This window comes from Kitasatospora sp. NPDC033851, assembly GCF_055576085.1.
Genome location: NZ_JBVIRL010000023.1, coordinates 55,172 through 108,696 on the forward strand (window position 1 = coordinate 55,172; position 53,525 = coordinate 108,696).

58 protein-coding genes and 2 pseudogenes (2 of these 60 running past the window's edge) are annotated in these 53,525 nt (G+C 72.7%); 30 read left to right on the top strand and 30 right to left on the bottom strand.

Features of this window, described 5'->3' with window-relative positions; translation table 11 throughout:
- Both ACZ51D_RS33295 and ACZ51D_RS33300 read left to right on the top strand, forming a co-directional pair.
- A protein-coding gene (locus ACZ51D_RS33295) for an MFS transporter (protein ID WP_465624597.1) crosses the window boundary here: on the top strand, positions 1 to 472 show its 3' end. Its footprint begins 773 nt before the window's first position; only the last 472 of its 1,245 coding nucleotides appear in the window; its start codon lies beyond the left edge, outside the window; it ends in the stop codon at positions 470 to 472.
- A 146-nt stretch (positions 473 to 618) separates the two neighbouring features.
- Entirely contained in the window at positions 619 to 1,227 is a 609-nt protein-coding gene (locus ACZ51D_RS33300; protein ID WP_465664352.1) for a cysteine hydrolase family protein, read from the top strand.
- Between the two features lie 244 nt (positions 1,228 to 1,471).
- Here ACZ51D_RS33300 and ACZ51D_RS33305 read toward each other — a convergent pair whose 3' ends face one another.
- From ACZ51D_RS33305 to ACZ51D_RS33320, 4 genes are all read right to left on the bottom strand, one after another.
- On the bottom strand, positions 1,472 to 1,906 hold the full coding sequence (locus ACZ51D_RS33305; protein ID WP_465624601.1) for a hypothetical protein: 435 nt from the start codon (positions 1,904 to 1,906) through the stop codon (positions 1,472 to 1,474).
- Between the two features lie 228 nt (positions 1,907 to 2,134).
- The gene (locus tag ACZ51D_RS33310) at positions 2,135 to 2,833 is read right to left on the bottom strand and encodes a VC0807 family protein (protein WP_465664353.1); all 699 of its coding nucleotides are present in this window, start codon (positions 2,831 to 2,833) and stop codon (positions 2,135 to 2,137) included.
- Positions 2,830 to 3,105, bottom strand: a complete 276-nt coding sequence (locus ACZ51D_RS33315) for a hypothetical protein (RefSeq protein ID WP_465624605.1) — start codon at positions 3,103 to 3,105, stop codon at positions 2,830 to 2,832. The genes ACZ51D_RS33310 and ACZ51D_RS33315 overlap by 4 nt, the downstream gene beginning before the upstream one ends.
- 198 nt (positions 3,106 to 3,303) lie before the next feature.
- Positions 3,304 to 4,524 carry an alpha/beta hydrolase family protein gene (locus ACZ51D_RS33320; RefSeq protein ID WP_465664354.1) on the bottom strand — a complete coding sequence of 407 codons (1,221 nt, stop codon included), beginning with the start codon at positions 4,522 to 4,524 and terminating at the stop codon, positions 3,304 to 3,306.
- A 101-nt stretch (positions 4,525 to 4,625) separates the two neighbouring features.
- On the opposite strand from ACZ51D_RS33320, the gene ACZ51D_RS33325 reads away from it, so the two are divergent.
- The gene (locus ACZ51D_RS33325; RefSeq protein ID WP_465664355.1) at positions 4,626 to 5,273 is read left to right on the top strand and encodes a TetR/AcrR family transcriptional regulator; all 648 of its coding nucleotides are present in this window, start codon (positions 4,626 to 4,628) and stop codon (positions 5,271 to 5,273) included.
- 159 nt (positions 5,274 to 5,432) lie between these two features.
- On the opposite strand, the gene ACZ51D_RS33330 is transcribed toward ACZ51D_RS33325, so the two are convergent.
- Together ACZ51D_RS33330 and ACZ51D_RS33335 are read right to left on the bottom strand one after the other, a co-directional pair.
- Positions 5,433 to 5,804 carry a nuclear transport factor 2 family protein gene (locus ACZ51D_RS33330; protein WP_465624611.1) on the bottom strand — a complete coding sequence of 124 codons (372 nt, stop codon included), beginning with the start codon at positions 5,802 to 5,804 and terminating at the stop codon, positions 5,433 to 5,435.
- A gap of 129 nt (positions 5,805 to 5,933) precedes the next feature.
- Positions 5,934 to 6,230 (bottom strand): muconolactone Delta-isomerase family protein, encoded by a 297-nt coding sequence (locus ACZ51D_RS33335; RefSeq protein ID WP_465664356.1) that lies wholly within the window; start codon positions 6,228 to 6,230, stop codon positions 5,934 to 5,936.
- 192 nt (positions 6,231 to 6,422) lie between these two features.
- Between ACZ51D_RS33335 and ACZ51D_RS33340 the strand changes: the two genes are divergently transcribed.
- The 3 genes from ACZ51D_RS33340 to ACZ51D_RS33350 all read left to right on the top strand — a co-directional run bounded on the left by ACZ51D_RS33340 (position 6,423) and on the right by ACZ51D_RS33350 (position 9,826).
- On the top strand, positions 6,423 to 6,827 hold the full coding sequence (locus ACZ51D_RS33340; protein ID WP_465624615.1) for a hypothetical protein: 405 nt from the start codon (positions 6,423 to 6,425) through the stop codon (positions 6,825 to 6,827).
- Positions 6,828 to 6,962: 135 nt separating this feature from the next.
- The gene (locus ACZ51D_RS33345) at positions 6,963 to 8,615 is read left to right on the top strand and encodes a hypothetical protein (RefSeq protein ID WP_465664357.1); all 1,653 of its coding nucleotides are present in this window, start codon (positions 6,963 to 6,965) and stop codon (positions 8,613 to 8,615) included.
- A gap of 392 nt (positions 8,616 to 9,007) precedes the next feature.
- Positions 9,008 to 9,826, top strand: a complete 819-nt coding sequence (locus ACZ51D_RS33350; protein ID WP_465624619.1) for a hypothetical protein — start codon at positions 9,008 to 9,010, stop codon at positions 9,824 to 9,826.
- 230 nt (positions 9,827 to 10,056) lie between these two features.
- Here ACZ51D_RS33350 and ACZ51D_RS33355 read toward each other — a convergent pair whose 3' ends face one another.
- Entirely contained in the window at positions 10,057 to 10,584 is a 528-nt protein-coding gene (locus tag ACZ51D_RS33355) for a PH domain-containing protein (protein WP_465624621.1), read from the bottom strand.
- Between the two features lie 327 nt (positions 10,585 to 10,911).
- Positions 10,912 to 12,156 carry a L,D-transpeptidase gene (locus ACZ51D_RS33360; RefSeq protein WP_465624623.1) on the bottom strand — a complete coding sequence of 415 codons (1,245 nt, stop codon included), beginning with the start codon at positions 12,154 to 12,156 and terminating at the stop codon, positions 10,912 to 10,914.
- 316 nt (positions 12,157 to 12,472) lie between these two features.
- Between ACZ51D_RS33360 and ACZ51D_RS33365 the strand changes: the two are divergent.
- Positions 12,473 to 12,688, top strand: a pseudogene (locus ACZ51D_RS33365) (helix-turn-helix domain-containing protein); the annotation flags it as partial.
- Between the two features lie 339 nt (positions 12,689 to 13,027).
- Positions 13,028 to 13,876 carry a hypothetical protein gene (locus ACZ51D_RS33370; protein WP_465664384.1) on the top strand — a complete coding sequence of 283 codons (849 nt, stop codon included), beginning with the start codon at positions 13,028 to 13,030 and terminating at the stop codon, positions 13,874 to 13,876.
- A 173-nt stretch (positions 13,877 to 14,049) separates the two neighbouring features.
- On the opposite strand, the gene ACZ51D_RS33375 is transcribed toward ACZ51D_RS33370, so the two are convergent.
- On the bottom strand, positions 14,050 to 15,039 hold the full coding sequence (locus tag ACZ51D_RS33375; RefSeq protein ID WP_465624625.1) for an aldo/keto reductase: 990 nt from the start codon (positions 15,037 to 15,039) through the stop codon (positions 14,050 to 14,052).
- Positions 15,040 to 15,309: 270 nt separating this feature from the next.
- Here ACZ51D_RS33375 and ACZ51D_RS33380 point away from each other — a divergent pair, with 270 nt between their 5' ends.
- Positions 15,310 to 15,780 carry a DUF6924 domain-containing protein gene (locus ACZ51D_RS33380; RefSeq protein ID WP_465624627.1) on the top strand — a complete coding sequence of 157 codons (471 nt, stop codon included), beginning with the start codon at positions 15,310 to 15,312 and terminating at the stop codon, positions 15,778 to 15,780.
- A gap of 283 nt (positions 15,781 to 16,063) precedes the next feature.
- Complete coding sequence (locus ACZ51D_RS33385) at positions 16,064 to 16,738, top strand: hypothetical protein (protein WP_465624629.1); 675 nt, start codon at positions 16,064 to 16,066, stop codon at positions 16,736 to 16,738.
- Positions 16,739 to 16,786: 48 nt separating this feature from the next.
- On the opposite strand, the gene ACZ51D_RS33390 is transcribed toward ACZ51D_RS33385, so the two are convergent.
- Together ACZ51D_RS33390 and ACZ51D_RS33395 are read right to left on the bottom strand one after the other, a co-directional pair.
- Positions 16,787 to 18,061, bottom strand: a complete 1,275-nt coding sequence (locus ACZ51D_RS33390; protein WP_465624631.1) for a M23 family metallopeptidase — start codon at positions 18,059 to 18,061, stop codon at positions 16,787 to 16,789.
- Between the two features lie 336 nt (positions 18,062 to 18,397).
- Positions 18,398 to 18,835: a hypothetical protein gene (locus tag ACZ51D_RS33395; protein ID WP_465624632.1), complete on the bottom strand. Its 438-nt coding sequence runs from the start codon at positions 18,833 to 18,835 to the stop codon at positions 18,398 to 18,400.
- A 249-nt stretch (positions 18,836 to 19,084) separates the two neighbouring features.
- Here ACZ51D_RS33395 and ACZ51D_RS33400 point away from each other — a divergent pair, with 249 nt between their 5' ends.
- Positions 19,085 to 19,678, top strand: a complete 594-nt coding sequence (locus ACZ51D_RS33400; protein WP_465624634.1) for a DinB family protein — start codon at positions 19,085 to 19,087, stop codon at positions 19,676 to 19,678.
- A 414-nt stretch (positions 19,679 to 20,092) separates the two neighbouring features.
- On the opposite strand, the gene ACZ51D_RS33405 is transcribed toward ACZ51D_RS33400, so the two are convergent.
- The 5 genes from ACZ51D_RS33405 to ACZ51D_RS33425 are packed head-to-tail and all read right to left on the bottom strand — an operon-like array spanning position 20,093 to position 27,759.
- The gene (locus tag ACZ51D_RS33405) at positions 20,093 to 21,460 is read right to left on the bottom strand and encodes a nitrate/nitrite transporter (RefSeq protein ID WP_465624636.1); all 1,368 of its coding nucleotides are present in this window, start codon (positions 21,458 to 21,460) and stop codon (positions 20,093 to 20,095) included.
- Positions 21,457 to 21,810, bottom strand: a complete 354-nt coding sequence (gene nirD / locus ACZ51D_RS33410) for a nitrite reductase small subunit NirD (RefSeq protein WP_465624638.1) — start codon at positions 21,808 to 21,810, stop codon at positions 21,457 to 21,459. Before nirD ends, ACZ51D_RS33405 begins: the two co-directional genes overlap by 4 nt.
- Complete coding sequence (nirB, locus tag ACZ51D_RS33415; protein WP_465624640.1) at positions 21,807 to 24,431, bottom strand: nitrite reductase large subunit NirB; 2,625 nt, start codon at positions 24,429 to 24,431, stop codon at positions 21,807 to 21,809. Before nirB ends, nirD begins: the two co-directional genes overlap by 4 nt.
- A complete protein-coding gene (locus tag ACZ51D_RS33420; protein WP_465664358.1) occupies positions 24,428 to 25,648 on the bottom strand; it encodes an NAD(P)/FAD-dependent oxidoreductase in 1,221 nt (406 codons plus the stop codon). The genes nirB and ACZ51D_RS33420 overlap by 4 nt, the downstream gene beginning before the upstream one ends.
- A complete protein-coding gene (locus tag ACZ51D_RS33425; RefSeq protein ID WP_465664359.1) occupies positions 25,645 to 27,759 on the bottom strand; it encodes a molybdopterin oxidoreductase family protein in 2,115 nt (704 codons plus the stop codon). Before ACZ51D_RS33425 ends, ACZ51D_RS33420 begins: the two co-directional genes overlap by 4 nt.
- Before the next feature lie 194 nt (positions 27,760 to 27,953).
- Between ACZ51D_RS33425 and ACZ51D_RS33430 the strand changes: the two genes are divergently transcribed.
- Together ACZ51D_RS33430 and ACZ51D_RS33435 are read left to right on the top strand one after the other, a co-directional pair.
- Entirely contained in the window at positions 27,954 to 29,078 is a 1,125-nt protein-coding gene (locus tag ACZ51D_RS33430; RefSeq protein ID WP_465624646.1) for a uroporphyrinogen-III synthase, read from the top strand.
- Entirely contained in the window at positions 29,078 to 29,773 is a 696-nt protein-coding gene (locus tag ACZ51D_RS33435) for a sirohydrochlorin chelatase (protein WP_465624648.1), read from the top strand. The genes ACZ51D_RS33430 and ACZ51D_RS33435 overlap by 1 nt, the downstream gene beginning before the upstream one ends.
- A gap of 1 nt (position 29,774) precedes the next feature.
- On the opposite strand, the pseudogene ACZ51D_RS33440 reads toward ACZ51D_RS33435, so the two are convergent.
- Positions 29,775 to 29,877, bottom strand: a pseudogene (locus tag ACZ51D_RS33440) (phosphorothioated DNA-binding restriction endonuclease); the annotation flags it as partial.
- Between ACZ51D_RS33440 and ACZ51D_RS33445 the strand changes: the two are divergent.
- From ACZ51D_RS33445 to ACZ51D_RS33455, 3 genes are all read left to right on the top strand, one after another.
- On the top strand, positions 29,873 to 30,610 hold the full coding sequence (locus tag ACZ51D_RS33445) for a TIGR03943 family putative permease subunit (RefSeq protein ID WP_465624650.1): 738 nt from the start codon (positions 29,873 to 29,875) through the stop codon (positions 30,608 to 30,610). The pseudogene ACZ51D_RS33440 and the gene ACZ51D_RS33445 sit on opposite strands and share 5 nt — an antisense overlap.
- 417 nt (positions 30,611 to 31,027) lie before the next feature.
- Positions 31,028 to 32,164: an eCIS core domain-containing protein gene (locus tag ACZ51D_RS33450; protein WP_465624652.1), complete on the top strand. Its 1,137-nt coding sequence runs from the start codon at positions 31,028 to 31,030 to the stop codon at positions 32,162 to 32,164.
- A gap of 52 nt (positions 32,165 to 32,216) precedes the next feature.
- Complete coding sequence (locus ACZ51D_RS33455; RefSeq protein ID WP_465624654.1) at positions 32,217 to 32,828, top strand: hypothetical protein; 612 nt, start codon at positions 32,217 to 32,219, stop codon at positions 32,826 to 32,828.
- 84 nt (positions 32,829 to 32,912) lie between these two features.
- On the opposite strand, the gene ACZ51D_RS33460 is transcribed toward ACZ51D_RS33455, so the two are convergent.
- Together ACZ51D_RS33460 and ACZ51D_RS33465 are read right to left on the bottom strand one after the other, a co-directional pair.
- Positions 32,913 to 33,251, bottom strand: coding sequence for a hypothetical protein (locus ACZ51D_RS33460; RefSeq protein ID WP_465624656.1), 339 nt, complete (start codon positions 33,249 to 33,251; stop codon positions 32,913 to 32,915).
- Positions 33,226 to 33,921: a hypothetical protein gene (locus tag ACZ51D_RS33465; RefSeq protein ID WP_465624658.1), complete on the bottom strand. Its 696-nt coding sequence runs from the start codon at positions 33,919 to 33,921 to the stop codon at positions 33,226 to 33,228. The genes ACZ51D_RS33460 and ACZ51D_RS33465 overlap by 26 nt, the downstream gene beginning before the upstream one ends.
- A gap of 110 nt (positions 33,922 to 34,031) precedes the next feature.
- On the opposite strand from ACZ51D_RS33465, the gene ACZ51D_RS33470 reads away from it, so the two are divergent.
- The 4 genes from ACZ51D_RS33470 (at position 34,032) to ACZ51D_RS33485 (ending at position 35,861) form a co-directional block, all read left to right on the top strand.
- Positions 34,032 to 34,466: an Hsp20/alpha crystallin family protein gene (locus ACZ51D_RS33470; RefSeq protein WP_465624660.1), complete on the top strand. Its 435-nt coding sequence runs from the start codon at positions 34,032 to 34,034 to the stop codon at positions 34,464 to 34,466.
- Positions 34,467 to 34,604: 138 nt separating this feature from the next.
- A complete protein-coding gene (locus ACZ51D_RS33475; protein ID WP_360506728.1) occupies positions 34,605 to 34,898 on the top strand; it encodes an STAS domain-containing protein in 294 nt (97 codons plus the stop codon).
- Positions 34,899 to 34,950: 52 nt separating this feature from the next.
- A complete protein-coding gene (locus tag ACZ51D_RS33480) occupies positions 34,951 to 35,355 on the top strand; it encodes a DUF2267 domain-containing protein (protein ID WP_465624662.1) in 405 nt (134 codons plus the stop codon).
- A gap of 107 nt (positions 35,356 to 35,462) precedes the next feature.
- Positions 35,463 to 35,861: a DUF2267 domain-containing protein gene (locus tag ACZ51D_RS33485; protein WP_465624664.1), complete on the top strand. Its 399-nt coding sequence runs from the start codon at positions 35,463 to 35,465 to the stop codon at positions 35,859 to 35,861.
- Here the strand turns inward: ACZ51D_RS33485 and ACZ51D_RS33490 are convergent.
- The 4 genes from ACZ51D_RS33490 to ACZ51D_RS33505 form a co-directional block, all read right to left on the bottom strand.
- Complete coding sequence (locus tag ACZ51D_RS33490) at positions 35,845 to 36,033, bottom strand: hypothetical protein (protein ID WP_465624666.1); 189 nt, start codon at positions 36,031 to 36,033, stop codon at positions 35,845 to 35,847. The two genes, ACZ51D_RS33485 and ACZ51D_RS33490, sit on opposite strands and share 17 nt — an antisense overlap.
- Before the next feature lie 76 nt (positions 36,034 to 36,109).
- Entirely contained in the window at positions 36,110 to 36,343 is a 234-nt protein-coding gene (locus ACZ51D_RS33495) for a DUF6296 family protein (protein WP_465624668.1), read from the bottom strand.
- Positions 36,344 to 36,354: 11 nt separating this feature from the next.
- Positions 36,355 to 36,903, bottom strand: a complete 549-nt coding sequence (locus ACZ51D_RS33500; protein WP_465624670.1) for an STAS domain-containing protein — start codon at positions 36,901 to 36,903, stop codon at positions 36,355 to 36,357.
- Between the two features lie 36 nt (positions 36,904 to 36,939).
- Positions 36,940 to 37,302, bottom strand: coding sequence for a helix-turn-helix transcriptional regulator (locus ACZ51D_RS33505; protein ID WP_465624671.1), 363 nt, complete (start codon positions 37,300 to 37,302; stop codon positions 36,940 to 36,942).
- Between the two features lie 517 nt (positions 37,303 to 37,819).
- Here ACZ51D_RS33505 and ACZ51D_RS33510 point away from each other — a divergent pair.
- Positions 37,820 to 38,560: an NPCBM/NEW2 domain-containing protein gene (locus ACZ51D_RS33510; RefSeq protein ID WP_465624730.1), complete on the top strand. Its 741-nt coding sequence runs from the start codon at positions 37,820 to 37,822 to the stop codon at positions 38,558 to 38,560.
- A 385-nt stretch (positions 38,561 to 38,945) separates the two neighbouring features.
- Here ACZ51D_RS33510 and ACZ51D_RS33515 read toward each other — a convergent pair whose 3' ends face one another.
- Entirely contained in the window at positions 38,946 to 39,074 is a 129-nt protein-coding gene (locus ACZ51D_RS33515) for a hypothetical protein (RefSeq protein ID WP_465664360.1), read from the bottom strand.
- A gap of 5 nt (positions 39,075 to 39,079) precedes the next feature.
- On the opposite strand from ACZ51D_RS33515, the gene ACZ51D_RS33520 reads away from it, so the two are divergent.
- Positions 39,080 to 39,664 (top strand): DinB family protein, encoded by a 585-nt coding sequence (locus tag ACZ51D_RS33520; RefSeq protein ID WP_465664361.1) that lies wholly within the window; start codon positions 39,080 to 39,082, stop codon positions 39,662 to 39,664.
- Positions 39,665 to 40,440: 776 nt separating this feature from the next.
- Here the strand turns inward: ACZ51D_RS33520 and ACZ51D_RS33525 are convergent.
- On the bottom strand, positions 40,441 to 41,178 hold the full coding sequence (locus ACZ51D_RS33525; RefSeq protein ID WP_465664362.1) for a TetR/AcrR family transcriptional regulator: 738 nt from the start codon (positions 41,176 to 41,178) through the stop codon (positions 40,441 to 40,443).
- A gap of 116 nt (positions 41,179 to 41,294) precedes the next feature.
- Between ACZ51D_RS33525 and ACZ51D_RS33530 the strand changes: the two genes are divergently transcribed.
- The 3 genes from ACZ51D_RS33530 (at position 41,295) to ACZ51D_RS33540 (ending at position 42,859) form a co-directional block, all read left to right on the top strand.
- Positions 41,295 to 42,002, top strand: coding sequence for a DUF4386 domain-containing protein (locus ACZ51D_RS33530; RefSeq protein WP_360506752.1), 708 nt, complete (start codon positions 41,295 to 41,297; stop codon positions 42,000 to 42,002).
- 455 nt (positions 42,003 to 42,457) lie between these two features.
- Entirely contained in the window at positions 42,458 to 42,589 is a 132-nt protein-coding gene (locus tag ACZ51D_RS33535; RefSeq protein WP_465664363.1) for a DUF5958 family protein, read from the top strand.
- Positions 42,590 to 42,859: a DUF5958 family protein gene (locus tag ACZ51D_RS33540; RefSeq protein WP_465664382.1), complete on the top strand. Its 270-nt coding sequence runs from the start codon at positions 42,590 to 42,592 to the stop codon at positions 42,857 to 42,859.
- A gap of 99 nt (positions 42,860 to 42,958) precedes the next feature.
- Here the strand turns inward: ACZ51D_RS33540 and ACZ51D_RS33545 are convergent, their stop codons facing one another.
- Positions 42,959 to 43,651 (bottom strand): SDR family oxidoreductase, encoded by a 693-nt coding sequence (locus tag ACZ51D_RS33545; RefSeq protein ID WP_465664364.1) that lies wholly within the window; start codon positions 43,649 to 43,651, stop codon positions 42,959 to 42,961.
- A 450-nt stretch (positions 43,652 to 44,101) separates the two neighbouring features.
- Here ACZ51D_RS33545 and ACZ51D_RS33550 point away from each other — a divergent pair, with 450 nt between their 5' ends.
- From ACZ51D_RS33550 to ACZ51D_RS33560, 3 genes are all read left to right on the top strand, one after another.
- Positions 44,102 to 44,527, top strand: coding sequence for a hypothetical protein (locus ACZ51D_RS33550; protein ID WP_465624682.1), 426 nt, complete (start codon positions 44,102 to 44,104; stop codon positions 44,525 to 44,527).
- A gap of 406 nt (positions 44,528 to 44,933) precedes the next feature.
- The gene (locus ACZ51D_RS33555; protein WP_465624684.1) at positions 44,934 to 45,389 is read left to right on the top strand and encodes a hypothetical protein; all 456 of its coding nucleotides are present in this window, start codon (positions 44,934 to 44,936) and stop codon (positions 45,387 to 45,389) included.
- Positions 45,390 to 45,619: 230 nt separating this feature from the next.
- Positions 45,620 to 46,354: a class I SAM-dependent methyltransferase gene (locus ACZ51D_RS33560; RefSeq protein ID WP_465664365.1), complete on the top strand. Its 735-nt coding sequence runs from the start codon at positions 45,620 to 45,622 to the stop codon at positions 46,352 to 46,354.
- A gap of 257 nt (positions 46,355 to 46,611) precedes the next feature.
- Here ACZ51D_RS33560 and ACZ51D_RS33565 read toward each other — a convergent pair whose 3' ends face one another.
- The gene (locus ACZ51D_RS33565) at positions 46,612 to 46,743 is read right to left on the bottom strand and encodes an ATP-binding protein (RefSeq protein WP_465664383.1); all 132 of its coding nucleotides are present in this window, start codon (positions 46,741 to 46,743) and stop codon (positions 46,612 to 46,614) included.
- Positions 46,744 to 47,064: 321 nt separating this feature from the next.
- Between ACZ51D_RS33565 and ACZ51D_RS33570 the strand changes: the two genes are divergently transcribed.
- Positions 47,065 to 47,886, top strand: a complete 822-nt coding sequence (locus tag ACZ51D_RS33570) for a maleylpyruvate isomerase N-terminal domain-containing protein (protein ID WP_465664366.1) — start codon at positions 47,065 to 47,067, stop codon at positions 47,884 to 47,886.
- Positions 47,887 to 48,081: 195 nt separating this feature from the next.
- On the opposite strand, the gene ACZ51D_RS33575 is transcribed toward ACZ51D_RS33570, so the two are convergent.
- On the bottom strand, positions 48,082 to 49,077 hold the full coding sequence (locus ACZ51D_RS33575) for an ArsR/SmtB family transcription factor (RefSeq protein ID WP_465664367.1): 996 nt from the start codon (positions 49,075 to 49,077) through the stop codon (positions 48,082 to 48,084).
- A gap of 193 nt (positions 49,078 to 49,270) precedes the next feature.
- Between ACZ51D_RS33575 and ACZ51D_RS33580 the strand changes: the two genes are divergently transcribed.
- A complete protein-coding gene (locus tag ACZ51D_RS33580) occupies positions 49,271 to 49,726 on the top strand; it encodes a peptidoglycan-binding domain-containing protein (protein WP_465624694.1) in 456 nt (151 codons plus the stop codon).
- 168 nt (positions 49,727 to 49,894) lie between these two features.
- Here the strand turns inward: ACZ51D_RS33580 and ACZ51D_RS33585 are convergent, their stop codons facing one another.
- A complete protein-coding gene (locus ACZ51D_RS33585) occupies positions 49,895 to 50,875 on the bottom strand; it encodes an LAETG motif-containing sortase-dependent surface protein (protein ID WP_465624696.1) in 981 nt (326 codons plus the stop codon).
- Positions 50,876 to 51,240: 365 nt separating this feature from the next.
- Positions 51,241 to 53,525 carry the 3' portion of a lantibiotic dehydratase gene (locus ACZ51D_RS33590; RefSeq protein ID WP_465664368.1) on the bottom strand. It continues 868 nt past the right edge of the window, so only the last 2,285 of its 3,153 coding nucleotides appear in the window; the start codon falls outside the window, past its right edge; its stop codon occupies positions 51,241 to 51,243.

The following is a 53,525-nucleotide window of genomic DNA, read 5'->3' on the forward strand; positions in this document are numbered from 1 at the left end:
TGCCCTCGCCTTCGCCGCCCCCTGCCTCGGCGGACTCGTCGGCTCCCGGCTGGCGCAGCGGGTCGTGGCCCGCTACGGACGGCACCGGGTCTTCCGGGTCATCGGGACCCTGCGCGCAGTCTGGCTGATCGGCCTGGTCTTCGTCCGTCCCGGCGTCGTCGGCCTCGTCACCGTGATGGCCGTCGAGCTGGCGATCATCATCAACATGAGCCTGTACACCCCGGTGCTCGCCACCTACCGGCTCGAACGCACGCCCGGACACCTCGTCGCCCGCACCCTGACGGCCTGGTCGATCGGCCAGCAGGCGTCCATCGCCGTCTGCACAGCGCTCGGCGGGCTGCTCGCCGACGTCACCGGCCCACGCACCGCCCTCGCGGCCGCGGGACTGCTCATCCTGGCCACCCCGCTCCTGCTACCCCGCCGCGACCAGACGCCGCAGCACGAGCCGGAAGCGTCCCTCAGCCGCACATGACACACCGCGACAACCCGACACCCAGGCCCGCGGCCGCATCAGGCCACATCCGGTACGCCAGGCCGCAGCTGGACCGCCTGTGCGTGTCCGGGCGGACCGGGCCGACCGCGCCGACCGGGCACACCGCCAGCCAGGAGGACACCCGCATGAGCACCGCCCCCGCCGCGCCCGCACTCGACCCCGCGCACACCGCTCTCCTCGTCCTGGACTGCCAGCCCGCGGTCCTGGCCGCCCTCCCCGAAGACCGGGACCGCGAGGCCCTGCTCGGCCGCCTGGCAGGGGCCATCGCCGACGTCCGGGCGATGGGCGGCACCATCGCCTACGTACGCGTCGGCTTCACCGAGGCCGACTGGGACGCGATCCCGGCCGTCAACAAGTCCTTCGGCCCGCTGGCCCGGCACCGTGCCCTGCACCACGAGGACCCCGCCACCGCCGTCCACCAGCGCCTGGCTCCCCAGGACGGCGACATCAGCGTGCGCAAGACCCGCTACGGCGGCATGTCCACCACCGACCTCGACCGGCAGCTGCGCGAACGCGGCATCACCACTCTGGTCGTCTCCGGCATCAGCACCAGCGGCGCCGTCCTGTCCACCGTCATCGACGCGGCCGACCGTGACTACCAGCTCTACGTCCTGTCCGACGGCGTCGCCGACCCGGAGCCCGCGGCGCACCACGCCCTGCTCCGTCACGTCCTCCCCGCACGGGCCCGCCTCATCGACACCGCCGAACTGCCCACCCTGCGCCGGGCCGACTGACCCGAACCACGCACCGGGCCCACCCACGGCCGCCGCACGCGCACCCGGTGCGGCGGCCGCGGCGCCGGCCCGGCAGCAGCCCGGAGCTCTCACCCGCTGCCACGCTCGCCGCCCGGGTCACGGCACGCCCGGGTCACGGCACGCCCGGCCGGTACGTCCGGCACGGCACTGCCGGTAAGGATCGCCGGCGCCGCTTCCGCGTTCGGCCCCGGGCGTCTGCCGGGGTTGCCCGTCGCAGGGCGTGCTACCGGTCAGCCGCTTCCAGCACCTGCGTGACCAGGGAGACGTCGGCCTTGGGTATCACGATCACGTGCTGCTCGTCGCTCGCCGCCAGGTCGAAGCGGGCCATCTTCGGGTGCGGGGTCTTCTGCTCTGACGGCGACAGACGGAACGGACCCCGGAGGACGACGTTCTCGCGGGTGCGCTGGTTGCGCCAGGTCACCGTGCCGGCCGCGAGGTGGAGGTGGCCGGACGACGCGTGCGGGATGGTGCGTCCCTTGCCGACCGACAGCATCTTGACCGTGCCCAGCGTCGGGCTCGAGCAGAACACCTGCAAGGTGGTGCCCGCTCGAAGGTCGGCAAGGTCCTTCTCCGTGCTCAGCCGCCGGATGCCGAACATCGAAAGCAGGGTGTCGGAGAGCGTTCTGGTTCCCGCTGAGCGGCGGATGTCGGTCGTCATGGCGCAGATGATCCCAGGAACAGCCGGAAGGCTCGTGACCAGGGGGTCTCCGAGGAGAGCGGCGCACCTGGATGTACGGCAACCGCGGGTGGAACCGCCGACCTGTCCACCGGCCAGGACGCGCGGCGCCCGGCGACGCGGACCCTGCCCGGCGGCTCGGTGCCCGGCGCCCCGGCGAGGCACCCGGTTGGTTCCGCCGCCTGGTCTTCGTGGCCCCGAGTCGGTCGCTCAGGTGCCCGGCGAGCGCGTGGTCGTGCCGGCGGTCAGCCGCCAGAGCCCGGCCACTTCGTAGTAGATGCCGTTCACCACCTGCAACAGCACCAGGGTGACCGGCCAGAGCAGCGCGCCGAGGCCGGGCACCAGGTCCACCGGCAGGGTGTAGGCCATCACGACCCGTGCGGCGGCGTCGAGCAGCATCGCCACGCCCCAGATCGCGGTCGAGACCCGCCAGATCCGCCGGAAGGCCGGCTCGCGGTCCCACAGCACGTCCCAGGAGGTGCCGTCGGAGCGGAACCGCCCCTCCAGCAGGGGTCGGCCGCCGTGGAAGAGCAGCGGGCGCCTGGCCCTGATCGAGATCAGGAACCAGAGCCCGGCGACGCCGGTCAGCCAACCGTCCTTGGCCAGCAGGAACCGGGGGCTGCCGCTGACCAGTGCGGCTGCGACGCCCAGCAGCATGGTCCCGGCGATGAATCCCGCCATGCCCTCCAGGCTGCGGGTGCGCAGCCACTGCACCGCTGTGGTGAGCGCCGGCAGGAAGGCGCCCGCCAGCAGCGCGACGAAGACGCTGACGCCGGCGGCGCGCAGGCCGTAGTACACCGCGATCGGGACCGCGATGTCCCACACGAGACCGAGCAGCAGGCGTCGCCCGCTCGGCCGCGGCGGCGGCGCCTCGGGGGTCGTCACCGCCGGCACATCGGGCGTGGTCATGGTGTCCTTCGGGTCGCGAGAAGGGCCGGGGTGGTGATCTCACGGACGCGGTCGTCCACGCTCAGGTGGGGCGGCTGCGTCATCCGCACGATGGCGGCGTCGATCGCGGACTTCAGGGGGAGTGCCGTCAGGGTGGTGTCGAACTCCCGGAATTCCTCGAAGGCAGTCCGTCCGTACCCGCTCTCGGCCAGGACCCGGACGGTGGCCGCGATGGTCTGGCCGCGCCGCCCGGTCGAGCTGGGCGATCGCCGCCCGCCTCGTGTTACCTGCACGGGTGACTTCTTCCTTGGCGGGACAACGGCCAAACCCGAGGCCGTTTCCGGCTGTTCACGGGCCCTGCGCCGGCCCCGCACCGCGACGGTCCCGCTGCCCGCGCCCGCCGTCTCCTGCTCACCGACGGCACGCGGTGGCGTCGCGGGCAGGGTCTCGTCGCGGGCAGGGCTCCGTCGCGGTGTCGGGTCGTCAGCTCTTCAGGCGGTCGCCTTGAGGGTGTCGTCGAGCCAGTCGTAGATGCGGGCCTGGGTCAGGCGCATGGCGCCGGGGTGGCAGTGGGCGCCGGCGCCTTCCTCGGCGGTGAAGACCATCAGGGTCTTGGGGCAGGTGAGGTGGTCGTAGAGCTGTTCGGGCTGGCCCTTGAAGAACATGTCGTCTTCGGCGTCGCAGACGAGGGTGGGGCACTGGATCCGTTCGGCGATGCCGCCGGCAAGGGTGTAGTCGAGGTAGGAGGCGTTGAAGGCCCGGGGGGTGTCGACGCCCATGACGTACATGCCGTGGTTGAACGCCCAGCGGGCGATCGGGTCCTTGGTCATGATCTGCTCGAGGGCGGCGTCGATTTCGGGAGCGGACTGTGCACGCAGGAGCCGCTCGGCCTCCTCGCGGGTGCCGGGGATGTTGCGGACGGAGGTCTGGCCGAGGTCGTAGAGGCCGTCGACGGCTATCAGCGCGGCCAGGCGGTGCTCGAACGCCGCGGCCCTGGGGGCGAGGACGCCGCCCATGCTGAGGCCGAGGAGCGCGATACGGCTGTTGTCGACGTCCGGGAGGGTCTCGGCGAAATCCACGACGGGGGTGATGACGTTCTCCCAGTCGGGGCGGAAGACCAGACCCTCGTGATGGCGCGGCCCGGGCATGCCGGGGCCGTCGAAGACCAGCACGGTGTAGCCGCGCTCGACACCGGCCATCGCCCCGAAGAAGTGCATCTCCTCGGCGGTGCCGTCGAAGCCGTTGTGCATGATCAGCGTCGGCCGCGGTGTCCCGGAGTCGTCGACCCGGTACAGGTAGCCCGGCAGGGTGGTGTCCTCGTACGGGATGGCGACCGGCTCGATGACCGGGGTGAACAGCGGCGCCGCCGCCCGGAAGCAGGCCACGCTGCGGTCGTAGGCGTGGTCGTGGCGGGGGTCGCAGGGGTGGCCGTGCAGGAAGAACTCGGCCGACCGGTAGTAGTTCGACGCCCGCAGGAACCCGTCCCGGGCACTCACCCGGTGACCGGCCGCCAGCGCCTTCTCGGCCTCGCCGGCCACCCGGTCGGCGGTGGCCAGCCACTCGGTGTACCAGCTGGTGTAGTCGCCCTCGGTGATCCGCTCACCGGTCGAGACGACCTCGCCGAAGTCCGCGCCGCCGTAGGCGATGTGGCTCATCGACCGCAGGGTCTCGTACCAGAACTGGATGTTGTTCGGGAACAGCAGCTGCTTCATCGCGCACTCTCCTTCATCAGCAAGCACAGATGTGTGCTTGCGAGTGAGACTGTAGACCCTTCGGGTCCTCAGAAGCAAATATTTGTGCTTACGATGGGGGTATGACCCAGAAAGAAGCGTCCGCCCGAGTCCGCAGGAGCCCCGAACAGGTCCGCGAGGCCGTCCACCAGGCGGTCGTCGACCTGCTCTCCGACCCGGAGGGCGAGGAGATCAACATCCCCGCGATCGCGCAACGCGCCGGCGTCAACCACACCAGCGTCTACCGGCGCTGGGGCAGCCTCGACGCACTCCTGGCCGACATGGTCACCACCCGCCTCGAACGCGACTCACCGCTGAACGACACCGGCACCCTGCGCGGCGACCTCCTCGCCTGGGCCGAAGCCACCGTCGCGAGCATGCGCACACCCGAAGGCCGCGCCCTCGTGCGCGCCGTCGTCCTGTCCATGCCGAACAGCGCCCACGCCAAGGCCGAGCGTGCGCAGCACTTCCAGCGCCGGATGCACTCCATCGAGCAGATCCGCCGACGGGCCACGGCCCGAGGCGAGAACCCACCGACCCTGGAACAGATCCTCGACCAGCTCATCGCGCCGTTCTACATCCGGGTGATCTTCGGCATCGACCCGCCGGCCGGCGGCTACCCCGAGCTCCTCGTCGACAGACTGCTCGGCAACGGAAGTGCGCCCTGCTCAGGCAGTGCGTCCACGGCGAACCAGGGCCGTACCGGGTGGCGAGGCCCCGCCGTTCCTTGATCTTGTTGATGCAGCGTTCCACGGTGTTGCGGTCGAGGTCCGCGTCGTGGGAGAGGGGGCGGCCGCCCTTGCTGCCCTTCCTCCTGCGGTTCGCGGCCCGGTCGGTCTTCTCCGGGATCACGGCCGTGATCCGACGTCGGCGCAGGTGGGTCGCGGACCTCAGTCGATGCGGGAGACCTGGTAGTGGCTGATGTACCAGTCGTCGTGCGCGCGCTGTACCAGCACGCTGAGATTGACGCCCAGTGTCGGCCGGTCGGTGAACGAGAAGTCGACACTCAGGTAACCGAGCACGAGGTCGTCGGCGAGCTGCCTGGTTTCGAGAATGCGATATGCGGCCGTCATCCCGAGGGGCTGGGAATCGTAGTAGTCGGCGACGCCCTGCCGGCCGACGCTGTACGGGTGCAGTCCCTGGAAGATCGCGTCCTGGGTGAAGCGGGAGGCGACTAGCTGCGGTTCGTGCGCGTCGACTGCCGCTTTCCACTGGTCGAGGACGCCGCGCAGGATCGCTTCGGCTTCTGTCGTGCCGTTCATCGGGATTCTCCTCGGGTGCGATCGGGGATCAGAGCTGCCAGGGCCCGCAGATGTGCACGCTCGAGGCTCCCGAACGTCTGGGTGCGACACCGCCCGGCTGCCCACCACCGATCCGCGCAACCGGGACGGCTACTCCTGGAGCCCGGGGTCACTCGGGTGCGGGGACAGCGCAGTTACCGTGTCGTGCCGCCACACTCGCAGCGGCATCGACGCAAGCACCTGCTCCAAGTGCTCCGCGTCGTCCGCGCTGAACAGGCCCCAGGTGCGCCATTCGCCGGGGGCGAGCGGCGGACGCCACAGCCGCAGCAGGCTTCCCTGAGCGGCCAGTTCCCGCGCCCGTGCCGCCTCTCTGGCTCGGATCTCCGCCACGGCCTCCTCGGAAGTGCCCTCCGGCACACTGGTCACCATGTCGACCAGGAACTCCATGGGTGGCTCTCCTTATGACGTCGTGCCCGACACTGGACGACACTAACGTCGGCCCGGCGTGGCGGTGATCATGTGCGGGCGCGGCGCGCCGAGAGGCACCGGACGTCCGGCCGGCCGCGAGGCCGCCTCGGCCCGGACGCCGTCTAGAATCTGGCCCCACGGCCGAAGAGGGGCGCGACCACGGGGGGCGGCGTGACGGAGTCCGCAGGTTTCGGGTGTGCGGCGTGCTGTGCCGAGGACGCCTCGGTGGCGCGGGCGCACCACCAGAGTTACACCGGGGTCCGGGTCGAGAAGATGATCCAGGACGACTCGCACTTCATCGTCTCCGTCCAGCGCTGTGGCCTCTGTGCGCAGGCCTTCGTGAGCGTCTTCACCGAGTACGTCGACTGGGTCGCCTCGCGGGACGCGCAGTACCGGACCGTGCTGCCGATCACGGACGCCGAGGCGGGCGATCTGACGGCTGGGCGGTTGAGCCCGTACCGGGTCGGGGCCCTCGGGCGCGGGCGCCGCCACCTGCAGAGCGACTGGCCGAGCGAGGCCGACGAGCCGTCCGTGTACTGGGACAGCGGCGTGTTCGAGGTGCGGGAGGGGTACTGACCCGGCCGGCTCCGCGCGCCGCCCCCGCCCCCACCGAGGACGGAGCGGCGGTCCGGCCGTCGGACTATCGTGTCGGTCCAGGCGGCGGTCGTCTCGCGCGGTGCGAGGAGCAGTCGCCGGCGAGGGGGATCGCGCATGCCGAAGGGGCTGGCCCAGTTGGGCCCAGCGCTCTACGTGACGAGGGCTGGGGACCAGCGCCTGGGCCCGGCTCCGCCGAGCAGCGGCGACCGGGGCCTGCTGCGCAGCGGGTCCGTTCCCTGCCTGCTGACGGTCCTGCGGGTGGCGGCGCACCAGGAAGCGGACAGGGGCGCCGGCATGGGCCTGGCGGTGGCGCTGGTGCGTGCCGGTCATCTCGCCCGGGCGGTCGAGCTGGTTCGGACGGGCGCGGGCCGGTCCGGTCCGGAGAAGGACCTCGTCCGTCTGGTGCGGACGGCGGGCGAGGCCGGAGACCTGGACGGTGCGCGGGCGCTCGCCGAGTCGTTGACCGACCGCTCGCTGCGGGACTGCGCCCTGGTCGCCCACATCCCGGCGGTGGCGCGCGCCGGTGAACGCGGGCGCGCCGTCGGCCTGGTGGAGACGGTCCGCTATCCGCACAACTGGCCGCGGGCGTGGGCCGGGTTGGCGAAGGCGGTGGCCGACAGCGGCGACTTCCCCGCGGCGCTCGGGTACGCCGCCAGAGCCGCCGAGTGCGCGGGCGGCGCGGAGATGGGGCGGGTGCTCGTCACGGGCATGGAGATCGCACTCGCCGCCGGGGACCGCGTCCTGGCCGGCACGTTCGCCGACCGCGTGGAGGACCTCGTGCGGTGCGAGAGCCGCAATGGTGTCGGACAGCGCTCGTTCCTCGTCGCGGTGCTGGCTTTGGAGGCCTGTAGCGGTGACCTGGACCGGCTCGACGCCGTGCTGCGCAGCCTGGTCCGTGCCGCCGCCGCGAAGGCTGCCGAGGCGGCGGCGGCCGAGGCAGCGGCGGCAGGGTCGCCGGAGAGCGACGCCGACTCGGATGCCCTGTGCCTCACGATCCTCGCCCGGCCCCGCCCGCCCTTCGACGCCCGGATCGTGCCCGAGCTGCTGGAGGCGGTCGCCGAGACCGCCGACCGGGAGGTGGCCCTCGCCCTGGCGGGCCGGGCCGAGGCACTGCTCCGCTCCGACGCGGGCCTCGACAGCCTCGGGCTGCGGGAGGCCGTGACCTTGCTGCTGGCCCGGCACGGGCAGGTCGAGCGGGCCATGGCGATCGCCGACCGGATCGTCGAGCCCGATCTGCGCGCGGCGCGCAAGGCCGAGATCGTCGAGGTGCTGGCCTGGTCCGGGGACACGGACCAGGCCGAGGACCTCGCCCGCGCCTTCGCGGACCGCTGGGCGCGGAGCCGGGCCTTGATGGCCGTCGTCGGCGAGCTGGCCCGGCGCGGCGAGACGGCCCGGGCCGAGGCCCTCGTCCCCGCGATCCCCGACTGCTGGGGGCGGGACGAGGCGCTCATCGACGTCGTCGGCGCGTTGGCCCGCCAGGGCGAGCCGGAGCGGGCCGAGGACCTCGCCCACACGATCCGCCACGGCCGGACGCGGGCCCGTGCACTGGCCGCTCTGGTGGAGGTGTCGGAGCCCGCCCGCGCCCGCAGGCTGGCCGCCCGGGCCGTGTTCCTCGGCGGCTGGGCGATGGTCCTCGAAGACCTGGAGGAGATCGCCCCCGGCGGGGCACTGGCCATTGCCGCCGAGCTGATGGCCCGGCAGGAGGCCCGCACCCCCACCACGCACGAGGCGCGACGACGAGGACGGCTCCCGGCCCGGCGGCCGTGACGCGAGGCTGAGAACGGCGCGGGAGCGCACGAGCCGGACCGACTCCCGTGAGGGAGCGGGCCTGCTTCGCTGCCCTCGGACGCGACCCGGTGGCGATGCCGCGGGCGTCGATGCGGATTCTCGACCGCGTGTTCCGTGGTGTCAGCGACCGGTGCGATGCCGCAGGGAGAAGGGGGAGCTCGTGAACGGTGGGGGAGACCGGGTCCGTGCTGGGGGTCTCCCCGGGTCTGTTGCCCCCGCCGGCTGTCCTGCTGCTCGCTGCTCCCGTGGGTGGCCGGCCTGCCGGCTTCGCGTCCGGGCCGGGGCGGCGTCAGGTGTGTATGCCGGCAACAGGATTGACCGGGGGGCCGCCACACCATATTTTGAACGCGTTCAATCTTATGGAGGGGGGCATGGACATGCTTCAGCACGTCGGGCCTGGGGCGGCTGCGGAAGGCGCAGGACCGGTCGGGGGAGCATCCGCCGCGTCCCCGGCGACGATGCGCGCCGGTGGCGGCAGCGGCGGCAGCGGGCGGCGTCGGCCGCAGCCGGGCGTGAGGAGCCAGCCGGACAGGAGGAGGCGGCGCGGTCTCTGCTACGCCACCGTCCACTCCTTCACCGTCGCCCTGCTCGTCCTGCTGCCCGCGGCCTACCTGACCGTGTTCGAGCTGTCCGACGGCTACCCCGGCGCAGACCCGGCGATGTACCTCCTGCTCGTGCTGCCGCTCCTACTCCTCCCGTTCGCCATCGGTACCCGTACCTCGGCCGGCCACCGGCGGGCAGCCCTGCGCTGGTTCGGGCGCGCCGTGGCGTACTACGTCGCCTGCTTCCTGGCCCCGCTCGTCCTGCTCCTCGCACTGGCCTCGCTGGCCTTCACCGCGGCCCTCGGCGGCACCTGGACGTCGGAGTCACTGCTGCTGGAGGGGCTCGAATACATCAGCCTGGCCGCCCTGCTGTTCGGCGGCTCCGTCGTCGTCGCGCTGTTCATGGTGGCGCCATGGGCGGCGCGAGGCCTGGACGCCCGCCCCGTCCTCGCCGTCCTCGCCAACGTCATGCCGACTCTCGTGGTCATGATCGGCGCCATTCCCGCCGTGATCGTCATCGCCGTCCACCTGGTCTTCACCTACCGGGTGATGCCTGCCGCCACCCTGTGGCGGCGCTCCCACCCGGGCGCGAGAGCCGCAGGGCAGCGGCAGGCAGACTCCGCCCCCCACCAGCGGCGGTACCGGTGACCGGCCCTGACGGGCCGTCCTGACCGACCGTCCTGACGGACCGCCCCGCGGGTGGTGAGGGGTCGGAGCATGCGAGCGTCGGCGGACGTCGGCGCGTGGTCCTCCGCGCTGATCCTGGAGGAATCGGCCGAGCCGTTCACGTTCGTCGTCGATGCCGGCGGTGTGAGGAGCCGTTGTCGTACCGACCACGCTGAGCACGAGTTCGAGTGTGACGGTGGGGTCGGGCCGAACTACTCGGTCGTGGCACCGGGTTGGGCTGCGGCCCACGCGGCCCGCAGCTCCGAGAGGCGCGACCGGATTTCCGGGTCGTCGGCGCTCGATGCGACCAGGCCTGGCAGGACGACCGGCCGCCCCTTGTGCCGGCGCACCTCGAGGAGGCAGTGATCGATGCCCCGGTTGACCTCCGGTGAGAACCCGAACGACCGCACCTGCGGCCAGGGGACCACACGTGTCCTCAGCAGGGTCCGCGTGGTGAGGCCCGTGGTACTCACCGTGGTACTGCCGCAGAGGGGGCCCACGAAGGAGGCGGCGATGACGTAGGCGACGATCAGGCCGGCCGTGAAGAGTGCGATCATCGTAGGATCCCGGCCCTTGGCCGCTGCGGCGAGGACGAAGGCAAGGGCGCAGGCCAGAGCGGTCGGGAAGAGGACCAAGGTCCTCCGGCCCGTCCGCCGGAACCGGATCGGCGCCTTGAAGTAGCGCTGCCCGTCGCGCCGATCGCTCATGGATCCCCCGCTCGCTGTGCCGCCGACCGTCATTGTCCTGGAGGTCCTGGGCGCAAGCCAAACTTCTGACACGGCCGACTTCCCCGGTCGCCCCTGCGGGCATGACCGGTTCGGACGAAGAGCGGGATGGGGTTGAGGTCCGCGCGACCCTCGCCAGGTGCGCGCCCTGGAGCGCCAGCACCTCCCGCTCGGAGAGCAGGTAGGTGGCCTCGCCCGCGACCACCCCGGCGTGCAGGTGGCGCTTGAATCCGATGAACCGTGTCACGCCGCGACGACTCCGGTGTCGGCGGGCCGGTCGAGGTTCTCGACGACGAGGACCGGCTGCTCGGCGGCGGCGGACGGCTCCTCGGCGGGCGGGTGCTACCAGTTGGCCCAGAGGAGGTTCCAGCCGCCGAGGCCGTTGTCGGGGGCGACGGTCTTCTCCTTGGTGTTCACGACCGTGACGACGTCGCCGATCAGCGAGCTGTTGAAGAACGACCCCGCGGGGGAGGTGTCGCTGCCGCCCTCCACGTCCTTGAGCGCGACGCAGCCGTGGCTGGTGTTGGCCGTGCCGAACGGATCGCCCTTGTACCAGTAGTTCCCGTGGAGGTAGGTGCCGCTCCTCGTCAGCCGCATCGCGTGCGGGACGTCAGGGATGTTGTACTCATTGCCCAGGCCGACGGTCTGGGAGTTCATGTGGGTGACGTTCTCCTTGGACATGATGACCATGGTTCCGCCCCAGGAGGGGTACTGCTCGTCGCCGAGGGTGGCGGGCACGGTGGTGGACTTGCCGTCCCGCTTGATCGTCATCAGGTGCGTGGCGGCGTCCGCGGTGGAGACCTGGGAGCGGCCGATGGTGAACGGTTCGTCCTTGTCGATGTCGCCCCAGACGCCGGGGGCGACTTCGACGTTCTTCAGCCGGTAGTGGATGGTGACCTTGGTGTTCGGCTTCCAGTACTCCGCCGGGCGGAAGTCGATCCGGTTGTCGCCGAACCAGTGGCCCTTCACCTCGGTGCCGTTGTCCGTCTCGAAGGTGATGCCCTTGGCGACGGCGTCCTTGTTCACGATCTTGCTGCTGAAGTCCACCTTGACGATCATGCCCACGCCGTAGGTCTGGCCGTCGGCGATGTTGTCGTTGGTGGACACCTGCTTGCCGGGCGAGACGGTGGTGAAGGCACTGGTGGCCGCGGAGACCAGACCGTCGGCGTCCTTCGCCTGGGCGTTGACCGTGTACGTCGTGCCGGGGGCGAGCGCGGCGGCGGGCTTCCAGCCGGTGCCGTCCGGGGTGATCGAGCCCTGGACGGGCTTGCCGTCCTTGTCGGTCACGTCGACGGCGGTGAGCTTGCCGTGGGAGACGGACACCTGGAGCGCGGTCGGTGCCACTCCCTGGGCCCCGTCCTTCGGCTCCATGTCCAGCACCGCGGTCGACGTCCTCGGCGTCGTCGGGGCAGCCGCCGCGGCCGCCCCGCCGGGGGTGCCGGAGGCGGCGGCGTCAGTGCCCTTGCCCTGGCCGTCGCCGCAGGCCGCGGACATCAGCAGGACCCCGCCCATCGCCAGTGCCACCGCACCGCGGTGGAATCGGTCGTTGGTGCGTATCGCGGCCCGGGCCGCTCGAACAGTGCTCACAGTTGCTCCCTCTCGGTGTTCGACGTCAGCTTGTGCGCCCGTTCGTCCCAGCCGCAACGGTGGGCCGGCGATCAGGGACGCGGGGACGCCTTTACCCGGTTTGAGCTGGGAGGACGTAACCTTCCTGGGACGCGCTCGCGGGGCGCTGGGACGGCACGGCCGGTGCCGGCGGCGGTCTCGGGGGAACCGTGGGACGGTCTGCGGCGTGCTTGTCTGCCGGAGCTCACGTCGGCCCGCGTCCCGGTGATCCGGCTGTCGGCGACGACCGGAGCCGGGGGCGCGATCACCGGGAGGTTCACGCGCGGGTGGAGGATCAGTGTCAGAGGGGATCGGGGAGTTGAGGGAGTCGGACGAGGTTGCGCGGCTGCTTCAGGAGCTGAAGAGCCGGTCGGGGCTCAGTTACGGCGCGCTGGCGAAGCGGCTGCACGTGAGCACGTCGGCCCTGCACCGCTACTGCAACGGCGATGTGATGCCGGTGGAGTTCGCCCCGCTGGAGCGCCTCGCGCGGCTGTGCCGGGCGACACCGGAGGAGCGCACCGAGCTCTATCGGCTGTGGGTCACCGCCCACGCGGCACGGGGGAACCGGCAGGCGTCCGCACCCGCCCCCGCGGCGAAGGCTCCGTCAGCGGCTGCGCTGACTGCGACGGCTGCGGTGGCTGCGACGGCTGAGGGGGGTTCTGCGGCTCCCGGGCCTGCGGCACCGGAGACCCCTGCGGAACCGGAACCGGAGGCGGAAGCGGCGCCGGAACCGGAGGCGGTACCGGAACCGCGACCGGCCGCGGGAGGCGCCGCGGAGGACGGGACGGCCGCCCCGACGCGCACCCCCGCCGTTCCGCCGCAGCGGCGAGTGCGCCGGGGTGTACTCGCCGCCGTGACGGCTGCCGCGGTGCTCGCCACCATCGGGGCCGTCGCCACCGGTCTCAAGAGCCACACGGGCGGTGACCCCGCCTCGGCTCCCGCCCCGGCGGCGCACGCCGGGCCGTCCGCCGGGCCGTCCGCCGGGCCGTCCGCCGGGCCGTCCGCCGGATCGTCGGCCCCGCTCCCGACCCCCGGCGCCACGCCGGTCGCCGCCGGCGCGACCCCGTCGGGGCCGACCGGCGCCGCCGACCAGAGTGCGAGTGCCCCGATCACCGTCGCGGTCCGCCCGTCCCGCTGGGACGCCGAGTGCAACCGGTACCTCGTCGACCGCCCGCCGTCGCAAGTCCCCCGGCCGCCTGCGGTGGTGGACGTCCCCGCCTGGGTCTCCAAGGTCGGGGCGGTCCCCGGCCACTACCAGTCCATCGAGCTCACGGTGCAGGGCACCGGCAGCGAGACCGTGGTGCTGACCGCGCTCAACGTCCGCATCGCCCGGATCGCGGCCCCGCTGGCCTGGAACGCCTACTCCATGGCCGACGGCTGCGGCGGCGGAGTCGGCGTCCACTCGTTCGACCTCGACCTGGACGCGGCCCGCCCCCGTCCGGTCGTGAGCGAGGGCAGAACCGGCCTGCCGGTCAAGGTGAGCGAGCGGGACCCGGAGGTCATCGAGGTCAGTGCCGAGACCACCTCCCACGACGTCAGCTGGTACCTGGAACTGGAGTGGTCCAGCGGCAACCGCAAGGGCACGCTGCCCATCGGCCTCGGCGACGGCACGCCGTTCCGCACCAGCGCGGTCAAGGGTCGGCCGCTGTACAGCTACCCGATCGGCGGGAAGGCCTGGGAGCCGAGCCCCTTCCAGAAGTGACGACCGCGCGGGGACCGATGCTTTTCGACGTGCGCCGGTCGATATCGCGGACAGGCGCAGTCGGGCGCCGACGCCGCAACTGCCCGCCCGGGTCGCTTCAGTCGCTCGGTCCCTCCCGGCTGCCCTGCGTTCCCAGGGCCCGGGTGCGGGCGCAGCCGGTCAGCGGCGGCTGCTCAGCGGTTCACCGCCCGCATCCCGTTCTCGTCGTAGCGTTCGCCCGCCGCCCGGGGCAGCTCGGCGTCGATGCGGGCCAGGTCCTCGTCGGTCAGCTCGACGTCGACGGCGCCCGCGTTCTGCTCCAGGTAGGTGCGGCGCTTGGTGCCCGGGATCGGGACGAGGTCCTCACCGCGGGCCAGGACCCAGGCGATGGCCAGCTGGGCGGGGGTGATGTCCTTTTCCGCGGCGATCTCCTTCACCTTGTCGGCGAGCCGGAGGTTGGCCGCCAGGTTGGCCTCGGTGAAGCGCGGGTTGCTGCGGCGGAAGTCGTCCCGGTCGAGCTCGTCGGGGGAGCTGAAGCGGCCCGCGAGGAAACCGCGGCCGAGCGGGGAGTACGGCACGAAGCCGATTCCGAGTTCCCGGCAGGTGGGGAGCACCTCGGCTTCCACGTCCCGGGTCCAGAGCGAGTACTCGGTCTGGACGGCGGTGACCGGGTGGACGGCGTGGGCGCGGCGGATGGTCTCCGCGCTCGCTTCGCTCAGCCCGATGTGGCGCACCTTTCCCTCGGCGACCAGTTCGCCGAGCGCGCCGACGGTCTCCTCGATGGGCACGGCCGGGTCGACCCGGTGCTGGTAGTACAGGTCGATGCGGTCGGTCCCGAGCCGCGCGAGCGAACCGTGGACGGAACTGCGGACGTGCTCGGCGGAGCCGTCCTGGCGGCCCACCGTCGACATGTCGCCCGGAACGGCGCCGTCCATCCGGTAGTTGAACTTCGTGGCGATCACGTACTCGTCACGGTGTCCCCGGATGGCCTCGCCGACCAGGGACTCGTTGGTGAGCGGTCCGTAGACCTGCGCCGTGTCGAGGAAGGTGATGCCGAGATCCAGGGCGCGCCGGATGGTCGCGGTGGCCTCGTCCTGGTCGGCCGTGCCGTAGAAGGCGGACATCCCCATGCAGCCGAGGCCGATGGCCGACACCTGGAGGTCCCGCAGACTGCGCTGTTGCATGTGACGTGCCAGCCCTTCGTCTCGTCTTCCCGTAGCCCGGCGCCCCTCCGGCGCCCCGGTCCGACCGGGCGGGCGGGCCTCGTGTCCTCGGAGAGGACCTTACGGTGCCGGTGCCGTCCGGTGACGGACCGGCACCCCCTGACGCAGTCGCAGTCGCCGTCGCCGCCGGTCGGGTCGCGGAACGGGGGGAGGTCGGAGTGTGGCCCACTGTCGGCGGCGGCTGGAATGCTGTGTGCGTACGTACACTCCCGTGGAGATCGGAGCCCGAGAATGCTGCCCGCCATTGCCGACCGCGACGAGTTCGCCGCACTGGTCATCAGAACCGACTTCGGTGACGACGAGGCCTGGCAGGCCGTGCTGGTGGAGCTCTCGAAGCCGTGGGAGTTCGACGGTAGTGACGATGTCGATCCCTACCTCCACATCCTGGACGATCCGGCCTGGTCGGGAGCGACGCCCGATGACGTGGTCGCCGCACTCTCCGGCGACCGGGAACTGAGCATCGTGTACCTGGCAGACCGCGTCACGATGAAGGACCACGAGCACACCTTGCTGGCGGTGTCCGTGCCGACCCGGGAGGAGTACGCGAGCGACGAGGAGTTCGAGGCACACGGCGGAGCCGTTCGGACCGTACCCGCTGGTATCGGCGACATCCACGCGAACCTGTCGATCGCCAATCTGGATTTCGCGGACGTCGTCGAAGCCGCGCGGATCGACCCCGCCGGTATCTTCCGGTCCTTTTGAGAACTCGCCACGTGAGCCGGTCGAACGCGCTGGGCGCGGACTCCTTCGCCGCGGCGTACGAAGAAGGCCGGGGGCTGGACCGTGTGACGGCCGCGACCGAGGTCGACCCCGCCTCGATGTCCGGAGCCAACGGACGCACTGATCGAAGCCCGGCGGCCGAGCGGCGCGCGGGCCGGGGCAGGTCGCCGTGCTTGTCGGAGTCGGTCGACCTCGTGGGCGGTCCTGTCGGCGGCGGACCGTATCGTTGGCGGAGATCACCATCCGAACGCACGCGGGGGCACACATGACCGTTCACCGGCCGGGGCTGCCGGAGGACCTTCCGCCGGCCGAGGAGCTGTGGGCACGCTGGGCGCTGCTCGCCGCCCTTGAGGCGACCACCGAGGACGAGGAGCGCCCGCCGCGCTACCGGACCGGCCGGTGGATCGATGACGAGGGTCTGCACTGGGACGACTGCGGTTGCACCTGGTGGGTCATGTCCAAGGGGGGCGAGGGCCGGTTCGTGCTCTACGGCGAGGACGAGGCGAGCGACGTCAAGTGGTACGAGCCGGCGATCGACGTGCTGGCGGGCGGCCCGGACTGGCTGCCCTACGAGGCACTGCGGGACCGGCTCGCAGGGCACGAGATCGGCTGCGTCTACTGGTACGAGAACGGCGCCTGGGCCCGGGCGCCGTACCCGGACGGCCTTGACGACGACGGCCTGGACTGCGGTATGAGCTCCTTCATCGACCGAAGCGAGGTGCTGGGCGATCTGACGAACCACCTGGACGACACGGTCGACGGGCAGAGCGCGGACAGCCTCCTGGCCGACGCGGAGGCGTACCGGCTGGAACCGCAGAGGCTGCTGGAACGCCTGGGGCAGACCAACGGCAACGACGACCCGCTGGACCGGCCGGCCATCGTCCGGGCGCTGGCCCGCGCGGGCCTGACAGGGGAGTTCGCGGCGAGCGACACCGTCTGAGCCGCCTGATGCGTCCCCAGGCCGGAGCGGGATGCGGCCGGAGCCCGGTCAGAAGTCCAGGACCTCGCGGTCGAGCGGATACTGCGCACGGTGGAGGCCTTCGTACGGCGAGGGCGTGATCGGCAGGACGCCGGTCGGCTGCAGGCCCAGGTTGTCGTCCCAGATCCGGGGTTCGACCTGTCCGAGGACGCGGAACCGCTGGAAGGTGAACGGCGGGCTGTCGGTCGGGAAGAACTCGGCTGTGGTCGTCACCTGGAAGTGCAGGTGCGGCGTGGTGGAGTTGCCGCTGTTGCCGATCAGCCCGAGGACCTGGCCGGGTTCGACGCAGTCGCCCTCCCGGACGCCGAGCGAGCCGGCTTGCAGGTGGGCGTAGAGCAGATAGCGGCCCGGCGCGACCTCCACGGTGACGTGGTTGCCGACGGTGTCCTCGATCGGCGGGACGGGCGGCGTGACGGGCGGCGGGTTGTCCGGGATTCCGTCCTGGACCTCCACCACCCGGCCGCCGGCCGCCGCCACGACCGGCTGACGGTAGCTCAGGTAGCTGGTGAGCTGGGCAGGGTCGCCTTCCCAGGCCTGCCCCTGCTCGCCGACCCGGTACCAGTCGATCGCGAAGCGCTGCGGCACGCCGAAGCGGCCGTTGATCGGGGCGAGGCCGCGCCGGTGGTGGGTGTTGCCGCAGCACGACTCGCTGGCGTACCAGGTGCCGGGCAGGACCGGCGGGTTCAGGTTCAACGGCGCGGTGCGGGCGATCGGGGTGGCCTGCACAGTCTCCTCGAACGCGGAGGGGCCGGAGGCGGTCAGGATGGCACCCGAGAGATGGTGTTCGAGGACGTCGGGCGCCGGCTGACCGCGGTCGAGGGTCAGGTCGAGCCAGATGATCCACTGCTGGGATCCCTGGATGACGGTCGGCGTCGGCGCGGGCGGCGGTGGGGTGTACCCGTCCGCACCCGGCAGGGGGTCGCCCACCGGATTGGCGGCCTCGCTCAGCGCCTGCCCGCTCAGCGAGCCGATGACCTGGTGGGTCCGGGCGTCTCGGACCTCGACACGGTCGAGCCGCATCGGCGTGCTGCCGGACAGTGCGCTCGTGGTCAGCAGTTCGTACGAGAGATGCGTCCTGCCGTCCGTGGCGTCGAACGGCGTCGGTTCGGTCAGCACCGCCGCCGTCAACGGCGTGAAATGCGTGCCGGGTGCCAGGGCGGCCGCGCCGGTCCCGTATCCGGGTCCCGCTGAGGCCGCCAGCACGGCGGCCGTGAGCACGGCAGCGGCGAGCCCGCGCAGGAGAGGGCTGCGGCTGGTGCGGTCGCGAGGGTCGCGCTCTGCCATGGTGCTCTTTCATCCGTCGGGTCCGGGTCCGTGAAGGACGCCGGCACGCCCCGCGGCGAGACGCAGGCCCATGTAACCCGCCGGCGCGCCGCTTCGGGCGGAGGCCGCCGAAGCCAGGTGCCGAACTGCACCCGTCCAGCCGCATCGACCGCCGAGTCTTTGCCTCCATGGCTCGCAGGAAGGGGAACGGGTGCAGGGGGCGGGCAGCCGGGGCGAGGCCATCGCGGCGGCGCGGACGGCGGGCCTCGGGTACTCGTGGCGGAGCGAGGTCGGGGGAGGGGACGGTCACGGACGCTGGGACGGTTCGAAGCGTCCCCGCCATCGTCCGTCCGGCGTTCACGATCGGTACGCGGCGTCGTGGTATCTGCGCAGCCGGGGGCCACGGATCGCGGGCAGCCGGACCAGGGTGGCGCTGAAGGCGCCGTTGTGGGGTTCCAGGGGGTACCAGGGACGCGGCGGCAGCGGGTAGTCGTCACGCAGGACACCCGCCGGGAGCACCCCGGTGGCGGGCGTCGGCGAGGTCTCCTCCGCGGGACTGGCGAGGTACGCCCAGACTCCGCTGTCCAGCGGCACCACCGTCGCATCGCCGCCGGGTGGGCGCCACGGCTCACCCGTGTCGGGGTGACGGGGGACAAGGAGGACGTCGGGGCGGGGCCGGGGCTCGGGGATGCCCGGGCCGGCCAACCCCACCGACCGGGGGTCGGGCCCGGGCGGGAGGTAACGGGCGGCGGCGTGGCCGAGCAACTCGGCGACGGGGCCGGCGGGGAGTGCCACCGGGTGGTTCTCGGTCGCCGCCACCCTCGCTCGCGGCTGAGGATCCATCGGATTTCGGAGCGGCTCCAGGGCTTCCGGGGTGCGCGTCATCCCCGGGTTGATGACGGGTCGGCCCGGCCCCGGGGCGACGAACGCCCCATGCCCGGAGCACCCGGTGGCTACTTCGAGGCCTTGTCGCCGGCTGGTGCATCCTGGGCGGCCGGCGAACTCACGCGACCGCTGTCGGTAGGTGATGCGAGACTCGGTCCCATGAAGCCCAATGACCCCAAAGACGACCTGCACCGCTACCTCAAAGCAGCCCGCGCAGCCCTCGTCTGGAAGCTGGACGGACTGTCCGAGTACGACATCCGCCGCCCCCTGACGCCGACCGGCACCAACCTCCTCGGCCTCGTCAAGCACCTCGCCAGCGTCGAACTCGGGTACTTCGGTCCGACCTTCGGCCGCCCGCACAACGAATCCCTCCCCTGGCACGAGGAGGGCGCCGAGCCCAACGCGGACATGTGGGCGCCCGCCGACGAGTCGCGCGAGGATGTTCTCAGCCTCTACCACCGCGCCTGGGCGCACGCGGACGCGACGATCGAGGCGCTACCGCTCGACGCGATGGGCCACGTCGCGTGGTGGGGCGACAGCGGAGACGTGACGCTTCAGCGGATCATGCTGCACATGACGGCCGAGACGAACCGGCACGCCGGCCACGCCGACATCGTCCGCGAGCTGATCGACGGCAAGGTCGGTATACGGGAGGACAACAGCAACATGGATGGCGGCGACGAGGCGTGGTACCAGGGTCACTGGAACCGACTGGAGGCGTCCGCCAAGGAGGCTCAGGCCAAGCAGCGCTGAGGTCGTTCGGGGAGGTGTCTGCCTTGGCAGCCCGTGTTGTCGCCTGCTTGCCCTCCCCGCTCCCCTCACGCAAGGATGGCGTCGGTTCCGGACGTTGATGACGCAAGGAGCTGTGTCATGACGGCGTCGTCCTTGGCTGTTGTCGAGCGAAGCGGCACGTGACGCGCACGACGAGCCTGCCGGTTGCGTCCAGGCGGAGGCGGCGCCCGTCATTGGTCAGCGCGGGGCCAGACGAGCGGGGGTAGTGACGCCGCTCCCAGGATCAGCTGTGCAGAGCCGTCCAGGCTGCTATCTGGACCGATGAGCACTTCACCGAGTCCGGGGAGGACGTCGTGAGGGATGAACCACCTTTGCATCTCGTTCGGCCCGAACTCCTGCGTGATCCCCCCGCGCAGGGGCCCGGAGGAACAGTCCTTACGGGCGCGCAGCGCGGTCCAGCACCAGCCCCGTCCGCGCGCCCGGCCGCAGCCAGACGAGCCACGTGAGCGCCGAGCACGCCAGGTACGCCGCCAGGAAGCCGAGGTACGCGGCGTCCCCGTTGTGGCTGGCCTGGAACGACTGCCGGAAGGCGAGGTTGACGATCACCCCGCCGAACGCCCCGATCGCGCCCGCGAGCCCGATGAGCGCGGCTGAGCGCCGCCGTGCGTCGGCCTCCGCCGTCGCCGGGTCGGCGCCCGCTGCGACGGCGGCCCGGGCCCGGCCCTGGTAGTGCGCGGGGATCATTTTGTACGTCGAGCCGTTGCCGATCCCGCTGAGCACGAACAGCGCGACGAACCCGCCCAGGAACAGCGGCAGCGAACCCGCCCGGGAGGCGGCGAGCACGACGGCCGTCCCGGCGCCCATGGCCGCGAACGTCGCGAGCGTGACGCGCGCGCCGCCCCAGCGGTCGGCGAGCCGTCCGCCGACGGGCCGCAGGAGCGAGCCGAGCAGCGGCCCGAGGAAGGTGAGCGCGGCGGCCTTGACCGGGGTGTCGAAGCGGTCGTGGAACTGCACCTGGAGCACCTGCCCGAAGGCGAAGCCGAACCCGATGAACGAGCCGAACGTGCCGATGTACAGCGCCGACACGGCCCAGCCGTACGGGTCCCGGGCCACCTCCCTGAGCGCCCGTCCCTCGCCGGTCGAGGAAACCGCCAGGTTGTCCATCTTCCACCAGGCCCCCGCCGCCGCGAGCACGATCAGCGGCAGGTAGACCAGCGGCAGCAGCCGCGGGTGGGCCACGCCCGCCGTGGCGAGGACGAGCAGCCCGAGCAGTTGCACGGCCGGCACTCCGAGGTTGCCGCCGCCCGCGTTGATGCCGAGCGCCCAGCCCTTGAGCCGGTGCGGGTAGAAGGCGTTGATGTTGGCCATGGACGAGGCGAAGTTGCCGCCGCCGACACCGGCCACGCAGGCCACCGCGAGCAGCGTCCCGTACGAGACGCCGGGCCGCAGGACGAGGGCAGCGAGCACGGTCGGCGCGAGCAGCAGCAGGGCGCTGATCACCGTCCAGTTCCGCCCGCCGAACCGCCCGACGGCGAAGGTGTACGGCAGGCGCAGCAGCGCGCCGAGCGCGGTGGGGAGCGCGGTGAGCGTGAACTTGCCCGCCGTGTCGATGTGGTACTGGGGCCCGAGGAAGAGCACGAGCACCGACCACAGGCTCCACACCGAGAAGCCGATGTGCTCGGAGAGGACGGAGAAGACGAGGTTGCGCCGGGCGATCCGGGCGCCGGAGCGCTGCCAGAACTCCTCGTCCTCCGGGTCCCAGGCGCGCAGTTCGGCCGGTCTGGCGTCGACGGCGGTGGTCACTGCGCACCCCCGGACACCCGGACCGGCCAGATCTTCAGGACTGCCGGGCTACCGTCGGGGGCGGTGTCCTCGTCGAGGCAGCGGCCGTCGGTGAGGTCGAAGACGTGCTTGTACATCGGCGAGGCGAGGGTCGGGCGGTCGCCGCGGCTGCCGAGCAGGCCGCGGGAGAGCACCTGGGCGCCGCTGAACGGGTCGAGGTTGTCGACGGCGTACAGCGTCCCGGTGCGGTCGACGAACAGCGCGACCTGGTGCGCGTCGCCGATCAGCGCGGCGACGCCGCGGCCGGGCTGCAGGTCGTCGAGGGTGCAGACGGCGTGCCAGCGGGTGCCGTCGTGGATCTGAACGGTCACGGGGTGAGCACCTCCAGTCGGGCTCCGGCGACGAGCACCGGAGCGTTGAGGGCGTTGAGGCCGGTGAGGGCGGTGAGGGACTGTCCGTCCTCGCCCGGGCGGGCGGGGCGGATCTGGCCGCGTTCGGGGACGAAGGTCACGGCCGGGTCGGGGGTTCCGGGGGCGTTGACGAAGGAGGAGAAGCGCCGCATCCGGTCGGGGTCGGCCAGGGTCTCGGCCCATTCGTCCTGGTAGCCGCTGATGTGACGGACCATCAGTTCATCGAGCTCGGCGGCGATGCCGAGCGAGTCGTCGAGGACGACGGCCCGCAGGTGGTCGAGGCCGCCCTCCAGGCGCTCCAGCCAGACCGAGGTGCGTTCGAGGCGGTCGGCGGTGCGGATGTAGAACATCAGGAAGCGGTCGATGGTGCGGATGAGTGTCTCGCGGTCGAGGTCGGCGGCGAGCAGGTCGGCGTGCCGGGGCGTCATGCCGCCGTTGCCGCCGACGTAGAGGTTCCAGCCGGCCGAGGTGGCGATGATGCCGAAGTCCTTGCTCTGCGCCTCGGCGCACTCGCGGGCGCAGCCGGAAACGGCGGCCTTGAGCTTGTGCGGGGAGCGCAACCCCCGGTAGCGGAGCTCCAGTTCGATGGCGAGGGTGGTGGAGTCCTGGACGCCGAAGCGGCACCAGGTCTCGCCGACGCAGGACTTCACGGTGCGCAGCGACTTGCCGTAGGCGTGCCCGGACTCGAAGCCGGCGTCGACCAGCTTGCGCCAGATCACCGGGAGCTGGTCGACGGTGGCGCCGAACATGTCGATCCGCTGGCCGCCGGTGAGCTTGGTGTAGAGGCCGTGGTCGCGGGCGATCTCGCCGATCGCGATGAGGCCCTCGGGGGTGATCTCGCCGCCGGGCACGCGCGGGACGACCGAATAGGAGCCGTTGCGCTGGAGGTTGGCGAGGAAGTGGTCGTTGGAGTCCTGGAGGGCGCCCTGTTCGCCGTCGAGGATGTGGCCGTTGCCAAGGCTGGCCAGGATGGAGGCTACGGTGGGCTTGCAGACCTCGCAGCCCTCGCCGCTGCCGTGCCGGTCGAGCAGGTCTGAGAAGGCGGTGATGCCGGTGACGCGGACGATCTCGTACAGCTCGGCGCGGGTGTGGGCGAAGTGCTCGCACAGGCCCTTGTCGGTGCTGACGCCGGCCGCCTCCAGCTCATCGGTGACGACGGTGCCGAGCAGCTTGATGCAGCTGCCGCAGCCGGTGCCGGCCCGGGTGCACTTCTTGACGGCGGCGACGCTGTCGCAGCCCTGGTCGCGGACGGCGGCGCGGACGGCGCCCTGGGTGACGTTGTGGCAGGAGCAGAGCACGGCGTCGTCGGGCAGTGCGACCGGCCCGGCGTTCGCGAACCCGGCGGGCAGCACGAGCTGTTCGGCCGGGACGGTGAGCGGCTTCCCGGCCACCGCGAGCGGGCGCAGCGTGCCGTAGGCGTCGGTGTCGCCGACCAGGACGCCGCCGAGCAGGGCGCCGTCCTGCCCGATGACGAGCTTGCGGTAGACGCCGCCGCGGCTGTCGCTGTAGAGCACGTCGAGCGCACCCTCGGCGGTGCCGTGCGGGTCGCCGAAGCTGGCCACGTCGACGCCGAGGAGCTTGAGCTTGGTGGAGGTGTCGGCGCCGGTGAAGCCCTCTCCCGGCAGCTCCGCGAGGGTGCGGGCGGCGGTCTCGGCCATCTGGTAGCCGGGGGCGACGAGGCCGTAGACGCGGCCGTCGGCGGCCTGGGCGCACTCGCCGATGGCGAGGATCGCCGGGTCGGCGGTGCGGCAGTGCTCGTCGACGACGACGCCGCCGCGGGCGCCGACCGGCAGGTCGCAGTCGCGGGCGAGCTGGTCGCGGGCGCGCACGCCGGCCGAGAACACCACGAGGTCGGCGGCGAATTCGCGACCGTCGGAGAGCGCGAGCCCGGTGACCCGGCCGTCCTCGCCGGTGACGACACCGCTCGCGCCGGCGCTGGTGTGCACCGTCACGCCGAGGTCCTCGATCTTGCGGCGGAGCACGGCGCCGCCGCCGTCGTCGACCTGGACGGCCATCAGGCGGGACGCGAACTCGACGACGTGGGTGGTGAGTCCGCCCGCCCGCAGCGCTCCGGCGGCCTCCAGGCCGAGCAGCCCGCCGCCGACGACGACGCCGGTGCGGGCCGTTTTGGCGGCCGCGCGTATGGCGTCCACGTCCTCGATGGTGCGGTAGACGTGGCAGCCGGGGGCGTCCTTGCCGGGCACCGGCGGGACGAACGGGACCGAGCCGGTGGCCAGCACGAGTGCGTCGTAGTGGAGTTCGGAACCGGACCGGGTGGTGACGGTCCGCCCGGCCCGGTCGATCGTGGTGACCGGGTCGCCGAGGCGCAGGTCGATGCCGTGCTCGGCGAGGAAGCCGGGCGGGCACAGCGAGAGGTCCTCGGCGGTGCTGCCGTCGAACAGCGCGCTCAGGTGGACCCGGTCGTACGCGGGCCGGGGCTCCTCGGCGAGCACGGTGACCCGCCAGCCGGCCGCGGCGGGCTGCGCGGTGAAGGCCTCCAGGAAGCGCTGGCCGACCATGCCGTGGCCGACCAGGACGAGGTCGCGGACAGTGCCGTTCGCGCTGCGGTGGTCTGTGGTCATCGCGGTACTCCTCGGGTGAGCAGGTGCAGGGGGTGGCCGCCGAGCGGTCCGTCGCTCTCGAAGGCGCCGGCCAGCGCGTCCACGGTGGCCAGGTCGCCGAGCAGGATCGCGCCGACCAGGCGGTCGCCGCGCAGGACGAGCTTCTTGTAGCTGCCGCGGGTCGCGTCGGCGATCCGCAGGACGTCGAGGCCGGGGTCGAGGGTCTCGTCGACGGCGCCGAAGGCCGCGTACTCCAGGTCGCCGGTGCTGAGCCGGGCACGCGGGAGGCTGCCGGTGTAGCGGGCGTCCGGGTCGGCGCCGGACAGCCGCCGGGCGAGCTCGTCGGCCTGCTCCCAGGCGGGGCCGGCCAGGCCGTGGACGGTGCCGCGGTGCTCGGCGCAGTCGCCGATCGCGGACACGTGCGGGGCGGCGGTGGCGAGCCGGTCGTCCACCAGGATCCCGGTGCCGACGGGCAGCCCGGCGCCGTACGCGAGGGCGGTGCGGGGGCGGGTGCCACAGGCGAGCACGACCAGGTCGCAGTCGAGCCGGTAGCCGTTGGCCAGTTCCACCGCGCCGACCTTCTCCCCGCCGTGGACGGCGCGGGCGCGGTTGCGGGCGTAGGTGTCGACGCCGAGCGCGAGCAGGCGCTCCCGCAGCACCTCGGCCGCCTCCTGGTCGAGTTGACGCTCGATCAGATATGGTCCCTGGTGGACGATTTCGGTGCGGACACCGAGCGCGGACAGCGCCCGCGCGGCGCTCACGCCGAGCACCCCGCCACCGATCACGACCGCGCGCTTCGCGGTGACGGCCTCCTCGGCGAGCCGACCGCAGTCCTCCAGCGTGCGCAGGGTGTGCACGCCCTCGGCGAGGCCCAGCCCGTCGGGGCGGCGCAGCCCGCGCACGGGCGGCAGCACCGGGTTGGAGCCGGTCGCGAGGACGAGCTCGTCCCACGGCTCGGCCGTGCCGTCGGCCAGGGTCAGCGTGCGGGCGGCCGGGTCGAGGGCCACCACCTCACAGCCGGGCCGTGCTTCGGCGCCGCCGAGTGGCAGCGCGATCGACTCGGCGTCGTAGCGCCCGGTCAGGACGTCGGCGAGCAGCACCCGGTTGTAGGGCGCGCGCGGCTCGGCGCCGTAAACGGTGACGGTGCCCGGCCCGCCGAGCGCGCCGTAGCGCTCGGCGAAGCGGGCGCCGGCCATTCCGCCGCCGACGACGGCGATCCTCGGGGTCACGGGGGTCACGGGGCCACCTCCTGCTCGACGCGTTCCACCCGGACGGCGCACAGCTTGAACTCCGGCATTCGGGACACCGGGTCGAGCGCCGGGTTGGTCAGGCTGTTCGCCCGGCCCGCGCCCGGCCAGTGGAAGGGCATGAACACGGTGTCCGCCCGGATCGCGTCGGTGATCCGCGCCGGGGCCACCGCCCGTCCGCGCCGGCTCGTCACCGCCACCGGCTCCCCGTCGGCCACCCCGAGCCGCTCGGCGAGCCGCGGGTGCAGCTCGACGAACGGGCCGGGCGCGGCCTTGGTGAGCTCGGCCACCCGCCGGGTCTGCGCGCCGCTCTGGTACTGGGCGAGCACCCGGCCGGTGGTCAGGTACAGCGGGTACTCCTCGTCCGGCTCCTCGCCGGCCGGGCGGTGGGTGACGGCCACGAAGCGGGCCCGTCCGTCCGGCGTCGCGTACCGGTCGAGGAAGAGCCGCCTGGTGCCCGGGTGGTCCTCGGCCGGGCAGGGCCAGAACACGCCGTCCTCCGCCGCGATCCGCCGGTAGCTGATGCCCGCGTAGTCGGCGTCGCCGCCGGCCGAGGCGCGGCGCAGCTCGTCGAAGGCCTCCTCGGCCTCCGTCGGGAAGCCGGTCGCGACGCCCAGGCGGGCGGCGAGTTCGCGCAGCACCCACAGTTCGCTGCGGACGCCCTCCGGCGGGTCGAACGCGCGGCGGCGCAGGATGACCCGGCCCTCCAGGTTCGTGGTGGTGCCGTCCTCCTCCGCCCACTGCGTCACGGGCAGGACGACGTCCGCGAGGCGCGCCGTCTCGGACAGCACCAGGTCGGCGACGACCAGCAGGTCCAGCGCGCGCAGCCGCTCGGTGACATGCCCGGCGTTCGGCGCGGACACCGCCGGGTTGGAGCCGGCCAGCAGCAGCGCCCGGACGCCGTCCGGCCGGCCGAGGCCGTCCAGCAGCTCGTACGCCGACTTGCCCGGGCCGGGGATGCTCCCGGCCGGCACGCCCCACACCCCGGCGACGTGCGCGCGAGCGGCCGGGTCCTCGATCCAGCGGTAGCCGGGCAGTTGGTCGGCCTTCTGGCCGTGCTCGCGCCCGCCCTGCCCGTTGCCCTGGCCGGTCAGGCAGCCGTAGCCGCTGAACGGGCGGCCGGAGTGGCCGGTCGCCAGGCACAGGTTGATCCACGCGCCGACGGTGTCGGTGCCCTTGCTCTGCTGCTCCGGACCGCGCGCGGTGAGCACCATGCCGGTGGCCGCGGTTGCGAACAGCCGGGCGGCCTCGCGCAGTTGGTGGGCGGGCACGCCGGTGATCCGCTCGACCCGGTCCGGCCAGTGCGCCATCGCGGCCTCGCGGGCCGCCTCGAAGCCGGTCGTCCGCTCGGCGACGAAGCCCTTGTCCACCAGGCCGTCGGCGATCACCAGGTGCAGCAGGCCCAGCGCGAGCGCCAGGTCTCCGCCGGGGCGGGGCTGGAGGTGCAGGTCGGCGAGCTCGGCGGTGCGGGTGCGGCGCGGGTCGACGACGATCAACGTGCCGCCGTTCTCACGCAGTTCGCGGAAGTAGCGCACGGCCGGCGGCATCGTCTCGGCCGGGTTGCCGCCGACCAGGATCAGGCAGCCGGTGTGCGGGATGTCCTCCAGCGGGAACGGCAGGCCCCGGTCCAGGCCGAAGGCCCTGCGGTGCGCGGCCGCCGCCGAGGACATGCAGAACCGGCCGTTGTAGTCGATGTTCGCGGTGCGCAGCACCACCCGGGCGAACTTGCCCAGCAGGTACGCCTTCTCGTTCGTCAGCCCGCCCCCGCCGAACACTCCCACCGCGTCCGGACCGTGCTCCTCCCTCGTGCGGGTGAGCCCGTCCGCCACGCGGTCCAGCGCCTCCGGCCAGGAGGCGGAACGCAGCGGCCCGCCGGGCCGGTCGCGCAGCAGCGGGCCGGTCAGGCGGACGTCCCGGGCGAGCACGGCCGCCGCCGAACGGCCCTTGCCGCACAGCGCGCCCCGGTTCACCGGGAACTCCGGCCGCTCCAGCACCTCGGGCGCGACGTCGACACCGCCCAGCCGCATGCCGCACTGCAGCGAGCAGTACGGGCAGTGGGTGTCGGTGGTCGGCGGCGGGGCCGACGGGCGGGTGAGGTTCATGCCGAGGAATGTCCGCCTCCGCTGTTTCGCGACCGCGTCACCCGTGTTGCGCGCGCGGTACACCTCACTCACGGCCTTCGGGCCCCAGGGTGCGCAGTAGGGGACACCAGCCGTAACCGGAGCATCCGTTTCGGTCACCTGGAGGTGACGGGCGGGCAACGCCCCCGTAACGTGCGCGCCGCACGCTGACCTGCATGGCAACCCCCACCACCCAGCCCGGTCCCCTCACCGGCTTCACCATCGGGGTCACCGCGGCGCGCCGCCGCGAGGAGCTCGTCGCCCTCCTCAGCCGGCGCGGCGCCCAGGTGGTCGAGGCGCCCGTGCTGCGCATCCTGCCGCTCGCCGACGACCTCGCCCTGCGCGAGGCCACCGAACGGTGCCTGGCCGCCCCGCTCGACTACGTGGTCGCCACCACGGGCGTCGGCTGGCGCGGCTGGATGAGCGCCGCCGAAGGGTGGGGCCGCGGTGCCGCCCTCGCCGAGGCCTGCCGGGGTTCGGTCGTGCTCAGCCGGGGCCCCAAGGCCACCGGCGCGGTACGGGCCAGCGGCCTCGGCGAGGGCTTCTCCCCCGGCACCGAAGCCACCGACGAACTCCTCACCTGGCTGCTCGCCCGCCCCCTCGACGGCTGCCGGATCGCCGTCCAGGAACACGGCGTACGGCTCGACGCCTTCGCGGCGGCCCTGCGCGAGCGCGGCGCCGAGGTGATCTCCGTCCCTGTCTACCGCTGGGCCCCGCCGGACGACATGGCCCCGGTACGGCGGCTGGTCGAGCAGACCGTCCGACGCCAGGTGCACGCGCTCACCTTCACCAGCGCGCCCGCCGTCGCCGCCTTCCTCGCCACGGCGGAGGCCGAGGGCCTGCGCTCGCAGGTACTCGACGCGCTGCGCGGGGACGTCCTGCCCGTGTGCGTCGGCGCCCTGTGCGCGCGGCCGTTCGCGGACCTCGGCCTGCCGACGGTCTACCCGGAACGCGGCCGGCTCGGCTCGCTCGTCCGGCTGCTCGCAGAGACCCTGCCCACCCTCGGTCGGCGCGAAATCCCGTTGTCCGACGTGGTGTTGACGCTCCAGGGCAACGCGGCACTGGTCGACGGCGAGAGCCACCTCCTCAGCCCGCGCGGCGCCGCCGTCCTACGGGCGCTCGCGGAGCGACCGGGGCGTGTGCTGAGCCGCGCCGAACTCCTGCGCGCGGCCTGGACGGACGCGAGCGCGGACGAACACGCGGTGGAGGCGGCGGTCGGGCGGTTGCGGGCGGCACTGGGGTCGCACGCGGGGCTGATCCGGACCGTCCCGAAGCGGGGCTACCGGCTGGCGGCCGGCTGATGCTGCTGGCCGTAGCCCACGGAAGCCGGTACGCGGCCTCGTCCGCGACAATTCGAGCTCTGCTGCGGCGCGTTCGGCTACTCCGCCCCGAACTGACCGTCCGATGCTGCTTCCTGGACCTGAACCTGCCGTCCCTCGAACAGGCCCTATCCCAACTGCGCGGCGAGAGCCCCATCCTGGTCCCGTTGCTCCTGAGCACCGGCTACCACCTACGCGTCGACATCCCGGCCGCCCTGGCCGCCGCCGGCCTCCCCACGTCCCAGGTCGCCCGCGCGCTCGGCCCACACCCCCTGCTGGCCGAAGCCCTGGCGGCGAGACTGGCCGAAACCGGCGCCACCCCCGAGGCCCCTGTCGTACTGGCCGGGGCCGGCTCCTCCGACCCGACGGCCCTCGCCGACACGACACGGATGGCGCACCTCCTGGCACGCCACCTGGGCCGCCCAGTCACCCCCGCCCACCTGTCAGCGGCAACCCCCACCCCCCACGAGGCAGTAGCCGCCCTCCACGATGCCGGCCACCGGGAAGTAGCCGTCGCCACCTACCTCCTGGCCCCGGGCTTCTTCGCCCGCCGAGCCGCCACAACGACAGCGACGTGGACGAGCGCCCCCCTGGCCGCCCACGAGGCAGCGGCCCGCCTGATCCTCCACCGCTACGACGAGGCGCGCGCAGCGACGGCACTGCCTCTGGCCGCCTGAGTCAGTCCACCGACTGGCGCGGCTCACCGTGGAACACCTGCCGCACGTGCCACTCCCGGTGCCGGTCCGCGACCGGCGGGGTTGCCCCGCCGCGGGCCGATGACGGAGAGCGACCTCTATCTGCGCTATGTCAAGGAGAGCCTCCGACCGGCACTGATCCTCACCGGCGTGGTCCTGCTCCTGTTCGGGCTCGTCGCCGCCGTACGTGACGTCCGCCCTACCGGCGAGGAGCACGACGGCGACCATGGCCACGGGCATTCCGCAGCCGGTCCGCGGCCGGCCTGGCTCCTCGCCCTGCCCGCCGTCATGCTGCTGCTCTTCGCCCCGCCCGCGCTCGGAGCCTACACCGTCGCCCGCGACGGCTCCGGCACGATCGCCAAGCAGGCCTCCTTCCCGCCGCTGCCGCCGCAGGATCCCGTGGCCCTGTCCCTGACCGAGTTCACGAGCCGCGCCGTCTGGGACCGAAAGGAGTCGCTCAAGGGCCGCACGGTCCGCCTCACCGGCTTCGCCACTCGCGTGAACGGCACCACCTGGCAGCTCAGCCGCATCATCGTCAGCTGTTGTGCCGCCGACGCCCGCGCGGTGAACGTCGAGATCCACGGCATCCCCGCCCCCGCCGCCGACACGTGGGTCACCATCACCGGCACCTGGCGGCCGGCAACCGAGCTCCCCTCCCTGGACGCCGGCACGCTGGCCACCTGGAACACCGTCCCGCGCAGTCCCCGGAACTGGTCCAGGACCACCAGCACCGGCCGTTCGCCGCCGGCGTCGACGTGCATCCGGCAGAGCGGGCCGCCGAAAAAGCCCGCGCCGAGCGCGAACTCCCGTACCAGGTAACCGTCTTCGGCGTCGAATGCCGAGAAGCCCCGTCCCCGGGTCGAGCCCGGCTGGATGACCACGGGCCGCCCGCCGAGCTCGGCACCGAGCAGTTGCCCCGGGCCGGCCATCGGGCCGGTCCGGACCGTGTAGGGGTTCGACCTGCGTATGCGGTGCCGAACCTCGCTGTTCTCCACGGGGAAGAGGGGAACCGGCACCGTTCGCCGGGCGGCCCCTGAACCGCGGACCCTACCAGCCAGGCTGCCCCACCCTCTCCTGACCCGGCGGGCCGGCCGAACGGCGCACGACGACCTCCAGGTTCCCCGGACGCTGCCCCCGACACTGCCCCTCGGGCCCTTGTGCGAGCCGCGGAGCCCGTTATAGACCGGAATGGACACAGAGCGACCGCGGCTTGAACCGCCTGTCCAGGAGGTGCATGTGCACGCGCATGACCAGAAACCGCGGGGCGAGTCCGAGCGCCGTGACCGCAGCCGGCCGACCGCACAGCGGCAGTCCGCGCCGCTGGAGCCCCGCTCGATCGGTGCGCTGCAGCGCACCATCGGCAATGCTGCCGTTGTCCAACTGCTCAGGCAGCAGCAGGAGTCGGAAGAAGCACCGGTCCAGCGTTCGACGGTCCACCAGGTGCTGCGGTCGCCGGGCCGTCCGCTGGCCGACGGCGTGCGGGAGGAGATGGAGGCCCGTCTGGGCGCCGACTTCAGCAGCGTGCGGGTCCACGACGGCCCTGCCGCGGCCCACTCGGCGGCCGAGATCAGCGCCCGCGCCTACACCTCCGGCGAGCACGTCGTGCTCGGCCGCGGCGGCACCGACAGGCACACGCTGGCACACGAGTTGACCCATGTCATCCAGCAGCGGTCGGGCCCGGTGGCCGGCACCGACCACGGCGGCGGACTGTCCGTCAGCGACCCCGGCGACCGTTTCGAGCGCGCCGCCGAGGCGAACGCCGTCCGGGTGCTGAGCGGGCCCGTGCCCGATGCCGTCCAACGGGCCGCCGTCGGGTCTCCGTCCCCGGCACAGGAGCTGTCGGTACAGCGGGCGTTCACCGGCGCTGCGTACGTCAGCTACGGCGGAGTGAACGCAAACGGCGTCGGCACCACGATGCACGCCGAACTCTGGCCCGGGCAGCTCGGAACGGGCTCCGTGCCCAAGGAGCAGCCGTCCTGGTGGCCCAAGACCGGCACGACCGGCACCTGGTTCAAGAACTACATGGTGCAAGGGCACCTGCTCAACCACAACGTCGGTGGCCCCGGCGTCATGAAGAACATGACGCCGATCACCGCGTCCGCGAACTCGGCGCACCACGCCAAGGTCGAGAAGGACGTCAAGGACGAGGTGCTGAACAAGGGCAACGTGGTCGAGTACTACGTGGAGGCCGACTACAGCAAGCACCCCGCCGCGAAGGACTTCAAAACGGGCGACCCCGGTGTGGACACCGACATCGACACCAACTACGCCGACAAACTCGCGGGCAAGGTCCACGCCGAGTACACGGTCTACGACACCACCGGCAAGGAGCTGCGCGGCGACGCGTGGGAGATCGAGAACAACCGGATGTAGAACCGACCGCACCCGCTGTCGTCGCTGAAAGCGCCGAAGGAGACGTACGTACGTGATCAACCCCCGTGCCCGGCTGACCGCGATGATCGCCGACCTGGACCGCAACCCCCGCGTGCAGCTCCTGGAGGCCACCGTCGAGCCACCGACCTCACCGGACGACATCGAGCTCGCCACCCGCCTGGCCGACGGCCGTCTCCCGGGCGGTGTCGAGGCCTTCTACCGCGAGGTCGGCGCGGTCCGCCTGACGTGGCGGCACACCGTTCCCGAGTTCCTGAACAACGACCTCTCGGATCAGGGCGTGATCGACCTGCTGCCGTTGCGTGAAGTCTTCGGCGACTGGAAGGGCGTCACCTGGCACTCGGCGAAGGACCAGGAATTCCGCGCCGTCAAACCCTTCGACAGGTTCGTCCCCGAAGCCTGCACGGCCTTCGTTCCCCCCCTCGACACCGTCCACTACCACTACCTCGGCGAGGAGCTGTACGACACCGGGTACTCGTTCGACGCGTACCTGGAACGGCTGATCGCCTCCCGTGGTTTCTGGTACTGGCCCCAGACCCTCTGCCGGGGTCTGGAGGACAGTGCGGAGGTCACCGCGTTCCGCCGCGCGATGCCGGCCGTCTTCCCGGACTACGACGACACGCTGTTCCAGCCGGCACAGCACTGAGCCCGTGCACCGCCGAACCGGCGCTGCGGAACGGCCGGCCCCTCCGCAGCGCCCGGACGGTCGGCGTCCGGCGGTGTGCTGCGGTCATGCGGGTTCCCGGACGATCGCCTGGCCTTGGGCCGGGCTGTCCGGCGGGCCGCCTGGGGCGGTCGGGGTGCGTTGATGGCCGGCCGGTGCGGGCGGGCTGCCCGGAGGACCTTGCGGCGGGACGGCCGGGGGTGCGGGGGCGGCTTGTGGGGGCCGGGGCCAGTGGGCGAGGTCGTGGCGGAGGGCGTCGAGTCCGGCCAGGCAGGTGTCGATGGTGGCGATGGCGGCGCTGCTGTGCTCGCGGATGCGGCGTTCGATGGCGGTGAGCCGGTCTTCGATGTGCTGCCAGCGGTCCCGGGTGGTGAGGGGGTCAGGTGCGTCGTTGGTCGCTGTCATGGCGGAGGCGTTCGGTGCGGTCGGTGAGGTCGTCGAGACGGGTGGCGAGGTCCGGGTGGGTGGCGGTGAGGTGGGGCCGCATGTCGGCGAGGGGTGTTATCAGGTCGGCCGGGTCGGGGGTGCCGAGGGCCGCGGTGAGCGCGGCCAGTGCGGTACCGGCCCGGGGGGCCAGGCCGGGCGCGGCGGTGATCTGCGCGGCGAGGACGCGCAGGTCGGCGGCGTTGTCGCGGGCCCAGGCGGTGACGGCGCGGTCGGCGGCCCGGCGGTCGCGGACCGCCTTGACGCGTTCGGCCCCGGTTCCGGTGGCGGCGCGGGTCCGCCCGGCGGGCCGCAGGCGCAGGTAGCGGTTCTCGGCGGCCTGGCGGCTGGCGACGCCCATGGGCTGGGCGAGGTCGGCCCAGGTGGCGCCGGCGTCGCGGGCGTTCTCGACGAGGCCGGCTTCCCAGCCGGCGAGTTCGGTGCGCAGTTCGCGCAGCAGGACCAGGGCGGCCAGGGCGGGCTCGGGGCCCTCGCCGGGTGCACCGGCGCCGGACCGGGTGGGCGGGGTGGTGTTCTGGGCGCTGCGGACGGCGTCGTCGATGGCGGCGAGCGCGGCGGCGGCGGCGAGGAAGGACGCCGGTCCTGTGGGCGGGCCGCTGCCGGTGGCGGAGGTGTCGGGCTGCTGTCCCATAGCTGTCACTCCTTTGGCGACCCAGGTGTTTGTCATCGGATGGATGACATGCTAGAACAGATTCAGGTGAAGCGCACTGGCACCCATTCGATCAGTGGAGGTGTTTCGCGATGCTGATGCGCACTGACCCGTTCCGCGAGCTGGACCGGCTGACCCAGCAGTTCCTGGGCACGAACGGCACCTGGTCGCGGCCGGCCCCGATGCCGCTGGACGCGTACCGCACCGGCGACGAGTACGTGATCTGCTTCGACCTGCCCGGGGTGGACCCGCAGGCGATCGACATCGACGTCGAGCGGAACACGCTGACCGTCAAGGCCGAGCGCCGTCCCCGCCACGAGGGCGAGGGCGTGAAGTGGGAGCTGTCCGAGCGCCCGCTCGGTGTCTTCTCCCGCCAGGTCATGCTCTCCGACATCCTCGACCCCGCGGGGATCAGCGCCGACTACGACGCCGGCGTGCTCACGCTGAAGATCCCGGTCGCGGAGAAGGCCAAGCCCCGCAAGATCGAGATCAGCCACAGCGGAAGCCGCAAGCAGATCCAGGCCTGACCCCTCCCACCGGACCGCCGTCCCGCACCGACCCCCCCCCGGGCCCTGTGGGACGGCCCCCGCCCGGCCGGACGACCCACCCGGCCCAGCACGTTCCGGCACTACGGTGTCCGGCCGGGCCCCCAGCAAGAGACCACCATGCGCGACCAGCGGCACGAACCCATCGTGGTACGGGCGAACGGCGAGATCGACCTCGACACCGCCCCCTCGCTGCGCCGTGCGCTGGCCGCCGCGCTCGAGTCACACCGGGAGGTGGTACTCGATCTGTCGGAGGTGACGTTCATGGACTGCGCGGGCCTGGGCGCCCTCGTCCACGCCCGCAACGAGGCCGACCGGCGCGGCGCTCGTCTGGCCCTGCGCGGGGCCGGCCGCCGCGTGGTGCGGCTGCTCAAGCTCACCGGTCTGCACCGGCGCCTGGCCGTGGAGCCCTGACCGGGGCGCCGCCTCGCGTCGGCCCGGGCCGTGGGACGGAGGGAGAACTGCGGTGACTCTTCGATGGGAAGCGTTCCTGGACACGGTTCAGGAACGCGGTGAGTACGACACCCCTCGGGAGGCCGAGCGGGCGGCGCGTGTCGTCCTGGCCCTGCTCGGCGCCCACCTCGTCGGCCAGGTCCGCGCCGACCTCGCGGCCCGGCTGCCCGAGACCCTCGCCCTGATCCTGCTCAACCCGCTGGAGGCCGCCGAGCCGCTCACGTCCGAGCGGTTCGTGCGCGCGACCGCGGCCTGGATCGAGGGCGCCACCGAAGCCACGGCCCTGTGGGACATCGGCGCCGTTCTGTCCACCGTGGCCGACGCGGCCGGAGACGACCTCACCGAGCGTGTCCTGCTCCAACTGCCGCCCGGCTACGACCTCCTGTTCGGCCGGCCCCAGCCCGGCCACCGCCCCTGAAATCCGCCCCGTGCCGCCGCAACTGCCCGGCCGGCCACCGCCCCTGAAATCCGCCCCGTGCCGCCGCAACTGCCCGGCCGGCCACCGCCCCGGAAGGCCACCGTCTCATGACCCGGTACCGCCTCCTTCTCCAGCAGGTCCGCAACCTCGGCCGCTACACCTGCGACGAGGAAGCCGAACGCGTCCTGCACGCGGTCCTTTCCGTCCTCGGCTCCCAGCTCACCGGCGAGGAACGCTGCGACCTCGCCCAAGCCCTGCCCCAGCGGGCCCGCGCCGTCCTCGTCTCGCAGATCCCGCTGCCCCAGCCGGTCGCCGCACCCGCTTTCGTCGAAGCCGTCGCCCGCGCCCTGAACACCAGCCTTACCGGCGCCCGTTGGGACGTCTCCTCTGTCCTGGCGGCCCTGAGCGACCTCGCCGGGGAGCACCTCACTGACCGTCTCCTCGCCGGCCTGCCCCGCGGCTACGCCCTCCTGTTCGGCCGCGCCGACCTCACCACCGCGGCTTGACCCGGGGCGGCACCACCGCCACCTCACCCCACCCCACCTCCCCGCAACGGTGGAGAGCCGCGGCCGTCCGGCGGCCGAGCGCGGAGTCGGTCGCGGCGAGTTCCCACGGCCCGTCGGTGAGCTGGAGTTCCGCCTCATGGACGACCTGCTCGACCGCCCTGACCATGCCCACGGCGGGAAGCCCATCGGCGGGAAGCCCATCGGCGGGAAGCCCATCGGCGGAGCCTGGCGCGCCGTCCGAGGGGGCGTCAGGGCAGTGGCACGGCGTGCAGGCAGGTGTGCCGGCCGGGCCCGGCCGGTTCCGTGAGGGGCCGTGCCACCTCCCCGGTGATCTCCACCCGGAAGGTGCCGGCTTCGTCCGCGTATACCGGTACCCCGTCCGCTGTCACCGTTCCGGTGGCGTGGACGACGACGACTTCCGGCGGGCCGTGCCGGCCGGGCAGTCCGGGCAGGGTCACCGCGTACCGCGCGGGGGCGTCCACGGCGGGCCCCCTCAGCGTGGCTGCCGGCCGGCGCCGGCCAGCAGGGCGACGGGAACGGTGGCGTGGATGGGGAAGACCTCGTCGGCGCCGGTGATCTCCAGCAGTCGCCGGGTCTGGGCCGGCGGCGCGGCCAGCACCATCCTCACGCCCGCGGCTTCCGCCTGCAGCCGCACGGTGAGCAGGGCGTTGAGACACACGGAGTAGCAGAAGGTCAGCCCGGCCAGGTCGATGATCAGCCGCGCGGGGCTGTCCGCGAGCGCCTTCGCGAGGACGTCCTCGAGTATGCCGCGGTCGCCCTGGTCGACTTCACCGTCGAGACGGACGGTCACGGCCGTCCCGGAGCGCGTCGTGGTGATTCGCAGGCGCGGTGTGGTGACCCGCAGAACGGATTCGCTGGGCTGGAGCACCGAACTCACCGCCCTTCTCAGCAGCCGGGCCCGTCGGCGGCCGGACCGCCGGGGGTGGCGCCCGGGGCGGGGTGCCCTACACCGGCGCGGTGGCCGGCGAGGACCTCGACGTGTCCGGACGCCCGGTTCCGCGATCGCCCGCCACAGGGACACGGTGCGGCGCTGCGCCGGAGGAGGTCGGGGGCGGGCTCACGCGTACTCGTCATGATGATCACCCCTGGAAGGTGCGGTGGCGGTACCGGGGCCGGAACCAGGATCGACATCGGCGAACAGGGCCAGCAGACCGGCGATCTCGTGAGGGGCCTCGGCAGGGTGGCGGAAGTGCGTACCGTGTACGACGCGGTAGTGGTTGCGGCGTCCATGCCGGGTGTGGGTCAGGTAGCCGGCGTTCTCAAGATCGGTGACGATCCCCTGAACGGCCCGCTCGGTCACTCCGCATACTGCGGCGAGATCTCGCAACCGCACTTCCGCGTCACGCGAGATCATCAACAGCACACGGGCGTGGTTCGTCAGGAACGTCCAGCTCGTACGCGGTTCCCGCTCGTCCGACATACCACAAGTATGAACCCGGATTCCGGTTTTTCAATGCCTGATCCCAGATTCCGCTGTGGCTCAATCCGCCTGCTCTCGGCCCTCCCGGACACCCGCCCCGAGGCCTTACGCCGCCGCGCCCGCCGCCGCCCCTGCCGCCGGCCCCGACCTGCGCCGGGCCCGGTGTGGTGGCGGTACGGCCGCGCCGGACGGCACTCCATGAGCGACGCGCTCGACAACCTGGACGACCGCGCCGCCTGGATCAACGCCAGGCCGCCCGAGTACTTCGAGTGGAGCAGCCCGAAGTCCAACTGCTACAACCAGCCCACCGCCGCCGTCGCGCTCGGCGCGCCCCGGGCGAACGGCGGCACCTACGCCGCCAGGATCAGCGGACAGCAGGCCAGCACCAAGTGCAAGTCGTCGGCGGAGACCACCAAGCAGGGAGCCGTCCAGCGCGGCGCGATAGGCAACACCACCCGCGGCTTCGTCCGCAACGGCGACACCTGCCTGCGCGCCCCCCCACGATCCCGCGGTCGACCTGGCCGCCTGCACGAGCGGCGACTACCAGGCCTGGGTCATGGGCGCGGACGGAACCCTGCGCCTGTCCCGGGACGACTGCCTCGCCGGCCAGGACGCCACCGTGACCTCCGGCCCGTGCCAGGGCCAGGACCCCGATGGCCTGGTCACCGACCCCGCCAAGCTCTGGACCTACGACCCGACCGCGCACCTCCTCAAGAACCGTCAGTCCGGCCGCTGCCTGACCGCCACCGGCAACCGCGTCTCCACCCAGGACTGCACCGACTCGGCCGGTCAGAAGTGGACGCTCCCGCCGTCCGAGTACTCAGCCCAGCCCATCCCGACCCCCACGCCCACGCCGACCCCCACGCCCACGCCGACCCCCACGCCCATCCCGACCCCCACGCCCATCCCGACCCCCACGCCCACGCCGACCCCCACCCCCACGCCGACCCCCACCCCCACGCCGACCCCCACCCCCACGCCGACCCCCACGCCGACCCGGCCCACCACCTCCCTGACCGACCTGCCCTGGACCAGGGCCACCGGCGGCTGGGGACCGGTCGAGAAGAACACCGGCAACGGTGAACGGCGCAGCGGCGACGGCCACCCGATCTCGATCCGCGGCACCACCCCCGCCAAGCACCTCACCGCCGACCTCACCGGCGGTACCACCCTGCGCCTGGCCGTCACCAACGGCGGCGACAACAACGGCTGGGACCACGCCGACTGGGCCGGCCCCCAGCTCACCTGCGCCAAGTGACCCACTCCGTCCCGCGCCACCCGCTGCCCCGCCCGGGCCGGGTGGTGCACGGGACTCCGTGACCTGGAGACCCGCATCGACGCCGCGTGAGCAGGCGGCCCGGGCCCACGCGGCCCCACCCGGGAGCCAGGATCCCTCCCCATCGCGCCGGCGGGCTCCCTCGGCCCGTCCGGCGCGACCCCGGGCAGCCCGCCCCCGGAACCATCCGGCGGACTGCCCGGGGCTTCCGAGCCGAAGACCGCGGTGCCCGGCGCGGCCGGAGGCTGAAGGCGAGCCGGTCTTCAGGACGGCGAGAACCCACCAGATCGGCAGGTCCGGAAGCCCGACACGGGTGATCCGGAACCACTGCCCGAGGACCGGGACAGTCCGTGCCTAGGAGGTTGTCTCACGTGGCAAGTTTCGAGAGCTTCTTGTAGCAGGTCAGGGCGGCGGCCATGGCCAGGCCTCGGCTCTGCCAGTCGTTGCGGACCACGTACGGGATCTTGAGACCACGAGCAGCCCATGGCAGGCTCATGCCGCATGATCGATGAATACGCGAAAGACAACCTGCACGGGAGACTGCGGCGGGACCGCAACGCGCTGCTCTGGAAACTCGACGGCTTGTCCGAATACGACGCCCGCCGACCTTTGACAGCGACCGGGACCAACCTCCTCGGCCTGGTCAAACACGTGGCCACCGTCGAGGCCAGATACTTCGGCGAGGTCTTCGACCGCCCTTCCCCGGAACCGCTGCCCCGGTGGCAGGACTATGACGGCAGCGATCTGTGGGCGACCGAGGACGAGACCCGCGATCAGATCATCGGGTTCTACCGGCGCACGTGGGAACACGCGGACGCGACGATCAACGAGCTTCCCCTCGACGCCCCCGGCCACGTGCCGTGGTGGCCGGAGCCTTGTCCCAACACGAACCTGTTCGCCGTCATGGTCCATGTCCTCGGCGAGTCCAACCGGCATGCCGGGCACGCCGACATCCTGCGCGAGAGCCTCGACGGCCGGACCGGGGTGCGCCCCGAACACGGGAAGCAAATCGACGAGGAGGCCCGTGCGGCCTACTGCGCGAAGATCGAGCAGGTCGCCAGATCGGCCGCGCCAATCAAGGCTTAGAGGTTGTCCCACGTGGCTTGATGTTCGTGCGCCATGATGCCGGTCGGGGGTGCTGATCTATCGAAGCGTCTGGTTCCTGGGGAGCTCTGGCAGCCGGCCGGCCCATTGCCTCCGTCACTCGCTGCTCGTCCGCAAGGTGGTGGGAGACCGCTCCATCGGGAAACCCGGCCGGTTCGTCGCCGACCACTTCGGCGGCCCCAGACCTTCACAACCGGCGACCTCGGCCCGGTCGTGCTCCACCGGGCCGGCCGCCACCGCGCCGCCACCGACCAATCCGCGGCCTCGGTCGCTCCGGTCGCTCCGGTCGCTCAGGCGGCTTCCCGACGAGGTGCCGGTGCCCAGCCTGAGCCAGGCCACCGGCTGGACGCAGCCCACCGATCGCGGCCTGGGTGAGGCGCGCCGTGACTCCGCCCTCGGTGACGGCCTGGTCACCTCACCTGGCCAGCCGCCCCCGGCGTCCGGGCTCTCGAACAGCGCGGCCGCCTGGCTGGTTGGACCGAGGTCTGCGACGACCTCGGGAACGGGGTCGCCCTCGTCTCCGGCCGACCGGCTGCCCGGTCGCGGACCCGCAGGCCGGCACCTGGCCCGGCCGGCGTGCGGATGCTGACGCGGTTCTCGTACTTGCGGCGGGCCTTGCGCTGGGCCTGCCGCGGGAACGCCGTGCCCACCGTCGAGCGGTCGGCGTGGCGGGCGAGGAGTCTGAGCGAGGGCCGGACGTGGCGTCCGGTCCCGCGCCCCGCAGGCCTTCCGCCGTGCCGGGTCTGGTGGGCGTCTGGTCAGTCGGCCCGTCCGCCGGCGGGGGACGAGGTCCAGCCCTGCTGCCGGAGCCGTTCGAAGCCGTCCAACAGCAGGTCGAGCGCGAACTCGAACTCGAACTGGTCGTCGCAGCCATGGCCCACCACGGAGTCGTCGTCGTGGGCGCTTGCCCCGGCCAGCTCCGCGACGTAGGGGTACCGCTCCGCCAGCTGCCGGAACGCCGCGTCCTGCTCGGCGGCACGCGGGTCGGGCCCAGTACCGGGCGCGGTGGCGGTGGCGGGCGGAGCGTCGAAGACCTCCTGGGTGAAGCCGAGAATGCGACTGCCCAGGGCGTGCATCACGTGATGGGTGAGGTCGACCGAGAGCCCGCCGGTCCGGAAGCTGCCGATCACCGCGTCCATGTGGGCGAGCAGCGCCGGGGTGGGGCCGCTCCGGGACCGGATCACCTGCAGGGCCCAGGGGTGGCTCCGCAGCGCCTCCCGGGCCGCGAGGATCCGCCCGCGGACGGCGGCGCGCCAGTCGGGGCCGAGGTCCGGCGACCCGATCCCGCCGACCACCGCGTCGACCATGCCGTCCAGCAGCTCCTCCTTGTTGGCGACGTGCTTGTAGAGCGCCATCGGCACCACGCCCAGCTCCTGGGCGAGCCGGCGCATGCTGAGCGCCTCGATCCCCGTCCCGTCGGCGAGCGCGACGGCCGCGCGCAGCACCCGGTCCCTGCTCAGGGGGGCCCGTCGGGCCGCGTCCGTCGGCTGGGCCATCTGCCGGTCTCCCTCGGTTCGACTGCCGGACCGGTGTTCCGGCTTGACGAGTGTACGGCGTACGCCTACCGTGAGTGCCAGGTGTACGCCGTACACCTTTCGAGGGGAGTGTCCAGGTGAGCCCAACCAGAGGAACCGCGGTCGTCGCGGGTGTCCTGTTCCTTGTCACCGAGATCACCGCGGTCGGCGGCCTCGTGCTGTACGGGCCCGTCCTGAAGGGCGCCGACTACGTGACCGGCCCCGGCGCCGACGGCAGGGTGTTCCTCGGGGCGCTGTTCGAACTGCTGCTCGCGGCGGCGGTCGTCGGCACCGGGGTCACGCTGTACCCCGTCCTGCGGCGGCAGCACGAGGGGGCCGCACTCGGCTACGTCTGTGCCCGCCTGCTGGAGGCCGCCGTCATCGTCGTCGGCATCATCGGCGTCCTGTCGGTGGTGACCCTCCGGCAGGACTTCGCAGCCGGCGCCACGGGCTCCGACGCCGCTGCGGTGCGGACGGCGGGCCGGGCCCTGGTGGCGGTCCACGACTGGACCTTCCTCATCGGGCCCAACTTCGTGCTGGGCGCCAACACCCTGGTGCTCGCCTGCCTGCTGTACCGCGCACGGCTGGTGCCGCGCTTCGTGGCGGTGCTCGGGCTGGTCGGGGGGCCGTTGATCTGCGCCTCGGCGACCGCCGTACTGTTCGGCCGCTACGAGCAGGTCTCGACCGCGGGGTCGCTGGCGGCACTGCCGGTGTTCGTCTGGGAGGTGACGCTGGCCCTGCGGCTGATCGTCAAGGGCTTCGAACCCGTCGGCCCCGCCGTCCGCCAGGCCACGGCGGCCGCCTGACGGCCCGGCGGCCTGACAGCCGGTACGCCTGGTGGTCCGGAACCACCAGGCGTACCGGCGCCGGGGAGCGCCTTCGGGATGCGTCAGGCCTGGGCGCGACCACCGACACCACTGCCCTGGCCTGAGTGAGTCCCGGGCAGTATGCGGCGGCTGCCGGGCACGGACCGGAACGGCCGGGGAGCGGCAGTCGTCGATGCCGGTGTTGAAGCGGTCCAGGGCGCCCGGGATCAGCGAGGCGTCGCGGGGGAGGGGCGCGTCGGTCAGGACGCGCACTGGCGCGGGCCCGCTCGGCCGGTCCGGTGCGCGCGAGGGCGTGTGCGTGCAGCGCCGCAGGTATCGGGCGATGAGTCGCAGCACCGGGTGTGCGCGCTCCGTCGGGGGCGGTTCCGGCCGGCGCGGTCGGAGCCGCGACCGTGCAAGGTTGATGGGTCGGGGCGTTGTGGAGGTGGGGTGGGATGGACGAGCGCGCGGTGGTCCTGAACGGGCCGGCGCAAGGCATCCGTCCGCTTGATCAGGGTGTCGACTGGTTCGAGGGTCTGGCCGGCACCGAGAGGTTCGAAGTCCTGCGCGACCTGGCAGGGTTCTGAATCCAGGCCCGCGCCGTCATCGAGGACGGACCGGAGAGCATCCGCAGGGCCGGGATCCGGCCCACCCACACCCCGGCCGTGCTGCTCACGCGCGGGCACCTCACCGAGCAGCTCACAAAGATCGTCAATCTGCGGCAGGACGAGCGCGTCAAGGCGTTCCGGCTGTTGGTCGCACTGCTCGGCGTGGCTGACGAGCGGCGGAGGGCTCGGTTCTGCGCCAACGGGTGCGGCCACGCCTGGCACCGCCTGGGCACCGGTGCGGGGAACTGAAGCGGCGCCCCGGGGCCGTACGTCTCCTCCAGCTGCGCCACGACGCCCTCGGCATCGCGGACGACGGCTTTCAGCTCCGCTTCGATCGTCGTACTCGCGTCAGCCGAGCTGCCCGGTCGGCCGCATGGTGATCTGGTTGATGTCCACGCCCGCAGGCTGGTTGAGCGCGAAGGCGATCGTGGCCGCGATCTGCTCGGGGGTCATCGCGTCCTCAGGGGTGCCGCCGCGCTCGGCCCAGAACGCGGTGTCCACCACTCCGGGGGCGATGACGGTCACGCCGACTCGGTCCTTGCCGACCAGCAGCCGGGTGTTCTCGGCCAGCGCGTGCGCAGCCCACTTGGTGACCGAGTACAGGTTGCCGGGTGTGTTGCGCACCCCGGCGACGGAACCGATGAACACGATCCGGCCCTTGGATGCCCTCAGCTGCGGCAGGGTCTCGCGCACCAGCAGGGCCGGGCCCAGAACGTTGGTGAGGACCATGGCGCGCATGTCCTCGGGGGCGTGGCTCTCCAGGTTGCCGGGCAGCGAGAAACCGGCGTTGGCAATGACGTTGTCCAGTCGGCCCCACGCCTGAACCACGCGGCGCACGGCGGCGGCGACGTCCTCCGCCTCGGCGGCGTCGCCGGTGATCGTCAGCAGCCGCTCACCCGCTCCGGCCGAAGCGGCGAAGGCGGCCAGCTTGCCCGCGTCACGTCCGGTGACCGCCACACGGTGGCCCTGCTCGAGGAGGGTGCGGGCGGTCGCGGCACCGATTCCGGTCGATCCACCAGTGATCAGCGTGACGGGCTCCATACAACGGCCTCCTCGGCGACGTGAACATCAGTTCCCCAAAACGCCTGCACTATACGTGGGGTGAGCTGCTGCCAGGGTTGTCGCGCCGTACCGACTCCGCCCAGGCCCGCTCGACCGCCGCCGCCCCTGCGAGCTCCCACGGGTACGTGGTCCGGCCGCTCTCCTGCCCACCGCCGGGACGAAATGATCTCCGCCTACGAAAATCCTGCCAGAGCCAGATACAGGTGTACGCCGACACCTGCCGACGCTGGAACGTGCCCGCACCTGGTGCGCTGGGAGCCGGCTCGCAGGACTCCTACCTCTGCCAGGTCCCGGGCGCACCCACGCGAACCGCATCGCCCAACTGCCCACCGCCGACGCTGCCGTGGCCGCCGCCACGCTGCGCCACTGCGCGGAGGTGCAGTCGGACCGGGTGCCCGGGCCGCGGTACCGCGGCGATATGGTGCGGTCATGAGAAGTCGGATACGTGAGGACCGGCCGCTGCGAGACCTGCTCGACCGGCTGGGGGCCGACGATCCGGAGTCGGCGCGTCGGCGCAGGGTGCTGGCCGGTGCCCTGGTCGTGGTGGCGCTGCTCGGGTCGAATACGGCAGGGCGAACGTGGCTCGGGACCTGGTCCGAGATGTGGATCGGCGCGGAGGACCTGCTCCAGTGTGCCGCACTGATCGTCACCGCGTTTCTCCTGGTGTGGCGTTCGCGGTCGGTCGCGTGGGCCGCGGCCGTGAGCGTGGCCCTGATGCTGCTCGGTGCCTTGATCGAAGTGGTGACGTTGGAGGGCGAGGGCGCTTCGTACGCGGCACTTGCCGTGTCCCTGCTGATCAAACTGCCCACCGTGGTGGTGCTGGCGGTCCTGGTCAGGCGCGGCAGGCAGTGGTGACGGCTCGGCCGCCGGTGGTCCGGGGCGGCCGAGCCGCAATACCGTTGCTTTAGGAGCTGTTCAAGGTTCGTACGGCCTCCACGGCGGCCGCCCCGGTACTGGCGCCACGCGCCTCGGGCAGCAGCGCCCCGGGAATCCCCTCCAGGTCCGCCGGAACCTGTGAAACGTCAGCCGGTCTGACCGTACTCGTCGGGCCAGTTGGGGAGCGGGACAGGGCCGCCCGGCCGATCGGGGTTGACGGCCAGACAGAGCACAACGACGCTTGTCGATCGCTTTTGGGTGTACGAGCCGAAGACGTCGGGCCCCTCGTCGTAGCACGGCCCGCCTCGCGCAGACCAAAGCCAAGCAGCAGCGAGGCTAGCCCAAATCATCTGGAGATCGCCGGGGTTCCTGGCAGGCTGGGGACATGGCACCCTTCGATGATCAAGAGCTGGACACGGCGGTTCAGAATGCTGACTCGCCGGCCTGGTCCGTTCGCGCCGCTGCCGGGCGGCGGCTCGCGATGTCGGACAGGATCGACGAGGTGACGGACGTCCTTCACCGCCTCCTCCTGGATGTTCAGAACACCGCGGTCATCCAGGAGACGGCGGTGGCCCTGCTCGAACGCAATGACACCACCGGACTCCGCTGCGTGCTGCTGGCCAGAAGCTACGCGTCAGAAACCTGGACTGCGGATGAGATCCAAGCCGCCCTGGACGGCAACCCCGAATGGATGACGACCGAACGCGCAGACCGGCTGATCAAGCAGTACCGCGAGTTGGCAACGGACCAGGACGCCGGCGTCCGCGACGAAGCCCAACGGCTCCTGGCGCGGCTGCGACCGCGCGAGGAATGGGCGCGAGACGCAGAGGCCGACTCCTGACTCTCGATTGCTCGTCCGGCGACGGCGGAGACGCGCAGTTCGAGGACGGAACCCCGGTCGACGCCGACCACGACACCGCCCAGGACGGGGACGAGCCCGACGATGTCCACGGCCACTGGTCCGTCCGGGTAGGCGGACAGTTCGTGATCCTCGCGGGCGGACAGTCATCTCCCGCTGCGGTATGACCATGAGTCACTCGTCCGGGCGTGTCCTCCACTAAGTTGAGGCGAGTGATCGATTACAACGTCGAGGCGGAGTCGTATGACGCCTCTCGGGGAGGCGAGGCTCGTGCCGCCGCGGCTGCGGAAGCGATCGAGCGACTGCTGCCGGACGCCGCACGGACCGTGGTGGACGTGGCTTGTGGCACTGGCATCGTGACGAGAAGGCTGTCGCACCCCGCCCGCACGGTCATCGGCCTCGACCGCTCGCCGGGGATGACGAGTATGGCGACGGGGCGTCTTCCCGGGGCGCTCGTGCTCGGGGATGCCGCACGCCTGCCCATTGCAACCGCCCGGGTGGACGCGGTGGTCCTGATCTGGCTGCTCCACCTGCTTGCCGACGCGGAGCCGGTTGTCGCCGAGGCCGCGCGGGTGATCCGTCGCGAAGGCGCGGTGGTCACCACGGTGGACAAGGACGAAGCGGCGTTCCACGTCGACAGCGATGTAGCCGCCGTGACGGCGGCAGTACGCGGGAAGTACGCTCCGCGGGCTGCGGATCAGTTCGATCGGGTGGCCCGCCTGGCGGCCGGGTGCGGAATCCGACCGGTCGCCGAGGAGAGGTTCGTCGGGGCCGGCCAGGGACGCAGCCCGCGCCAGTGGAGCGAGCGCATCGCAGCCGGCAGCTTTCCCTGGAGCCGCGAGGCCACCGCGGACGAGATCGCCGAGATCCTCCGCGGCCTGGCCGCGCTGCCCGACCAGGACACACCCCGACCGGACCCGGTGTACCGGCTGATCGCGCTCGCTTGATCCCGAGCTCGGGGGCGGGAACCCGGCCGAGCGGGTCCGCCCCATGCCCCGGGCATCAGGTCGTGTCTGCCCGAGCACCGGTAGGGCTCGGGCTAACGGGGTGACATCGGCAGGGCGAGGCCGCGCATCTCGTGAGGTGTGCGATGCTCACCGACCCACCCGTCTCAGGCCGTTGGCAACCCAGCGCCGCGGTGGACCGGCCGGGTTGGGCATTGGGTCCGGTCGGTGTTGGGATCCGGCCGGACCCCAACTCCGGCTCACGTGAGCGGGACGACGCCCTGGCCGTAGGTGGCCCGGGCGAGCCGGAGGCTGGTGCCCTCGGTCAGCACGATGTGCGAGTGGTGCAGGAGCCGGTCGACCGCCGCGGTGGCGATGGTCTTGGGCGTGATCGTGTCGAATCACGATCATGGACCGGCGTTCGTGGGCGGCGTCGATCACGCGGTAGAACGCTGCGGCGGTGGCGGCCTGGTGGCGGCCGCGTGGTCGTCCCGGGTCGCGCGGTTCGCCTGCTGCGCGTCCGCTGCGGTCGTCGCTGTCCGGACGGGAGGGGCTGCTGACGGTCGACTGTGGGGCCGGCACGGTGATGGCCGGAAAAAGTTTTCGGAGGGTGAGCGATGAGTTTCCCGCGCGGGCGTGGTCTTCTCCTGTGCCAGGCGACAACGGACTTCCCGGTGACCGCTGGAGCGGCACCTTCCGAAGGGACGAAGAAAATGATCGAGCTGAACGCGGAACACGCCCGCCGGACGATCGTCGAGCACACGGAGCGTCTGGCGGCCTCAGCCGTCCTGGCCGGACCCGACGCCGCGGTGCCGACGGCTCCGAAGTGGACCGTCACCGACCTGGTCGAGCACGTGGGCCGGACCCAGCACTGGGTCGCGGAGATCATCGAGCGGCGCATCACCGACCCCGCACAGCTGCCCACGGAGCTGGCCGTACTCCCCGCTGACCCCCGCGAGTGGCCGACGTGGCTGTCGGAGTCCGCGCGGCGGGCCGCGAACGCGTGCTCGGACGACGCGCTGGACGCGCCGGTGTTCAACGCCGCGGGAGACGAGCGGCCGGGAGCGCTTTTTTGGATGTCCAGCCTCCTCAACGAGGCGGTCGTCCACGGCTTCGACGCGGCCGCCGCAGCCAACACGGTCCGCGAAGCCGACCGACTGACCGACATCGACGCCGACATCGCGGCGGCTCTCATCGGCAACCACTTCACCATGCTCGCCTCCCCCACGTGGAAGCTGCAGCGCCCGGAGTCCGCCACAGCGATCAGCGGTTCGGGGCAAACCCTGCAGTGGCTCGCCACCGACATGCCCGGTGACGCGGGCGCCTGGTTCGTGGAACGGCACGCCGACGGGGCGAGGTGGCAGCCTCGGATTCAGCCCGCCGACGTGACGGTCACCGGCCCGGCACGCTCGCTCCTGCTGACCCTGACCCGACGGCTCCCGCTCACCGGCCACGACACCACCGGCATCACCGTGGAGGGCGACACCGCCCTTGCCCGGCACTGGATCGACAACACCGTTCACGCCAGCGGCTGACCCGCCACCAGCGGACCGACGCCCGCCCCAGCTGTTGTGCCGGACCTGGCCGACCGAGACCGATTTCCTGCTGCCGGGCGGCCGACGCAGGTGCGCTGCGGGAGAAGGCCGGCCCGGGCCGGCACGGGCAAGGACCGTCACGCCAGCCCCGCTGACCAGCACGTTTTGAAGACGGAGACACTTCAATGGTGCCTCCTACGCGGTGTCCAGCAGTGCGAGTCCGGCGGCGGTGGGCGTGTGAAGGGCGGTGTTGTGGTGGCGAAGTGTGGTGATCAGGCCGGCCTCGCGCAGCACGGTGGCGTGCTGACTGGCACTGGAGGGGCCAACGCCCAGGGCCGTGGCGATCTCACCGGTCGTGCAGCCGGGGCGTTGCGCGATGATGCGCAGTACGGCGGCGCGGGTTCGGCCCAGCAGCGCGGCCAGTGGTGCCGGTGTGCCGTCCGTTGCGGTCGGGGTCATGAGGGTCAGAGGGCCGGCCTTCTCATCGCGGTGGGCGGGGTAGGTCAGGATGGGCTGGGGTTCGGCATCCGGATCGACCACGGGTGCTTGCGTGGCGAACGCGGACGGCATCAGCAGCAGGCCCCGGCCCCCCAGGTGGACGTCACCTTCCAGTCCGGACACCAGGTCGACCTCCAGCACGGGTGCCCGCCACCGGATACGCGGCGGGCACAGCCCGGTCAGCAGCCGCTCGACACCGCCGTGCAGGAGCTCACGGGACCGGACGGCCAGGTCGGCCGCGACCTGGTCGGTGACCTGGGGCCAGTACGGGGCCAGGACGGTTGCGTGGACCCGGCCGAGGGCGTCGACAAGCTGCCGTAGCACCTCGGGGTCGTCGCCCAACCCGGAGGCCCAGCCGGGCATGCGTTGCCGCTCGGCGATCCGGGCCAGGTTTGCCCGGAGTTGTTTTGACGGTGTGGCGGCGACCTGCTCCAGCAACTCGGGGACGCTGCCGATTCCTCGCGGGCTCAGGAAGGCAGGCGCCCATCCGTGGCGGGGTGCCAGGTCGAGCACCATGCGCGCCTGGGGCGGCAGGCGGGCCCAGACTTCGCGGCGCCACGCGCCGAAGCGCAGTGCCTGGTTGCGGTCCTGTAGGACGCGCAGCGCGATGCTCAGTTCTTCCAGCGGCGGGACCGACGTTGCGACGCGGGTGCGGGCAAGGTCGGCGCCGGTGAAGTGGAACCGGTAGACCATCCGTCCTCCGCCGCCCGTCCGGTGTGCCGCTGTGGGTGCCGATTCTTCCCATACGTCGTTGTTCACGCCAGGTTGAAACAGGACGACGTCGCCGGTGGCCGCGACCGATGCTGTTGGGGCAGGGAACACAGTGCCCCTGTGGTCGCCCATCCGGATCCCGAGGCGACCGACCGGACATCAGAGAGGCAAACGCATGCGATCGAACGCCTTCGCCAGGACCCTCGTCAGCGTCACCGTCGCGGTCGGCATAGCCGCCGGCAGCATGGCGGGGGCGAGTGCGGGCTTCGCGGCTTCCCGACCGGCCGTCAGGCCTGCGGCGAGCGTCCAGGACGCCTCCATCCTCGCGGTGAACAACCTCGGCCTGAGTACGGACAGGGCCATGAACTGGCAGAGCTGCCTGAACGCCTGGGGCTTCAACGCCGGCACCCCCGACGGGCAGCTGGGCCCCAACAGCTGGGCGGCGGCGCAGAGGATGCTCAACGCCTGGCACTACAACGCCGGTACCGTCGACGGCGCCGTCGGACCCAACACGATCACGGCGCTGCAGAAGTTCCTGAACGCCACTGGCTACAACGCCGGAACCCCCGACGGGATCGCCGGACCGCAAACCAGGGCCGCGTTCTGGAACTACAACGCCACGGGCTGTTGAGCTGACCCGGAGTGCCGCGAGGGTCTGGCCGGGCGGGGCCGCTCGGCCAGATCGGCACCGACCTCACCCACCGCTCTGGCGTGCCGTCCGGACCGTCCGGGGTGAACGGACGACGGACGCCCGCGGTCCGGGGACCGCGGGCGTCCTGGGTACCTCAGCGGTGCCGCGTCAGCGGCGGGCGCCCCGACGGCGGGCGATCACCAGCGCGCCCCCGCCGACGGCGAGCAGCGCGGCCCCACCAGCGCCGTAGACGATCATCTGGCTGCTGTTGCCACCCGTGCTGGCCAGGGTGCTGGCCGGCGTGGTCGAGACCGGATTGGCGGTCGGCTTGCCGACCGGGCCGGTCGTGTCCGCCGGGGCGGACGGCGCCGGCACCGCCGGGGCGGTCGACGGGGTGCCACTGGACGGCGTCCCGGTGGTGGCCGGCGCCGACGGCTTGGCGGTGGTGGAGGGCGAGGCGGTGGCCGTCGCGGTGGCGGTGGCCGAAGGCGTCGTCGTGGCGGTGGGCGTCCCGGTCGGGTGCGGGGTCGCGGTGGCCGTGGGCGACACCGAGGAGGTCGGCACCGGGACGGTCGGCGTGCCGGTCGGCGTCGGCACGCAGGCCTTGCCGCCGTTCCAGGCCGAGATCAGGTTGTCCGGGAAGACACCGTCCGGGTACCTCGGCGCGGGGTTGGCGACGCCGTCGAACTTCTTGTCGCCGTTGTACAGGTCGATCTGGCCGTAGCACTTCGGCAGGTGGGCGGAGACGTCCAGGGTCGCCTGGCGGTTCCCGCTGCGCAGCGTGGTGGTCGCCCAGCCGAGGAAGGTCTGCTTGCCCGAGGTGGCCCAGGTCGGCCCCTCGGTGTCGTAGGAGGCCAGCGAGACCCGGTAGTCGCAGCCGTCCACGACGTCGCCGACCAGGCGGACCTGGATGACGCCATGCGGCTGGGACATCCGGCCGTCGGAGATCCAGCCCTTGCCGCCGTCGACGGAGAACTGGACGCCGACGGCGCCGCACCCGTGCTCGGCCTGGGCCTGGGCGGTGCCGGCGGTGAGCAGCGGAGCGCCGACGGCTATGCCGAGGGCGGCGAGGGCCGGAACGCTCCGGCGCAGGAGTTGGTGCACGAGGAAGCTCCCTAGGGGGTTGTACACGGTTCGGGTGGGACTCACCGCTCCCCGGTGGCGATCCGGACGGACCGTCACCGGAACTGAGCGGACGTGAAACCGTGACCGTACCCGATGGCCCCGCGGTCCCGGGCCCCGCACCCCTGCCGAGCAGGTCTTCGCCGCTCTGCTGGGCCTGCTCGGTGGCGTAGGCGTGGATGTGGCGTAGGCGTGGATGAGGTCGTGCATCCGCCACCGTCCGGTGTCCGGGTCCTGCCGGATGAGGCCCAACCACCGAGTACCGCACCCGCACCCGGGCCCGCCTCGACGCCCGGGATCAGGCCGAACACGAAGCCGAGCACCAACGGCCGGAAGCCAGGCTGCGCGACGCGGCACGCACCGGGAACCGACCTGCGGCGGCCGCCCGGCCGTCAAGTGACGGGTGCTTTGGCCAGGCCCTCGCGGGTGCGGCGCAGCAGTTCGAGGACCAGCCCTTCGCCGTCGCCCGCCGGGCCCAGGCCGAGCCGGTTGAGGTGCATGTGGACGTAGCTGCGGCACAGCGCGCCGTGGCTGCGCCGCAGCCTGCCGTCCTGGCGCAGTGCGGCGAGCAGGGCGGCCGCTGGGGCGAGGGCGGCGCGGCGCTGCGCCAGCAGCAGGCGCAGGACCTCGGTGTCGGGCCGGTCCGGACCGGCGAGGGCCAGGCGCAGGTCGTTGCCGCGGCGCCGGTACTCGTCGCCGCCCTCGCGGGTGGTCTCGGCGGCGCCGCGCAGGAACGCCAGCCGTTCCGGCTCGGACAGGCCCAGGGTGTCGAGCAGGTCGTCGACGCTGCTCACCGCCAACGCCGTGCGGTCGAGCGGGATTTCATCCTCCTCGCCCGCCTGGAGCAGCCAGGCGACCGAGGTGCTGTCCGCGCCGAAGACCTCCTCGGCCACCCGTACCCCGTCGTTGCCGCCATAGCGTTCGACCTCCCGCTCGTAGGTGTCGAAGGCGAGCCTGGTGGCGGCCCCGGTCGCCAGCAGGTCTTCCGCCCAGCGGCAGGCCTGGTCCATCAGCGGGCCGAGCAGGGCGGACCGCTCGCCGTGGAAGCGGATCCGCAGGTGGCTGTCCGTGTCCGAGTAGCGGATGAAGAACCAGTTGTCGGCCAGTCCGGCGGCGGTGGCGAACTCGGCGAAGGTGCGCAGCGGTCCCGCGATCAGCTCGTCCTGCTGCCAGGGGCTGCCGTAGAGCTTGAGGTACAGCCAGTCACTTCCGGGCGGCCGGAACCGGGTGCCCGCCGCCACGGTGTCGGCGGCCGACGTCACCGCGGCGGCCGCGTGCGCGTGACCAGCCGGGTGCCCGTCGAGCCCAGCCGGGTGCCCGTCGAGCCCTGCCGGATCCACGGCCGCGGCCCGCGCGCGCACCAGCGGAACGACGAGCTCGCAGATGTGGCGGCCGTCCGGCCCGGGCAGCCAGGCGTCCTGCGGCTGCGGCAACGCCTCCTGGAACTGCAGCGCCTGCGTGCCGCGCAGGGCCCGCAGTTCCTCGCGCGCCACCTCGACCTGGTCGCGGTCGGCGAGGTCGAGCAGCAGGCGGTTGTCGCCGACGCACAGGTAGACCAGGTGCGGGACGGCCCACCGCTGCCGCCAGGCCGACAGCGCGGCCGCGAACTCCTCGCCCGCGCCGGTGGGCAGGTCGGCCGCGTCGAGCCGCCACTGCGCGAGGGCGAGCACGGTGCGGCCGTACTGGACCCGGGGCAGGAACGGGAAGCCGTTCGCCGGGCCCCAGGAGAACAGCGAGGGCTGGCAGCGCCCGTCGGCGGCGGCGTCCAGCAGGAAGCGGACCGGGGCGGGTGCGCCCATGCTGTTGAGCATGTGGCCCTGCACCCCGGTGATCCGGGCGGCGGCGGCGGGCCACTCGACGCTGAACCGGCCCTCGTGCAGGCCCACGACCAGCTCGCGCAGCGGGATGGCGTCCCGGTGCGGCACCCCGGGCCCGGTGCCGAGCACGATCTCGTGGGTCCGGACCGCCGGCCGGATCGCGACGTTGGCAAAGCGCGCCCGGCGCGGCAGGTAGACGACCTCGGCGAAGAGCGTGTCGGGGCTGGCCTCCTGCTCGGCCCGGGCGATCTCGTCGAGGGCGGTACGGGCCTCCGGGCCGAGCAGGTCGGCGAACCGGCCGAGGTGACGGCCGGCGGCCGGGGCGCCGAGGTTGGGGCCGACGACCAGCCGGAACTCGCCGGCGTCCAGGGCGGCGGGCGAAGCGGCGGTGACGAACAGCGCGAGCTCCAGTGAGAGCGGGCAGGCGGCCGGATCGGGCCGGGACACGGTGAGTGCCTCGATCTGCTCGTCGGTCAGGTCGACGCTCTGGCGGTGCTCCCGGTTGGCGGCGAGGGCCAGGCCGAGCAGCAGCCGGTTGCGCTGCGGCGGCTGCGGGGTCGAGCGCTGGTGGGCCGACGAGTCGGTCGGGGGTCCGAGCCCCACGTCCGGGTCCAGCAGGTCCAGCAGGGGAACCCGGCGCTCCGCCCCGTAACGGCTCAGGAACGCCCGCCGGTAGGACTCCAGGCGGGGCGGACCGGCCGGGAGGGGACTCAGCCGGAGCAGCAGCTCGGCGGCGCGGGCCGCCTCCGCCGCCACCTCGGCGTTCAGGCCCCGGCCGGCCAGGGGAAGGGCCAGGTCGGTCTGGAGGACGGGGTCTCCGGGCGCCGCCGGGTGCAGCCCGTCGGCGCGTTCCAGCAGGT

What these genes read in the sequence shown, in the direction of transcription:
- ACZ51D_RS33345 (WP_465664357.1), top strand. Translation starts at nt 6,963, where the DNA reads ATGCCGAAGGGGCTGGCCCAGTTGGGCCCAGCGCTCTACGTGACGAGG.
- ACZ51D_RS33330 (WP_465624611.1), bottom strand. Translation starts at nt 5,804, where the DNA reads ATGAACGGCACGACAGAAGCCGAAGCGATCCTGCGCGGCGTCCTCGAC.
- ACZ51D_RS33470 (WP_465624660.1), top strand. Translation starts at nt 34,032, where the DNA reads ATGCTGATGCGCACTGACCCGTTCCGCGAGCTGGACCGGCTGACCCAG.
- ACZ51D_RS33300 (WP_465664352.1), top strand. Translation starts at nt 619, where the DNA reads ATGAGCACCGCCCCCGCCGCGCCCGCACTCGACCCCGCGCACACCGCT.
- ACZ51D_RS33310 (WP_465664353.1), bottom strand. Translation starts at nt 2,833, where the DNA reads ATGACCACGCCCGATGTGCCGGCGGTGACGACCCCCGAGGCGCCGCCG.
- ACZ51D_RS33520 (WP_465664361.1), top strand. Translation starts at nt 39,080, where the DNA reads ATGATCGATGAATACGCGAAAGACAACCTGCACGGGAGACTGCGGCGG.
- ACZ51D_RS33525 (WP_465664362.1), bottom strand. Translation starts at nt 41,178, where the DNA reads ATGGCCCAGCCGACGGACGCGGCCCGACGGGCCCCCCTGAGCAGGGAC.
- ACZ51D_RS33570 (WP_465664366.1), top strand. Translation starts at nt 47,065, where the DNA reads ATGATCGAGCTGAACGCGGAACACGCCCGCCGGACGATCGTCGAGCAC.
- ACZ51D_RS33545 (WP_465664364.1), bottom strand. Translation starts at nt 43,651, where the DNA reads ATGGAGCCCGTCACGCTGATCACTGGTGGATCGACCGGAATCGGTGCC.
- ACZ51D_RS33550 (WP_465624682.1), top strand. Translation starts at nt 44,102, where the DNA reads ATGAGAAGTCGGATACGTGAGGACCGGCCGCTGCGAGACCTGCTCGAC.
- ACZ51D_RS33375 (WP_465624625.1), bottom strand. Translation starts at nt 15,039, where the DNA reads ATGCAACAGCGCAGTCTGCGGGACCTCCAGGTGTCGGCCATCGGCCTC.
- ACZ51D_RS33435 (WP_465624648.1), top strand. Translation starts at nt 29,078, where the DNA reads ATGCTGCTGGCCGTAGCCCACGGAAGCCGGTACGCGGCCTCGTCCGCG.
- ACZ51D_RS33390 (WP_465624631.1), bottom strand. Translation starts at nt 18,061, where the DNA reads ATGGCAGAGCGCGACCCTCGCGACCGCACCAGCCGCAGCCCTCTCCTG.
- ACZ51D_RS33445 (WP_465624650.1), top strand. Translation starts at nt 29,873, where the DNA reads ATGACGGAGAGCGACCTCTATCTGCGCTATGTCAAGGAGAGCCTCCGA.
- ACZ51D_RS33305 (WP_465624601.1), bottom strand. Translation starts at nt 1,906, where the DNA reads ATGACGACCGACATCCGCCGCTCAGCGGGAACCAGAACGCTCTCCGAC.
- ACZ51D_RS33555 (WP_465624684.1), top strand. Translation starts at nt 44,934, where the DNA reads ATGGCACCCTTCGATGATCAAGAGCTGGACACGGCGGTTCAGAATGCT.
- ACZ51D_RS33325 (WP_465664355.1), top strand. Translation starts at nt 4,626, where the DNA reads ATGACCCAGAAAGAAGCGTCCGCCCGAGTCCGCAGGAGCCCCGAACAG.
- ACZ51D_RS33460 (WP_465624656.1), bottom strand. Translation starts at nt 33,251, where the DNA reads ATGACAGCGACCAACGACGCACCTGACCCCCTCACCACCCGGGACCGC.
- ACZ51D_RS33475 (WP_360506728.1), top strand. Translation starts at nt 34,605, where the DNA reads ATGCGCGACCAGCGGCACGAACCCATCGTGGTACGGGCGAACGGCGAG.
- ACZ51D_RS33385 (WP_465624629.1), top strand. Translation starts at nt 16,064, where the DNA reads ATGACCGTTCACCGGCCGGGGCTGCCGGAGGACCTTCCGCCGGCCGAG.
- ACZ51D_RS33425 (WP_465664359.1), bottom strand. Translation starts at nt 27,759, where the DNA reads ATGAACCTCACCCGCCCGTCGGCCCCGCCGCCGACCACCGACACCCAC.
- ACZ51D_RS33465 (WP_465624658.1), bottom strand. Translation starts at nt 33,921, where the DNA reads ATGGGACAGCAGCCCGACACCTCCGCCACCGGCAGCGGCCCGCCCACA.
- ACZ51D_RS33350 (WP_465624619.1), top strand. Translation starts at nt 9,008, where the DNA reads ATGGACATGCTTCAGCACGTCGGGCCTGGGGCGGCTGCGGAAGGCGCA.
- nirB (WP_465624640.1), bottom strand. Translation starts at nt 24,431, where the DNA reads ATGACCACAGACCACCGCAGCGCGAACGGCACTGTCCGCGACCTCGTC.
- ACZ51D_RS33485 (WP_465624664.1), top strand. Translation starts at nt 35,463, where the DNA reads ATGACCCGGTACCGCCTCCTTCTCCAGCAGGTCCGCAACCTCGGCCGC.
- ACZ51D_RS33580 (WP_465624694.1), top strand. Translation starts at nt 49,271, where the DNA reads ATGCGATCGAACGCCTTCGCCAGGACCCTCGTCAGCGTCACCGTCGCG.
- ACZ51D_RS33320 (WP_465664354.1), bottom strand. Translation starts at nt 4,524, where the DNA reads ATGAAGCAGCTGCTGTTCCCGAACAACATCCAGTTCTGGTACGAGACC.
- ACZ51D_RS33535 (WP_465664363.1), top strand. Translation starts at nt 42,458, where the DNA reads ATGGACGAGCGCGCGGTGGTCCTGAACGGGCCGGCGCAAGGCATCCGT.
- ACZ51D_RS33505 (WP_465624671.1), bottom strand. Translation starts at nt 37,302, where the DNA reads ATGTCGGACGAGCGGGAACCGCGTACGAGCTGGACGTTCCTGACGAAC.
- ACZ51D_RS33335 (WP_465664356.1), bottom strand. Translation starts at nt 6,230, where the DNA reads ATGGAGTTCCTGGTCGACATGGTGACCAGTGTGCCGGAGGGCACTTCC.
- ACZ51D_RS33575 (WP_465664367.1), bottom strand. Translation starts at nt 49,077, where the DNA reads ATGGTCTACCGGTTCCACTTCACCGGCGCCGACCTTGCCCGCACCCGC.
- ACZ51D_RS33400 (WP_465624634.1), top strand. Translation starts at nt 19,085, where the DNA reads ATGAAGCCCAATGACCCCAAAGACGACCTGCACCGCTACCTCAAAGCA.
- ACZ51D_RS33380 (WP_465624627.1), top strand. Translation starts at nt 15,310, where the DNA reads ATGCTGCCCGCCATTGCCGACCGCGACGAGTTCGCCGCACTGGTCATC.
- ACZ51D_RS33430 (WP_465624646.1), top strand. Translation starts at nt 27,954, where the DNA reads ATGGCAACCCCCACCACCCAGCCCGGTCCCCTCACCGGCTTCACCATC.
- ACZ51D_RS33515 (WP_465664360.1), bottom strand. Translation starts at nt 39,074, where the DNA reads ATGAGCCTGCCATGGGCTGCTCGTGGTCTCAAGATCCCGTACGTGGTC.
- ACZ51D_RS33355 (WP_465624621.1), bottom strand. Translation starts at nt 10,584, where the DNA reads ATGACGGTCGGCGGCACAGCGAGCGGGGGATCCATGAGCGATCGGCGC.